This is a genomic window from Calidifontibacillus erzurumensis (genome assembly GCF_013303125.1).
Classification (GTDB): domain Bacteria; phylum Bacillota; class Bacilli; order Bacillales; family Bacillaceae_J; genus Calidifontibacillus; species Calidifontibacillus erzurumensis.
In genome coordinates this window covers 1-57671 of the sequence record NZ_JABTTE010000018.1, presented here as the reverse complement: position 1 = coordinate 57671, position 57671 = coordinate 1, and the positions used below count along the sequence as shown (strand labels likewise).

65 protein-coding genes and 1 other annotated feature (1 of these 66 running past the window's edge) are annotated in these 57671 nt (G+C 37.8%); of the genes, 62 read left to right on the top strand and 3 right to left on the bottom strand.

Features of this window, described 5'->3' with window-relative positions; all coding sequences use genetic code 11:
- The 57 genes from rplA to HR057_RS12365 form a co-directional block, all read left to right on the top strand.
- Positions 1-234 carry the 3' portion of a 50S ribosomal protein L1 gene (rplA, locus tag HR057_RS12645; RefSeq protein WP_173731808.1) on the top strand. The gene continues 468 nt to the left of window position 1, outside the view, so only the last 234 of its 702 coding nucleotides appear in the window; its start codon lies beyond the left edge, outside the window; its stop codon occupies positions 232-234.
- 48 nt (positions 235-282) lie between these two features.
- Positions 283-425, top strand: a sequence feature (ribosomal protein L10 leader region).
- A gap of 42 nt (positions 426-467) precedes the next feature.
- Positions 468-968 carry a 50S ribosomal protein L10 gene (gene rplJ, locus HR057_RS12640; RefSeq protein WP_173731807.1) on the top strand — a complete coding sequence of 167 codons (501 nt, stop codon included), beginning with the start codon at positions 468-470 and terminating at the stop codon, positions 966-968.
- Between the two features lie 62 nt (positions 969-1030).
- On the top strand, positions 1031-1396 hold the full coding sequence (gene rplL, locus HR057_RS12635) for a 50S ribosomal protein L7/L12 (RefSeq protein ID WP_173731806.1): 366 nt from the start codon (positions 1031-1033) through the stop codon (positions 1394-1396).
- A gap of 116 nt (positions 1397-1512) precedes the next feature.
- Positions 1513-2115, top strand: coding sequence for a class I SAM-dependent methyltransferase (locus tag HR057_RS12630; protein ID WP_173731805.1), 603 nt, complete (start codon positions 1513-1515; stop codon positions 2113-2115).
- Positions 2116-2436: 321 nt separating this feature from the next.
- Positions 2437-6003, top strand: a complete 3567-nt coding sequence (rpoB, locus tag HR057_RS12625; RefSeq protein ID WP_173731804.1) for a DNA-directed RNA polymerase subunit beta — start codon at positions 2437-2439, stop codon at positions 6001-6003.
- Between the two features lie 119 nt (positions 6004-6122).
- Positions 6123-9737 carry a DNA-directed RNA polymerase subunit beta' gene (rpoC, locus tag HR057_RS12620; RefSeq protein ID WP_173731803.1) on the top strand — a complete coding sequence of 1205 codons (3615 nt, stop codon included), beginning with the start codon at positions 6123-6125 and terminating at the stop codon, positions 9735-9737.
- 82 nt (positions 9738-9819) lie between these two features.
- On the top strand, positions 9820-10068 hold the full coding sequence (locus tag HR057_RS12615) for a 50S ribosomal protein L7ae-like protein (RefSeq protein WP_173731802.1): 249 nt from the start codon (positions 9820-9822) through the stop codon (positions 10066-10068).
- A 109-nt stretch (positions 10069-10177) separates the two neighbouring features.
- Positions 10178-10600: a 30S ribosomal protein S12 gene (gene rpsL, locus HR057_RS12610; protein WP_173731801.1), complete on the top strand. Its 423-nt coding sequence runs from the start codon at positions 10178-10180 to the stop codon at positions 10598-10600.
- 37 nt (positions 10601-10637) lie between these two features.
- The gene (gene rpsG, locus HR057_RS12605) at positions 10638-11108 is read left to right on the top strand and encodes a 30S ribosomal protein S7 (protein WP_173731800.1); all 471 of its coding nucleotides are present in this window, start codon (positions 10638-10640) and stop codon (positions 11106-11108) included.
- A 45-nt stretch (positions 11109-11153) separates the two neighbouring features.
- Positions 11154-13232 carry an elongation factor G gene (gene fusA, locus HR057_RS12600; protein WP_173731799.1) on the top strand — a complete coding sequence of 693 codons (2079 nt, stop codon included), beginning with the start codon at positions 11154-11156 and terminating at the stop codon, positions 13230-13232.
- A 123-nt stretch (positions 13233-13355) separates the two neighbouring features.
- Complete coding sequence (gene tuf, locus HR057_RS12595) at positions 13356-14543, top strand: elongation factor Tu (protein ID WP_173731798.1); 1188 nt, start codon at positions 13356-13358, stop codon at positions 14541-14543.
- A gap of 1220 nt (positions 14544-15763) precedes the next feature.
- Complete coding sequence (gene rpsJ, locus HR057_RS12590) at positions 15764-16072, top strand: 30S ribosomal protein S10 (RefSeq protein ID WP_017754864.1); 309 nt, start codon at positions 15764-15766, stop codon at positions 16070-16072.
- A 40-nt stretch (positions 16073-16112) separates the two neighbouring features.
- Positions 16113-16745, top strand: coding sequence for a 50S ribosomal protein L3 (gene rplC / locus HR057_RS12585; RefSeq protein ID WP_173731797.1), 633 nt, complete (start codon positions 16113-16115; stop codon positions 16743-16745).
- Positions 16746-16768: 23 nt separating this feature from the next.
- Positions 16769-17392 carry a 50S ribosomal protein L4 gene (rplD, locus tag HR057_RS12580; protein WP_173731796.1) on the top strand — a complete coding sequence of 208 codons (624 nt, stop codon included), beginning with the start codon at positions 16769-16771 and terminating at the stop codon, positions 17390-17392.
- Positions 17392-17679, top strand: coding sequence for a 50S ribosomal protein L23 (gene rplW, locus HR057_RS12575; RefSeq protein ID WP_173731795.1), 288 nt, complete (start codon positions 17392-17394; stop codon positions 17677-17679). Before rplD ends, rplW begins: the two co-directional genes overlap by 1 nt.
- 26 nt (positions 17680-17705) lie before the next feature.
- The gene (rplB, locus tag HR057_RS12570; protein ID WP_173731794.1) at positions 17706-18536 is read left to right on the top strand and encodes a 50S ribosomal protein L2; all 831 of its coding nucleotides are present in this window, start codon (positions 17706-17708) and stop codon (positions 18534-18536) included.
- Between the two features lie 57 nt (positions 18537-18593).
- Complete coding sequence (rpsS, locus tag HR057_RS12565) at positions 18594-18872, top strand: 30S ribosomal protein S19 (RefSeq protein ID WP_173731793.1); 279 nt, start codon at positions 18594-18596, stop codon at positions 18870-18872.
- Positions 18873-18890: 18 nt separating this feature from the next.
- Positions 18891-19232, top strand: coding sequence for a 50S ribosomal protein L22 (rplV, locus tag HR057_RS12560; protein WP_173731792.1), 342 nt, complete (start codon positions 18891-18893; stop codon positions 19230-19232).
- 12 nt (positions 19233-19244) lie between these two features.
- The gene (rpsC, locus tag HR057_RS12555) at positions 19245-19913 is read left to right on the top strand and encodes a 30S ribosomal protein S3 (RefSeq protein WP_173731791.1); all 669 of its coding nucleotides are present in this window, start codon (positions 19245-19247) and stop codon (positions 19911-19913) included.
- Positions 19913-20347: a 50S ribosomal protein L16 gene (gene rplP / locus HR057_RS12550; protein ID WP_173731790.1), complete on the top strand. Its 435-nt coding sequence runs from the start codon at positions 19913-19915 to the stop codon at positions 20345-20347. Before rpsC ends, rplP begins: the two co-directional genes overlap by 1 nt.
- Positions 20337-20540, top strand: coding sequence for a 50S ribosomal protein L29 (gene rpmC, locus HR057_RS12545; RefSeq protein ID WP_173731789.1), 204 nt, complete (start codon positions 20337-20339; stop codon positions 20538-20540). Before rplP ends, rpmC begins: the two co-directional genes overlap by 11 nt.
- Positions 20541-20560: 20 nt before the next feature.
- Positions 20561-20824 (top strand): 30S ribosomal protein S17, encoded by a 264-nt coding sequence (gene rpsQ / locus HR057_RS12540; protein ID WP_173731788.1) that lies wholly within the window; start codon positions 20561-20563, stop codon positions 20822-20824.
- A gap of 48 nt (positions 20825-20872) precedes the next feature.
- Positions 20873-21241 carry a 50S ribosomal protein L14 gene (gene rplN, locus HR057_RS12535; RefSeq protein ID WP_173731787.1) on the top strand — a complete coding sequence of 123 codons (369 nt, stop codon included), beginning with the start codon at positions 20873-20875 and terminating at the stop codon, positions 21239-21241.
- 39 nt (positions 21242-21280) lie between these two features.
- Positions 21281-21592, top strand: coding sequence for a 50S ribosomal protein L24 (gene rplX / locus HR057_RS12530; protein WP_173731786.1), 312 nt, complete (start codon positions 21281-21283; stop codon positions 21590-21592).
- A gap of 26 nt (positions 21593-21618) precedes the next feature.
- Positions 21619-22158 (top strand): 50S ribosomal protein L5, encoded by a 540-nt coding sequence (gene rplE, locus HR057_RS12525; protein WP_173731785.1) that lies wholly within the window; start codon positions 21619-21621, stop codon positions 22156-22158.
- A 20-nt stretch (positions 22159-22178) separates the two neighbouring features.
- Positions 22179-22364: a type Z 30S ribosomal protein S14 gene (locus tag HR057_RS12520; RefSeq protein WP_173731784.1), complete on the top strand. Its 186-nt coding sequence runs from the start codon at positions 22179-22181 to the stop codon at positions 22362-22364.
- A gap of 30 nt (positions 22365-22394) precedes the next feature.
- Positions 22395-22793 (top strand): 30S ribosomal protein S8, encoded by a 399-nt coding sequence (gene rpsH / locus HR057_RS12515; protein ID WP_173731783.1) that lies wholly within the window; start codon positions 22395-22397, stop codon positions 22791-22793.
- 28 nt (positions 22794-22821) lie between these two features.
- On the top strand, positions 22822-23361 hold the full coding sequence (gene rplF, locus HR057_RS12510; protein ID WP_173731782.1) for a 50S ribosomal protein L6: 540 nt from the start codon (positions 22822-22824) through the stop codon (positions 23359-23361).
- Positions 23362-23395: 34 nt separating this feature from the next.
- Positions 23396-23758: a 50S ribosomal protein L18 gene (rplR, locus tag HR057_RS12505; protein ID WP_173731781.1), complete on the top strand. Its 363-nt coding sequence runs from the start codon at positions 23396-23398 to the stop codon at positions 23756-23758.
- Positions 23759-23781: 23 nt separating this feature from the next.
- Entirely contained in the window at positions 23782-24282 is a 501-nt protein-coding gene (gene rpsE, locus HR057_RS12500; RefSeq protein ID WP_173731780.1) for a 30S ribosomal protein S5, read from the top strand.
- Positions 24283-24294: 12 nt separating this feature from the next.
- Positions 24295-24477, top strand: a complete 183-nt coding sequence (rpmD, locus tag HR057_RS12495) for a 50S ribosomal protein L30 (RefSeq protein WP_173731779.1) — start codon at positions 24295-24297, stop codon at positions 24475-24477.
- 32 nt (positions 24478-24509) lie between these two features.
- Positions 24510-24950 carry a 50S ribosomal protein L15 gene (gene rplO / locus HR057_RS12490; protein WP_173731778.1) on the top strand — a complete coding sequence of 147 codons (441 nt, stop codon included), beginning with the start codon at positions 24510-24512 and terminating at the stop codon, positions 24948-24950.
- Positions 24950-26236, top strand: a complete 1287-nt coding sequence (gene secY / locus HR057_RS12485) for a preprotein translocase subunit SecY (protein ID WP_173731777.1) — start codon at positions 24950-24952, stop codon at positions 26234-26236. Before rplO ends, secY begins: the two co-directional genes overlap by 1 nt.
- A gap of 75 nt (positions 26237-26311) precedes the next feature.
- A complete protein-coding gene (locus tag HR057_RS12480; RefSeq protein WP_173731776.1) occupies positions 26312-26965 on the top strand; it encodes an adenylate kinase in 654 nt (217 codons plus the stop codon).
- Positions 26962-27708, top strand: a complete 747-nt coding sequence (gene map / locus HR057_RS12475) for a type I methionyl aminopeptidase (RefSeq protein ID WP_173731775.1) — start codon at positions 26962-26964, stop codon at positions 27706-27708. Before HR057_RS12480 ends, map begins: the two co-directional genes overlap by 4 nt.
- A gap of 16 nt (positions 27709-27724) precedes the next feature.
- Positions 27725-28060, top strand: a complete 336-nt coding sequence (locus HR057_RS12470) for a KOW motif-containing protein (protein ID WP_173731774.1) — start codon at positions 27725-27727, stop codon at positions 28058-28060.
- Positions 28038-28256: a translation initiation factor IF-1 gene (gene infA / locus HR057_RS12465; protein ID WP_173658850.1), complete on the top strand. Its 219-nt coding sequence runs from the start codon at positions 28038-28040 to the stop codon at positions 28254-28256. The genes HR057_RS12470 and infA overlap by 23 nt, the downstream gene beginning before the upstream one ends.
- A 33-nt stretch (positions 28257-28289) precedes the next feature.
- Positions 28290-28403 carry a 50S ribosomal protein L36 gene (gene rpmJ, locus HR057_RS12460; protein ID WP_003156543.1) on the top strand — a complete coding sequence of 38 codons (114 nt, stop codon included), beginning with the start codon at positions 28290-28292 and terminating at the stop codon, positions 28401-28403.
- Between the two features lie 21 nt (positions 28404-28424).
- Positions 28425-28790: a 30S ribosomal protein S13 gene (rpsM, locus tag HR057_RS12455; protein ID WP_173731773.1), complete on the top strand. Its 366-nt coding sequence runs from the start codon at positions 28425-28427 to the stop codon at positions 28788-28790.
- Positions 28791-28811: 21 nt separating this feature from the next.
- Positions 28812-29201, top strand: coding sequence for a 30S ribosomal protein S11 (gene rpsK / locus HR057_RS12450; RefSeq protein ID WP_173731772.1), 390 nt, complete (start codon positions 28812-28814; stop codon positions 29199-29201).
- A 200-nt stretch (positions 29202-29401) separates the two neighbouring features.
- Complete coding sequence (locus HR057_RS12445; RefSeq protein ID WP_173731771.1) at positions 29402-30346, top strand: DNA-directed RNA polymerase subunit alpha; 945 nt, start codon at positions 29402-29404, stop codon at positions 30344-30346.
- 51 nt (positions 30347-30397) lie between these two features.
- Positions 30398-30760: a 50S ribosomal protein L17 gene (gene rplQ, locus HR057_RS12440; RefSeq protein ID WP_173731770.1), complete on the top strand. Its 363-nt coding sequence runs from the start codon at positions 30398-30400 to the stop codon at positions 30758-30760.
- A gap of 123 nt (positions 30761-30883) precedes the next feature.
- Complete coding sequence (locus HR057_RS12435; protein ID WP_173731769.1) at positions 30884-31729, top strand: energy-coupling factor ABC transporter ATP-binding protein; 846 nt, start codon at positions 30884-30886, stop codon at positions 31727-31729.
- A complete protein-coding gene (locus HR057_RS12430) occupies positions 31705-32565 on the top strand; it encodes an energy-coupling factor ABC transporter ATP-binding protein (RefSeq protein ID WP_173731768.1) in 861 nt (286 codons plus the stop codon). The genes HR057_RS12435 and HR057_RS12430 overlap by 25 nt, the downstream gene beginning before the upstream one ends.
- A 3-nt stretch (positions 32566-32568) precedes the next feature.
- The gene (locus HR057_RS12425; protein WP_173731767.1) at positions 32569-33363 is read left to right on the top strand and encodes an energy-coupling factor transporter transmembrane component T family protein; all 795 of its coding nucleotides are present in this window, start codon (positions 32569-32571) and stop codon (positions 33361-33363) included.
- A 14-nt stretch (positions 33364-33377) separates the two neighbouring features.
- Positions 33378-34115 (top strand): tRNA pseudouridine(38-40) synthase TruA, encoded by a 738-nt coding sequence (gene truA / locus HR057_RS12420; RefSeq protein WP_173731766.1) that lies wholly within the window; start codon positions 33378-33380, stop codon positions 34113-34115.
- 144 nt (positions 34116-34259) lie between these two features.
- A complete protein-coding gene (gene rplM, locus HR057_RS12415) occupies positions 34260-34697 on the top strand; it encodes a 50S ribosomal protein L13 (RefSeq protein WP_173731765.1) in 438 nt (145 codons plus the stop codon).
- A 20-nt stretch (positions 34698-34717) separates the two neighbouring features.
- Positions 34718-35110: a 30S ribosomal protein S9 gene (gene rpsI / locus HR057_RS12410; RefSeq protein WP_173731764.1), complete on the top strand. Its 393-nt coding sequence runs from the start codon at positions 34718-34720 to the stop codon at positions 35108-35110.
- Positions 35111-35308: 198 nt separating this feature from the next.
- On the top strand, positions 35309-36925 hold the full coding sequence (locus HR057_RS12405; RefSeq protein WP_173731763.1) for a sigma 54-interacting transcriptional regulator: 1617 nt from the start codon (positions 35309-35311) through the stop codon (positions 36923-36925).
- 79 nt (positions 36926-37004) lie between these two features.
- Entirely contained in the window at positions 37005-38414 is a 1410-nt protein-coding gene (locus tag HR057_RS12400; RefSeq protein ID WP_173731762.1) for an amino acid permease, read from the top strand.
- A 363-nt stretch (positions 38415-38777) separates the two neighbouring features.
- Complete coding sequence (locus HR057_RS12395) at positions 38778-39851, top strand: Glu/Leu/Phe/Val family dehydrogenase (protein WP_173731825.1); 1074 nt, start codon at positions 38778-38780, stop codon at positions 39849-39851.
- 59 nt (positions 39852-39910) lie between these two features.
- Positions 39911-40972: a pyruvate dehydrogenase (acetyl-transferring) E1 component subunit alpha gene (pdhA, locus tag HR057_RS12390; protein WP_173731824.1), complete on the top strand. Its 1062-nt coding sequence runs from the start codon at positions 39911-39913 to the stop codon at positions 40970-40972.
- The gene (locus HR057_RS12385; RefSeq protein WP_173731761.1) at positions 40973-41968 is read left to right on the top strand and encodes an alpha-ketoacid dehydrogenase subunit beta; all 996 of its coding nucleotides are present in this window, start codon (positions 40973-40975) and stop codon (positions 41966-41968) included.
- A gap of 12 nt (positions 41969-41980) precedes the next feature.
- Positions 41981-43234, top strand: coding sequence for a dihydrolipoamide acetyltransferase family protein (locus HR057_RS12380; protein ID WP_173731760.1), 1254 nt, complete (start codon positions 41981-41983; stop codon positions 43232-43234).
- 70 nt (positions 43235-43304) lie between these two features.
- A complete protein-coding gene (lpdA, locus tag HR057_RS12375) occupies positions 43305-44714 on the top strand; it encodes a dihydrolipoyl dehydrogenase (RefSeq protein ID WP_173731759.1) in 1410 nt (469 codons plus the stop codon).
- 759 nt (positions 44715-45473) lie between these two features.
- Entirely contained in the window at positions 45474-47906 is a 2433-nt protein-coding gene (locus tag HR057_RS12370; protein WP_173731758.1) for a site-specific DNA-methyltransferase, read from the top strand.
- Positions 47907-47911: 5 nt separating this feature from the next.
- A complete protein-coding gene (locus tag HR057_RS12365) occupies positions 47912-50842 on the top strand; it encodes a DEAD/DEAH box helicase family protein (protein WP_173731757.1) in 2931 nt (976 codons plus the stop codon).
- A gap of 144 nt (positions 50843-50986) precedes the next feature.
- Here HR057_RS12365 and HR057_RS12360 read toward each other — a convergent pair whose 3' ends face one another.
- Positions 50987-51883: a DNA adenine methylase gene (locus tag HR057_RS12360; RefSeq protein ID WP_173731756.1), complete on the bottom strand. Its 897-nt coding sequence runs from the start codon at positions 51881-51883 to the stop codon at positions 50987-50989.
- Between the two features lie 359 nt (positions 51884-52242).
- On the opposite strand from HR057_RS12360, the gene HR057_RS12355 reads away from it, so the two are divergent.
- The 3 genes from HR057_RS12355 (at position 52243) to HR057_RS12345 (ending at position 54615) form a co-directional block, all read left to right on the top strand.
- Positions 52243-52686, top strand: coding sequence for a DUF2521 family protein (locus HR057_RS12355; RefSeq protein WP_173731755.1), 444 nt, complete (start codon positions 52243-52245; stop codon positions 52684-52686).
- An 86-nt stretch (positions 52687-52772) separates the two neighbouring features.
- Positions 52773-53489, top strand: coding sequence for an N-acetylmuramoyl-L-alanine amidase CwlD (gene cwlD, locus HR057_RS12350; RefSeq protein WP_173731754.1), 717 nt, complete (start codon positions 52773-52775; stop codon positions 53487-53489).
- Positions 53490-53565: 76 nt separating this feature from the next.
- Entirely contained in the window at positions 53566-54615 is a 1050-nt protein-coding gene (locus tag HR057_RS12345; protein ID WP_173731753.1) for an Mrp/NBP35 family ATP-binding protein, read from the top strand.
- Positions 54616-54826: 211 nt separating this feature from the next.
- On the opposite strand, the gene gerD is transcribed toward HR057_RS12345, so the two are convergent.
- On the bottom strand, positions 54827-55450 hold the full coding sequence (gerD, locus tag HR057_RS12340; protein WP_173731752.1) for a spore germination lipoprotein GerD: 624 nt from the start codon (positions 55448-55450) through the stop codon (positions 54827-54829).
- A gap of 141 nt (positions 55451-55591) precedes the next feature.
- Here gerD and HR057_RS12335 point away from each other — a divergent pair, with 141 nt between their 5' ends.
- Entirely contained in the window at positions 55592-56203 is a 612-nt protein-coding gene (locus HR057_RS12335) for a KinB-signaling pathway activation protein (protein WP_173731751.1), read from the top strand.
- 63 nt (positions 56204-56266) lie between these two features.
- On the opposite strand, the gene pdaB is transcribed toward HR057_RS12335, so the two are convergent.
- Positions 56267-57025, bottom strand: coding sequence for a polysaccharide deacetylase family sporulation protein PdaB (gene pdaB, locus HR057_RS12330; protein WP_173731750.1), 759 nt, complete (start codon positions 57023-57025; stop codon positions 56267-56269).
- Positions 57026-57182: 157 nt separating this feature from the next.
- Between pdaB and HR057_RS12325 the strand changes: the two genes are divergently transcribed.
- Positions 57183-57419 carry a hypothetical protein gene (locus HR057_RS12325; RefSeq protein WP_173731749.1) on the top strand — a complete coding sequence of 79 codons (237 nt, stop codon included), beginning with the start codon at positions 57183-57185 and terminating at the stop codon, positions 57417-57419.
- Positions 57420-57671 lie beyond the last annotated feature (252 nt).

Below are 57671 nucleotides of genomic sequence, written 5' to 3'. Positions count from 1 at the left end.
AAAGCTGGTAAAGTTGAATACCGCGTTGATAAAGCTGGAAATATTCATGTACCAATTGGTAAAGTATCTTTTGAAGATGCGAAGCTTGTTGAAAACTTAACAACAATCGTTGAAACAATTCAAAAAGCAAAACCAGCTGCTGCAAAAGGAACATATATGAAGAATGTAACAATTGCATCTACAATGGGACCTGGTATTAAAGTTGATGTTGCCCCAATTTTACTTGGTAAATAAGTTTGACAAATAAGTAATAGAAGTTTATAATAACACGTGTTGTTTGAAAATTATATAAGCCATATACCGTAGACAGTAGGTGCTTTAAGGCTTAATATCCTACCGAGGTGTTTTTTATAAATCTGTTGCAGTGAAGTGAACGGATCTATAGTGCCTCCATGTCTACGCATGGGGGCTTTTCTATTAACCGAAAAAACACAGTACGGTATAGAAAATTTACAGGAGGTGTCAAAATGAGCGCGATTATTGAACAAAAGAAACAAATCGTTCAAGAAATCTCTGAAAAGTTACGTGAAAGCAAATCAGTCGTCTTTGTTGATTATCGTGGACTTGATGTTGCTGAAGTAACTGAACTGCGTAAACAATTACGTGAAGCAGGCGTTGAGTTTAAAGTATATAAAAATACTTTAATGCGTCGTGCAGCTGAAGCTACTGACTTTGCAGCGCTTAATGACAAGTTAGTTGGACCAACTGCGGTTGCTTTTGGTGTCGAAGATGTAGTGGCTCCTGCAAAAATCCTTAACGAGTTTGCTAAAAAACATGAGGATTTAGAAATTAAAGCAGGTATCATCGAAGGAAACATTGCAACAGTTGAAGAAGTTAAAGCGTTAGCTGAACTTCCATCTCGCGAAGGATTGCTTTCTATGTTGCTTAGCGTATTGCAAGCTCCAATTCGCAACTTTGCACTTGTTACTAAAGCTGTTGCTGAACAAAAAGAAGAACAAGGTGCTTAATATCGCAATAAATTTAATAATTTAAATGAAAATTTAAATGAAAACTAAGGAGGAACATTCAAATGACTAAAGAACAAATCATTGAAGCGGTTAAAAATATGACTGTTTTAGAATTAAATGACCTAGTAAAAGCTATTGAGGAAGAGTTTGGCGTAACTGCAGCTGCTCCAGTTGTTATGGGTGGCGCTGTTGCAGGTGGCGCTGCTGCTGAAGAAAAAACTGAATTTGATGTTATCTTAGCTAGCGCTGGCGATCAAAAAATTAAAGTTATCAAAGTTGTTCGTGAAATCACTGGCCTTGGCTTAAAAGAAGCTAAAGACCTTGTTGATAACACTCCAAAACCGCTTAAAGAAGGCGTATCTAAAGAAGAAGCAGAAGACATCAAAGCTAAACTTGAAGAAGTTGGAGCTAACGTTGAAATTAAGTAATGATAGTAAAAAAGCTCGCTCATCTAGAGCGGGCTTTTTTTATAAAAAATTAAGGACATAATACAAATTCCTCTAGTTAACCCAAAAAATGAAATAAAGGGGTAGCGAAAAAACAAATGACCGAACATTACTATACCAACAAACCTTCAGTAGAAAGCAAGCCTTTTCATTTTACGTATCATCTTAGAGGCTACTCATTTCTTTTTACCTCAGATTTAGGTGTTTTCTCAAAAAGTGAAGTTGATTTTGGATCAAAATTGTTAATTGAAACATTTGTTATGCCTGAAATCTCCGGAAATATTTTAGATGTTGGTTGCGGATATGGGCCAATTGGTCTTGCACTTGCCAAAAGTTACCCGGAACGGCTTGTTGAAATGATTGATGTTAATGAAAGAGCATTGCAACTAGCAAAAATAAATAGCGAGCAAAATCGTGTAAAAAACGTCTCAATCTATCAAAGTAATCTTTTTCAAAATGTTAAAACGAACAAGTTTGCAGCAATCGTATCAAACCCGCCAATTCGTGCTGGAAAAAAAGTAGTTTATGAAATTTTCGAAAAAGCCTATGAACATTTGGCTGAAAATGGCGAGCTGTGGATTGTGATCCAAAAAAAACAAGGAGCACCGTCAGCGATAGAAAAGCTGAAATCATTGTTTAGTGAAGTTGAGACAGTTGAGAAAAAAAAGGGATATTATATCATAAAATCGAGAAAATGTTGACGGTTAATTTTGGTTATGGTAAGATTATAAAATGCCAATGAATGTACATTTGAATGAGATATGATTTCTAATTTGTGTATAAAAGAATAGGATTTGGCAAAAATGGTAAATATGGATATTTTTATTTTAATGTGCTTTCTTCTATGAATAGAAGCCTTTTTTTCTTTATTTTTATTTTTTCAGCGGTAGTACGCTCAAAACCTTTTTTCAGCAGTTGCAAGTCTTTGCCCCAAAAGCAAGAGGCTTGTTTCTAAAAAACTGCCGCAGAAAAAGGAATTGTGCTTTTTCAAATAATACGTTTTATTTTGAGGGGTGAATCAGTTGACAGGTCAACTAATTCAGTATGGACGCCACCGCCAGCGCAGAAGTTATGCGCGAATCAGCGAGGTGCTGGAATTACCAAATCTAATTGAAATTCAACTCTCTTCCTACAAATGGTTTCTTGATGAGGGATTAAGAGAGATGTTTGCAGACATCTCCCCTATTGAGGATTTTACCGGAAACCTATCACTTGAATTTATTGACTATAGTTTAGGTGAACCGAAATACTCAATAGCTGAAGCAAAGCAGCGAGATGTTACATATTCGGCACCTTTGCGGGTAAAAGTGCGTTTGATTAACAAGGAAACTGGTGAAGTTAAAGAACAAGATGTCTTCATGGGAGATTTTCCATTAATGACTGAAACGGGAACGTTTATCATTAATGGAGCCGAACGGGTTATTGTATCCCAGCTTGTTCGTTCACCAAGTGTTTATTATAGCGGCAAGATCGATAAAAACGGGAAAAAAGGTTTTTCGGCTACCGTCATCCCGAACCGCGGAGCTTGGTTAGAATATGAAACAGACGCAAAAGATGTTGTATATGTTCGTATCGACCGTACACGCAAATTGCCTGTAACTGTTTTATTGCGTGCATTAGGCTTCGGGAATGACAAAGATATTATTGATTTAATAGGCGATAATGAATACTTAAGAAATACATTGGAAAAAGACAACACAGAATCTACTGAAAAAGCTTTGTTGGAAATCTATGAGCGCCTCCGTCCAGGAGAGCCTCCAACAGTGGAAAATGCAAAGAACTTACTAGTATCGCGCTTTTTCGATCCAAAACGTTATGACTTAGCCAATGTAGGCCGTTATAAAATTAATAAAAAGCTTCATATTAAAAACCGCTTATTCAATCAGCGGATCGCGGAAACATTGGTTGATCCTGAAACAGGGGAAGTATTGGTTGAAAAAGGCGCAGTGCTAGATCGCCGTACACTCGATAAGATTTTGCCATATCTTGAAAAGAATATTGGTTTAAAAGTGTTAAAGCCTTACGGCGGTGTTTTTGAAGACGATATTACTGTTCAATCAATTAAAATCTATGCCCCTAAGGATATGGATGGGGAGAAAATTATTAATGTAATTGGCAATGCCAATGTCGATGAAAATATTAAAAATATAACACCAGCAGATATTATTGCATCAATTAGTTATTTCTTTAATCTTTTGTATCAAGTCGGCGACACCGATGATATAGATCATTTAGGCAACCGTCGTTTGCGTTCTGTCGGGGAACTATTGCAAAACCAATTTAGAATTGGGCTTTCCAGGATGGAACGTGTTGTTCGTGAACGGATGTCTATTCAAGATGCCAATAATATTACGCCACAGGCGCTAATTAATATTCGTCCAGTCATTGCAGCTATAAAAGAGTTCTTTGGAAGTTCACAGCTTTCACAATTTATGGACCAAACAAATCCGTTGGCAGAGTTAACGCATAAACGCCGCTTATCTGCTTTAGGACCTGGTGGATTAACTCGCGAACGTGCTGGATTTGAAGTGCGGGATGTTCACTATTCGCATTATGGGCGGATGTGTCCGATTGAAACACCAGAAGGTCCTAACATCGGTTTGATTAACTCGTTATCTACTTACGCGAAAGTGAATCGTTTTGGATTTATTGAAACACCTTACCGTAAAGTAGATCCTGAAACAGGTAGAGTTACAAATCAAATTGATTATTTGACTGCTGATGAGGAAGATAACTATATTGTTGCCCAAGCAAATGCAAGACTTGCAGAAGACGGTTCATTCCTCGATGAAGAAGTTGTCGTTCGTTTCCGCGGTGAAAATACAAAGGTTAAGCGAGAACTTGTTGACTATATGGACGTTTCTCCAAAACAAGTTGTATCCGCGGCAACAGCTTGTATTCCATTCTTAGAGAATGACGACTCAAACCGTGCTCTTATGGGTGCCAACATGCAGCGTCAAGCAGTTCCATTGCTCGTTCCAGAAGCGCCAATAGTTGGTACAGGAATGGAGTATGTGAATGGTAAAGATTCCGGTGCAGCTGTTATTTGCAAGCACGATGGTATCGTCGAACATGTAGAAGCAAGCTATATCCATGTTCGCCGTATTGTGGAAGTTGATGGTCAAAAAGTCAAAGGCGACCTTGATAAATATGAACTATTGAAATTTAAGCGTTCCAACCAAGGAACTTGCTATAACCAACGTCCAATTGTAAAAGTTGGCGATGAAGTGAAAAAAGGAGAAATTTTAGCAGACGGTCCGTCAATGGACAAAGGAGAACTAGCACTGGGCCGTAACGTGTTAGTTGCATTCATGACATGGGATGGCTATAACTATGAGGATGCCATCATCATGAGTGAACGTCTAGTTAAAGATGATGTTTATACATCAATCCATATTGAAGAATACGAATCTGAAGCACGTGATACAAAGCTTGGACCAGAGGAAATTACACGTGATATTCCAAACGTTGGTGAAGATGCCCTTCGCAATTTGGATGAACGTGGGATTGTACGTATTGGCGCTGAAGTGAAAGATGGGGACATCCTGGTAGGAAAAGTGACACCTAAAGGTGTAACAGAACTTTCAGCGGAAGAAAGGTTGTTGCACGCAATCTTTGGTGAGAAGGCCAGAGAAGTCCGCGATACTTCACTTCGTGTACCACATGGCGGTGGCGGAATTATCTTGGATGTAAGAATCTTTAACCGCGAAGATGGTGACGAATTACCACCAGGTGTAAACCAATTGGTACGCGTCTTTATTGTACAGAAACGTAAAATCCATGAGGGCGATAAGATGGCTGGTCGCCACGGTAACAAAGGGGTTATCTCAAGAATTCTTCCAGAAGAGGATATGCCATTCTTACCTGATGGAACTCCGATTGATATCATGTTAAATCCGTTAGGGGTACCTTCGCGGATGAATATCGGTCAGGTATTAGAGCTACATTTAGGTATGGCTGCCCGTAATCTCGGCATCCATGTTGCTTCACCGGTCTTTGATGGTGCAACTGAAGATGATGTATGGGCTACGATCGAAGAAGCAGGAATGGCGAAGGATGCGAAAACAATCCTCTATGATGGACGTACAGGAGAACCGTTTGATAATCGTGTTTCCGTTGGTATCATGTATATGATCAAGCTTGCCCACATGGTTGACGACAAATTGCATGCCCGTTCAACAGGTCCTTATTCCCTTGTTACGCAACAACCGCTTGGCGGTAAAGCGCAATTTGGTGGTCAGCGCTTTGGGGAAATGGAAGTTTGGGCACTTGAAGCATACGGGGCTGCCTATACTTTACAAGAAATCTTAACTGTAAAATCAGACGATGTCGTCGGACGCGTTAAAACATATGAAGCGATCGTCAAAGGAGAAAGTGTTCCAGAGCCTGGTGTTCCTGAATCATTTAAAGTATTGATTAAAGAACTTCAAAGCTTAGGTATGGATGTTAAAATGCTTTCTAGCGATGAAGAAGAAATTGAATTGCGCGACTTTGACGATGATGATGACAGAGAACGAGAAGTCCATTCAATGGAAACAAATGAAATTTTAAAAAATGAAGAAAAAACTGCTACGCCTGTAGAAAAATAAAAGAGGTAAATACTCTTTTGTAAACGATAAGGCTGTCCCAAATACGAATGCTATTACCACATGGAAAAGCAATGATTTGGGACAGCTATAAAGTTTCAATTTTAAGGGAGGTAGGCCCTTTGTTGGACGTAAATAATTTTGAGTATATGAAGATCGGTTTGGCATCACCAGATAAAATACGTTCATGGTCATATGGTGAAGTTAAAAAGCCGGAAACAATCAATTATCGGACATTAAAGCCAGAAAAAGACGGATTATTTTGTGAGCGCATTTTTGGTCCGACTAAAGACTGGGAATGTCATTGTGGAAAATATAAACGTGTTCGCTATAAAGGTGTAGTTTGTGACCGTTGTGGTGTTGAAGTAACCCGATCAAAAGTACGTCGTGATCGCATGGGTCATATTGAGTTGGCTGCACCAGTATCACATATTTGGTATTTCAAGGGGATTCCAAGCCGTATGGGATTGGCGCTTGATATGTCGCCGCGTGCACTTGAAGAAGTTATTTATTTTGCTTCTTATGTAGTAACGGATCCAGGAAATACACCATTGGAAAAGAAACAATTACTGTCTGAAAAAGAATATAGAACATACCGTGAAAAATATGGGCAATCGTTCCAGGCACAAATGGGTGCGGAAGCGATCAAAAAATTATTACAAGATATCGATTTAGATAAAGAAGTTGCTGCTTTAAAAGAAGAACTTGCAACAGCCCAAGGCCAACGCCGTACTCGTGCCATCAAGCGATTGGAAGTTCTTGAGGCTTTCCGCAACTCTGGAAATGATCCATCTTGGATGGTTTTAGATGTGCTCCCAGTCATTCCGCCAGAATTGCGTCCGATGGTTCAATTAGATGGAGGACGTTTTGCAACTTCTGACTTGAATGACTTATATCGTCGCGTTATTAACCGTAATAATCGTTTGAAACGCTTATTGGATTTAGGTGCTCCAAATATTATTGTCCAAAACGAAAAACGGATGCTTCAAGAAGCAGTTGATGCATTGATTGACAACGGCCGTCGCGGTCGTCCAGTAACAGGACCTGGTAACCGTCCGTTAAAATCATTATCACATATGCTAAAAGGTAAACAGGGCCGGTTCCGTCAAAACCTACTAGGTAAACGTGTAGACTATTCCGGACGTTCCGTTATCGTTGTAGGTCCGAACCTAAAAATGTATCAATGCGGATTACCGAAAGAAATGGCGTTGGAATTGTTCAAGCCATTTGTTATGAAAGAATTAGTAGCCAAAGGATTGGCACACAATATTAAGAGCGCTAAGAGAAAAATTGAAAGAGTGCAACCAGAAGTTTGGGATGTACTTGAAGAAGTTATTAAGGAACACCCTGTTCTATTAAACCGTGCCCCTACACTACATAGGCTCGGAATTCAAGCATTCGAACCAACACTAGTTGAAGGCCGTGCAATTCGCTTGCATCCACTAGTATGTACAGCCTATAATGCGGACTTTGACGGTGACCAAATGGCAGTACACGTACCGTTATCTGCAGAGGCGCAAGCGGAAGCAAGATTGTTAATGCTTGCAGCACAAAATATTTTGAACCCGAAAGATGGTAAACCAGTCGTTACACCTTCACAAGACATGGTGCTTGGAAACTACTATTTAACAATTGAACGCGCCGGAGCTATTGGTGAAGGAATGGTGTTCAAAGATACAGATGAGGCATTAATTGCATATCACAATGGCTATGTACATTTGCACAGCCGTATTGCTATTGCTGCAGGATCTTTGAAAAACGCAACTTTTACAGAAGAGCAAAATAACATGCTCTTGCTAACAACAGTTGGTAAATTAATATTTAATGAAATATTGCCAAAATCATTCCCGTACATTAATGAGCCAACGAAAGAAAACTTAGAGAACAAAACACCAGATAAATACTTTGTTCCAAAAGGTACAAATATTAAAGAAGAAATTGCAAAGCGGGAGCTTGTTGCTCCATTCAAGAAAAAGAATCTTGGAAGCATCATTGCAGAAGTGTTCAAGAGGTACCATATTACCGAAACTTCTAAAATGCTAGACCGGATGAAAGATCTTGGCTTTAAATATTCTACAAAGGCAGGTATCACCGTTGGTGTGGCTGATATTATTGTCTTGCCAGAAAAACAAGAAATTCTGCAAAAAGCAGAAGACAAGATCGCTACTGTCTTGAAACAATTCAGACGCGGTTTAATTACAGACGAAGAGCGCTATGATCGTGTTATTTCAATTTGGAGTTCTGCTAAGGATGAAATCCAGAAGAAATTGATGGATAGCCTAGATATGACGAACCCAATTTTCATGATGAGCGATTCTGGTGCACGGGGTAACGCGTCGAACTTTACACAATTAGCTGGTATGCGCGGATTGATGGCAAACCCAGCTGGACGAATCATCGAGTTGCCAATTAAGTCTAGCTTCCGAGAAGGTTTAACGGTGTTAGAGTACTTTATTTCGACACATGGTGCGCGGAAAGGTCTTGCTGACACGGCACTGAAGACAGCAGACTCAGGTTATTTGACACGACGTCTCGTCGATGTTGCCCAAGACGTAATTGTTCGTGAAGATGATTGTAAAACAGATCGCGGCTTAGTTGTGAGAACACTTAAAGATGGTACAGAAACGGTTGAAACATTGTACGAACGTCTCATAGGCCGCACAGCTTTCGAAACAGTGAAGCATCCTGAAACTGGAGAAATTTTAGTAAGAAGAAATGAACAAATCACAGAAGATATTGCTTCAGCAATTGTAAATGCGGGTATTGAAGAAGTGAAAATCAGGTCTGCATTTACTTGCGACACTCGTGCCGGTGTTTGTAAGAAATGCTATGGCCGCAACTTGGCAACTGGCCAAGATGTTGAAGTTGGTGAAGCTGTTGGTATTATCGCTGCGCAATCCATTGGTGAACCAGGTACCCAGTTAACAATGCGTACGTTCCATACTGGTGGGGTTGCAGGAGACGATATTACTCAAGGTTTGCCGCGTGTTCAAGAGCTATTTGAGGCACGCAATCCAAAAGGTCAAGCGGTTATCTCTGAGATTTCAGGTATTGTATCACAAATTAATGAAGTAAAAGATAAACAAGAAATTGTAATTCAAGGAGATGTAGAATTACGTACTTATACTGCACCATACGGTTCAAGATTAAAGGTGGCAGTAGGGGAAAAAGTTGTTGCTGGACAGGAATTAACAGAAGGTTCCATCGATCCAAAAGAGCTGCTCAAAGTACGTGGAATCGATGGCGTTCAAGAATACTTGCTTCGTGAAGTTCAAAAAGTATACCGGATGCAAGGGGTAGAAATTGGCGACAAACATATTGAAGTAATGGTACGACAAATGCTTCGCAAAGTTCGCATCGTTGATGCAGGCGACACTGAAGTCTTGCCTGGTTCGCTGTTAGATGTACATCAATTTAGAGAAGCAAATCGTGCTGTACTTCTAAAAGGTGGCCGCCCAGCTGTAGCACGTCCAGTATTGCTTGGTATTACAAAAGCTTCTCTAGAAACAGAATCGTTCTTATCCGCTGCTTCATTCCAAGAAACAACAAGAGTATTAACAGATGCAGCAATCAAAGGTAAGCGCGATGAGTTATTAGGACTTAAAGAAAATGTTATTATTGGTAAGCTTGTACCGGCAGGAACTGGAATGCTCAGATACCGTAAAGTGAAGTTTGATAAAATTCTAAATAAAGAGCAAGAAGGATCTGATCAGAAAAATTTAGTTTCAAAAGAATAAAATTATGTTATTGACATTGTTTTTTAAGAATGCTATTATAACAAAGGTATTTTTATTAAAGATGCTTTGGAGGATATTTTACATGTCTTATGAAAAAGTATCACAGGCGAAAGAGTTGGTTATTGGTACAAAACAAACTCTTAAAGCCATTAAAGAAAAACAGGTCATCGAGGTCATTATCGCTGAAGATGCAGATCAGCGAGTGACAAATAAAGTACTGGTAGCAGCAGAAGAGAATGGAATTCCTATTTTCAAAGTCGATTCGATGAAAAAGCTTGGAAAAGCTTGTGGGATAGAAGTCGGAGCTGCGACAGTAGCAATAAAAGGTTAAAAATGTTTTTGAGGAGCGGTTTTAAAGCCGCTCTATCAAAAACATTGTTTTTGACCAAAAAATGAACCACCTGGGTATGTGGACATAAAAAAGAAAGGAGGAAATCGACATGCCTACAATGAACCAATTAGTTCGCAAGGGACGTAAAAGCAAAATCGTAAAATCTAAGTCTCCTGCATTAAACAAAGGCTATAACAGCATGAAGAAAGAACAAACAAATCTTTCTTCTCCGCAAAAACGTGGAGTTTGTACTCGTGTGGGAACTATGACTCCGAAGAAGCCAAACTCAGCATTACGTAAATATGCGCGTGTCCGCTTAACAAATGGAATTGAGGTAACTGCATACATTCCTGGTATTGGACACAATCTACAAGAACACAGCGTAGTGTTGATCCGCGGCGGTCGTGTTAAGGACCTACCGGGTGTACGTTACCACATTGTACGCGGCGCATTGGATACAGCTGGTGTTAACAACCGTATGCAAGGCCGCTCAAAATATGGTACTAAGAAACCAAAAGCAGCGAAAAAATAATGGATAATAAATAAATTCGATGAAGGGAGGGTATCATATGCCACGTAAAGGTCCTGTTCCTCGCAGAGACGTATTACCTGATCCTATCTATAATTCTAAGCTTATTACTCGTTTGATTAATCAAATCATGGTAGACGGTAAAAAAGGAAAAGCGCAAACAATTCTTTACAATGCGTTTGATATTATTAGAGAACGTACTGGCAATGATCCTATGGAAGTATTCGAACAAGCACTTAAGAACATCATGCCTGTTCTTGAAGTGCGCGCTCGTCGTGTCGGCGGTGCAAACTATCAAGTACCAGTAGAAGTTCGTCCAGAACGCCGTACAACTCTAGGCTTGCGTTGGTTAGTACAATACGCACGCACTCGCGGCGAAAAAACTATGGAAGAACGTTTAGCGAACGAAATCATGGATGCAGCTAATAATACAGGTGCATCAGTGAAAAAACGCGAAGATACACACAAAATGGCAGAAGCGAACAAAGCATTCGCACACTATCGTTGGTAAAATAATCACACTTATTAATTTCCGAAGAAGGAAGGAGAAGTATAGATGGCAAGAGAGTTCTCCTTAGAAAAAACGCGTAATATCGGTATCATGGCTCACATCGATGCCGGTAAAACGACAACTACAGAACGTATTCTTTTCTATACTGGCCGTATTCATAAAATTGGAGAAACTCACGAAGGAGCTTCTCAAATGGACTGGATGGAGCAGGAGCAAGAACGTGGTATCACGATCACTTCTGCTGCAACAACAGCACAATGGAAAGGACATCGCATTAACATCATCGATACACCAGGACACGTAGACTTCACTGTAGAAGTTGAGCGTTCTCTTCGCGTATTAGATGGTGCAGTTGCAGTCCTTGATGCTCAATCAGGTGTTGAACCACAAACAGAAACAGTTTGGCGCCAAGCAACTACTTACGGCGTACCTCGTATTGTTTTTGTCAATAAAATGGACAAAATTGGTGCCGACTTCTTATATTCTGTTAAAACGCTCCATGATCGTTTAGGTGCTAATGCTCATCCAGTGCAATTGCCAATTGGAGCAGAAGACCAATTCGAAGGTATTATTGACCTTATCGAAATGAATGCAACATTCTACGGAAACGACCTTGGAACGGATATCCAAGTGAAAGAAATTCCGGAAGAATTGAAAGGTATGGCTGAAGAATACCGCGGAAAGCTCATCGAAGCTGTTGCTGAATTAGACGAAGAGCTTATGATGAAATATCTTGAAGGTGAAGAAATTTCAAACGATGAACTTAAAGCGGCTATTCGTAAAGCTACAATAAATGTAGAATTCTATCCTGTACTATGCGGTTCTGCATTTAAAAACAAAGGCGTTCAAAAAATGCTTGACGCTGTTCTTGATTATTTGCCTTCTCCTGTTGATATTCCAGCTATTAAAGGTACTTTACCTGACACAGAAGAAGAAACTACTCGCGAAGCTAGTGATGATGCACCATTCTCTGCGCTAGCATTCAAGATTATGACAGACCCATATGTAGGTAAACTTACATTCTTCCGCGTGTACTCTGGTATCTTAAATGCTGGTTCTTACGTATTGAACTCAACAAAAGGCAAACGCGAAAGAATTGGACGTATTCTACAAATGCACGCAAACCACCGCGAAGAAATCCCTGCAGTATATGCGGGTGATATCGCAGCAGCTGTTGGTTTGAAAGATACAACAACTGGGGATACACTTTGCGATGATAAGAATCCAGTTATCTTAGAGTCAATGGTATTCCCTGAACCAGTTATTTCTTTATCAGTTGAGCCAAAAACAAAAGCAGACCAAGATAAAATGGGTCTTGCTTTACAAAAGCTTGCTGAAGAAGATCCAACATTCCGTACAGAGACTAACCCAGAAACAGGACAAACAATCATCTCTGGTATGGGTGAGCTTCACTTAGATATTATCGTTGACCGTTTAAGACGTGAATTCAAAGTTGAAGCTAATGTTGGTGCACCACAAGTTTCTTATCGTGAAACATTCCGTCAAGCAGCTGAGTGCGAAGGTAAATTCGTTCGTCAGTCTGGTGGTCGCGGACAATACGGTCACGTATGGATCAAGTTCGAACCAAATGAAGAAGGTAAAGGTTTCGAATTTGTTAATGCGATCGTTGGTGGTGTAGTACCTAAAGATTACATCCCAGCTATCCAAGCTGGATTAGAAGATGCAATGAAAAATGGTGTCCTTGCAGGATATCCAATCATTGATGTAAAAGCGACATTGTTCGACGGATCTTACCATGATGTTGACTCAAGTGAAATGGCATTTAAAGTAGCTGCATCAATGGCACTAAAAGCTGCGAAAAACAAATGTAACCCAGTATTACTTGAGCCGGTCATGAAAGTAGAAGTTGTTGTCCCTGAAGAATACATGGGTGATATCATGGGTGACATCACTTCTCGTCGTGGTCGTGTAGAAGGTATGGAAGCTCGCGGTAATGCGCAAGTAGTACGTGCGATGGTACCGCTTGCTGAAATGTTTGGTTATGCAACTGCATTGCGTTCTAATACGCAAGGCCGTGGAACATATACAATGCATTTCGACCACTATGAAGAAGTGCCTAAGTCAATCGCTGACGAAATTATTAAGAAAAATACCGGCGAATAATATAAAATTGACAATGCAACCCAATTTTATGTATAGTAAGTTGGTAAATGGGAATTCTTTGAATTCCCATCCCTTACATATAAAAAATTATAAATCAATATAAATTCAAGGAGGAAATCTCTAATGGCAAAAGCTAAATTTGACCGTTCAAAACCGCACGTAAACGTCGGTACTATTGGACACGTTGACCATGGTAAAACAACTCTTACTGCTGCTATTACAGCTGTACTTGCTAAACAAGGTAAAGCAGAAGCTAAAGCTTACGATCAAATCGACGGTGCTCCTGAAGAAAGAGAACGTGGTATCACAATCTCAACTGCACACGTTGAATACGAAACTGACAAACGCCACTATGCACACGTTGACTGCCCAGGACACGCTGACTACGTTAAAAACATGATCACTGGTGCTGCGCAAATGGACGGTGCGATCCTAGTAGTATCTGCTACTGACGGTCCAATGCCACAAACTCGTGAGCACATTCTACTTTCTCGCCAAGTAGGTGTACCATACCTTGTTGTATTCTTAAACAAATGCGACATGGTTGATGACGAAGAATTATTAGAACTAGTTGAAATGGAAGTACGCGACCTATTATCAGAATATGACTTCCCAGGTGACGAAATTCCAGTAATCAGAGGTTCAGCTCTTAAAGCACTTGAAGGCGATGCAGCTTGGGAAGAAAAAATTCTTGAATTAATGAACGCAGTTGACGAGTACATTCCAGATCCAGTTCGTGAAACCGACAAGCCATTCATGATGCCAGTAGAAGACGTATTCTCAATCACTGGTCGTGGTACAGTTGCAACTGGTCGTGTAGAACGCGGTCAATTAAAAGTTGGTGACGTAGTAGAAATCGTTGGTTTAGCAGACGAACCAAAGAGCACAACTGTAACAGGTATCGAAATGTTCCGCAAGCTTCTTGACTATGCTGAAGCTGGTGACAACATCGGTGCATTGTTACGTGGTATTGCTCGTGACGAAATCGAACGCGGTCAAGTTCTTGCAAAACCAGGTTCAATCACACCACACAAATCTTTCAAAGCAGAAGTTTACGTTCTATCTAAAGAAGAAGGTGGACGTCATACTCCATTCTTCTCTAACTATCGTCCACAATTCTATTTCCGTACTACTGACGTAACTGGTATCATCAAGTTACCAGAAGGTACAGAAATGGTTATGCCTGGAGACAACGTTGAAATGCAAGTTGAACTTATCGCTCCAGTTGCGATCGAAGAAGGTACTAAATTCTCTATCCGTGAAGGCGGACGCACAGTAGGCGCTGGCGTTGTATCTTCTATCATCGAATAATATAAAATAAAAACAGTCAGCTTATGCTGGCTGTTTTTTTATGGATATAAAGAATGTTTGAATTCTAGTGAAACGATGTGAATTCAAAATAAAAAACATTTTGATACATTGGTAAAAGACTCGTTGCAAATTATATGTTAACGAAGATACAAAATCCGTATCATCCAAGACAATGATTCCGATCCTAATAGTGAATAAATAAGTAACTAGTATTATTTTAAGAAGTTCTCAACTAATACCTTTGTGTTTTTTGCAGGTGAAAAATACATAGTATTGCAGAATCGAATACAGAGAATTGCAACTTGACACGGAGCCTCTGCGGGCATGATTTCTAAGCCAGGAAGCCAGTATTATCAAGGACTGGCTTCACCATAAAAGGCTATCATGCCCGCTACTCCGTGTAAAGTTACTACAGAGCAACTGCACTGCAAAACTATGTATTTTTATTTTGCAATATACACCTTTGATCTTTATAATATAACTTAACTATTATAGGGGTGCTTGCCACTTTAGTCTTCAATTTTTCACTTAATCGATTGATCTTGATTTGTATTGAAGGAGTGCGCAAATAATCCACTCTAGGTGAAGTTATTTTTTCTTGAAGGATTCACACTTTCTCGCTTCTTATCAAATCCTAAAAAATAGATTTGTGGCTTAATTTATTACATCCAAACAAAATAAATAAAGTTCATTTCTATAAAGTATTGTAATTCCTCAGCTTGAAGCTCTAAAACACTCTTTATCATATGACCTCTTAAACAATAAAGGACATCCTCTTCATAGTTTCTTCCACCTTTCTTCTATTAATAATAAAACTGTTAAAAATAAAATTGTAACTTTACTACATAAGTATACAAAATTGTCTGCAACGACAGCTTTCTTACTTGTTAAAAGATCAAAATAAACACCTATATTCACATCTTCATTTTCCAAAAGACGCTACCCTTATCTTTAAATTTATTTGAATTGTAAGACAATTGCTATTTAACTTGTATTCCGCCTATTACCTATGTATAATGTAAAAAGTGTCTGATGGAATTATGAAAAATGTCAATCATTGTTGCATTCACTTGAATATTTTTATATAATAGTGGATGTTGGTCATTTTAGCTATGATGTGGAAGGTTGCTGACACACCCGGCCCCTTTGCCATGGCGGGTTGGAAGGAAATTTCCACGGAGTATGTCTATTCTTAAAATGGGCGAAAAGGAGGGAAAATAATGGCAAAAGAAAAAATTCGTATTCGTTTAAAAGCTTACGATCACAGAATTCTTGATCAATCAGCAGAGAAAATTGTTGAAACTGCAAAGCGTTCAGGCGCTAATGTATCAGGTCCGATTCCGTTGCCAACAGAGAAATCTGTATACACAATTCTTCGGGCTGTCCATAAATACAAAGATTCTCGTGAGCAATTTGAAATGCGTACACATAAACGCTTAATTGACATCATTAATCCAACTCCACAAACAGTTGATTCATTAATGCGTTTAGATTTGCCATCAGGTGTTGATATTGAAATTAAACTTTAATTCATAATAAAAAAATTATTAATTGCAGGAGGTGTGACTGATGACCAAAGGAATCTTAGGAAGAAAAATTGGCATGACACAAATTTTTAATGAAAATGGTGACTTAATCCCAGTTACAGTTATTCAAGCGGAACCAAACATTGTGCTTCAGAAGAAAACTGTTGAAACAGATGGCTATGAGGCAATCCAATTAGGCTTTGCTGATAAAAAAGAATCAAGAGCAAACAAGCCTGAAAAAGGTCATGCTGCTAAAGCCAATACAACTCCTAAGCGCTTCATCCGTGAAATCCGCGGTGTTAACGTTGGGGAATACGAAGTTGGTCAAGAAGTCAAAGTTGATTTATTTACAGAAGGAGAACTTGTTGACGTAACAGGAACATCAAAAGGTAAAGGGTTCCAAGGTGCTATTAAACGTCATAATCAAGGACGCGGTCCTATGTCTCACGGTTCTCGTTATCATCGTCGTCCTGGTTCAATGGGACCTATTGCTCCAAACCGAGTAGTAAAAGGTAAAGCTCTTCCAGGACAAATGGGCGGAGAACAAGTAACTGTTCAAAACCTTGAAGTTGTTAAAGTTGATGTAGAGCGCAACCTTTTATTAATCAAAGGTAATGTGCCAGGAGCGAAGAAAAGTTTCGTAAAAATTCAGAGTGCGGTTAAAGGTAGCAAATAATTGTTCGGAAAGGAGGAAATGTAATGCCTAAAGTAGCACTTTATAATCAAGCAGGTTCACAAGTCGGTGAGATTGAACTTTCTGATGCGGTATTTGGAATTGAGCCTAACAACAACGTTCTTTTTGATGCGATTATTATGCAGCGTGCATCAAGACGCCAAGGTACTCATAAAGTGAAAAACCGCGCGGAAGTTAGCGGCGGCGGTAGAAAACCATGGCGCCAAAAAGGAACAGGACGTGCACGTCAAGGTTCCATTCGTGCTCCTCAATGGAGAGGTGGGGGTACAGTATTTGGTCCAACACCTAGAAGCTATGCTTACAAGCTTCCAAAGAAAGTTCGTCGCTTAGCTATTAAATCAGCTCTATCTACTAAAGTATTGGACAATGATTTAGTAGTATTAGATCAATTAACAATTGAAGCTCCAAAAACAAAAGAAATGGTAAAAGTATTAAACGCCCTTTCTTTAGATAAAAAAGTATTAATTGTAACAGCTGATCAAGACCAAACAGTTGAATTATCAGCTCGCAATATTCCTGGAATCACAGTAGTAGATGCGAATGGCATTAATGTATTGGATGTAATGAGCCATGATAAAATGCTAATTACGAAAGAAGCAGCTGAAAAAGTAGGGGAGGTGCTTGCATAATGAAAGATCCACGCGATATAATTAAGCGCCCCGTTATTACAGAACGTTCTACAGAACTAATGGCTGACAAAAAATATACATTTGAAGTAGATACAAGAGCTAATAAAACAGAAGTGAAACAAGCTGTTGAAACGATTTTTGGTGTTAAAGTTGAAAAAGTCAACATCCAAAATTATAAAGGAAAATTCAAACGAGTTGGCCGTTTTACAGGTACAACACCTAAACGTAAAAAAGCAATTGTTAAATTAACAGCAGACAGCAAAGAAATCGAATTTTTTGAAGCTTAATTAATAAGAGAAGGAGGGAAACCGAAATGGCGATTAAGAAGTATAATCCTACGTCAAACGGTCGTCGCGGTATGTCAGTTCTTGATTTCTCTGAAATCACAACTGATAAACCGGAAAAATCATTGCTTGCACCGTTGCACAAAAAAGGCGGTCGTAACAACCAAGGTAAAATCACAACACGTCATCAAGGCGGCGGTCATAAACGTCAATATCGTATCATTGACTTTAAACGCGATAAAGACGGAATACCAGGACGCGTTGCTACAATCGAATATGATCCAAACCGTACAGCTAACATTGCATTAATCAACTACGTTGACGGTGAAAAACGTTACATTATTGCGCCAAAAGGTTTACAAGTTGGTCAAGAAATCATCTCAGGTCCAGATGCGGATATTAAAATCGGTAATGCATTACCATTAGCAAATATCCCTGTTGGTACAGTTGTTCATAATATTGAATTGAAACCAGGACGCGGTGGACAATTAGTTCGTTCTGCAGGTGCAGAAGCTCAAGTTTTAGGTAAAGAAGGCAAATACGTATTAGTTCGCTTAACATCTGGTGAAGTACGTCAAATCCTAGCAACTTGCCGCGCAACAATCGGTCAAGTCGGAAATCTTGAGCACGAGCTAGTTAACATCGGTAAAGCAGGCCGCTCTCGTTGGTTAGGTATTCGTCCAACTGTTCGCGGATCTGTAATGAACCCTAATGACCATCCACACGGTGGTGGTGAAGGTAAAGCACCTATCGGACGTAAATCACCAATGTCACCATGGGGTAAACCAACACTTGGATACAAAACGCGTAAGAAAAATAAAGCGTCAGACAAATTTATCGTTCGTCGTCGTAAAAAATAATGAGATTGTTCTGCGGTTCGTTCGAACCGTGGCGCAATCACGAAGGGAGGTTCATACATGGGTCGCAGCTTGAAAAAAGGACCATTTGTTGATGATCACTTAATGAAAAAAGTTGTAGCATTAAATGAGGCAAATAAAAAACAAGTAATTAAAACTTGGTCTCGTCGTTCAACAATTTTCCCAGAGTTTATCGGGCATACAATTGCTGTTTATGATGGACGTAAACATGTGCCTGTATACATTACAGAAGACATGGTAGGCCATAAACTAGGTGAGTTCGCTCCAACTCGTACTTACAAAGGCCATGCGGATGACGACAAGAAAACTAAACGCTAATAGAGAGGAGGTACTTGAATGGAAGTTAAAGAAGCTAAAGCCGTAGCAAGAACTGTTCGGATTGCTCCTCGTAAAGCTCGTCTTGTAATTGACTTAATTCGAGGTAAGCAAGTAGGTGAAGCAATTGCTATTCTTCGCCATACACCAAAAGCTGCATCGCCGATTATCGAAAAAGTATTAAAATCAGCGATTGCAAATGCAGAACATAACTATGAAATGGACGCTAATAATTTAGTAATTTCTAAAGCATATGTTGATGAAGGTCCGACATTGAAACGTTTCCGTCCACGTGCACAAGGCCGTGCAAGCAGAATCAACAAACGCACAAGCCATATTACAGTGGTTGTATCTGAAAAGTAAGGAGGGATAGTAGTGGGTCAAAAAGTAAATCCAAACGGTCTACGTATCGGCATTATTCGTGACTGGGAATCAAGATGGTTCGCAGGCAAAGACTATGCTGATTTATTGCATGAAGATATTAAAATCCGTGAATACATTTATAAACGTTTATCAGATGCAGCTGTATCTAAAATCGAGATCGAACGTGCTGCAAATCGTGTAAATATTGCTATTCATACTGCTAAGCCAGGAATGGTTATCGGTAAAGGTGGAGCTGAAGTAGAAGCATTACGTAAAGCTCTAAATGAATTAACACAAAAACGTGTTCACATCAACATCGTTGAAGTGAAAAAAGCAGATCTTGATGCAAAATTAGTTGCTGAAAATATTGCTCGTCAATTAGAAAATCGCGTATCATTCCGTCGTGCACAAAAACAAGCAATTCAACGCGCTATGCGTGCTGGCGCAAAAGGAATCAGAACAATGGTTTCCGGTCGTCTTGGCGGAGCTGATATCGCTCGTTCAGAACACTATAGTGAAGGTACTGTACCACTTCATACTTTACGTGCAGATATTGATTACGGAACTGCAGAAGCGGACACAACTTACGGTAAGCTTGGTGTAAAAGTATGGATTTATCGTGGTGAAGTTCTTCCTACAAAGAAAAAACAAGGGAAAGAAAAGGAAGGAGGCAACCAATAATGTTAATGCCTAAACGCGTTAAGTACCGCAGGGAACACCGTGGCAGAATGCGTGGACGTGCAAAAGGCGGTACTGAAGTACATTTTGGTGAATATGGCCTACAATCTCTTGAGGCATCATGGATCACAAACCGCCAAATTGAGGCTGCTCGTCGTGCGATGACACGTTATATGAGACGTGGTGGTAAAGTATGGATTAAAATCTTCCCATCTAAACCATACACAGCAAAACCTCTAGAAGTGCGGATGGGTTCCGGTAAAGGTGCTCCTGAAGGTTGGGTTGCAGTAGTTAAGCCTGGTAAAGTAATGTTTGAAGTTGCTGGTGTATCAGAAGAAGTAGCTCGTGAAGCTTTACGTTTAGCCTCTCACAAGCTGCCTGTTAAATGTAAGTTTGTAAAACGTGAAGATATTGGTGGTGAAACAAATGAAGGCTAAAGAAATCCGTGAATTAACCACTGCCGAAGTAGAACAAAAAATTAAATCATTAAAAGAAGAATTATTTAACCTTCGTTTCCAGCTTGCAACTGGACAATTAGAAAACACTGCTCGTATTCGTGAAGTGCGTAAAGCTATTGCACGTATGAAAACGATTATTCGTGAACGCGAACTTGGTGTTAACAATCGATAATCGAGAGGAGGTTAGCGTAAATGAGCGAACGCAACCAACGTAAAGTATACGTAGGTCGGGTTGTATCTGATAAAATGGATAAGACGATTACCGTATTAGTTGAAACTTATAAAAAACATCCAAAATACGGCAAGCGTGTAAAATACTCTAAAAAGTACAAAGCCCATGATGAAAACAATCAAGCAAAAGTAGGCGACATCGTAAAAATCATGGAGACTCGTCCACTTTCAGCTACAAAACGATTCCGTTTAGTAGAAATCGTAGAAGAAGCTGTTATCATTTAATTTAAAGATCGGTTAAACAATAATTGATCCGAAAGGAGGTACTCATCGATGATTCAAACAGAATCTCGTTTGAAAGTTGCTGACAACTCAGGTGCACGTGAAGTGCTAACTATTAAAGTTCTTGGTGGTTCTAACAAAAAGACAGCTAATATTGGTGATATTATTGTATGCACTGTCAAACAAGCAACACCAGGAGGCGTTGTCAAAAAAGGTGACGTTGTTAAAGCTGTAGTTGTTCGCACAAAAAGAGGAGTGCGCCGTGCAGACGGTTCATATATTCGATTTGATGAAAATGCTTGCGTAATTATCCGTGAAGATAAGAGCCCACGTGGTACTCGTATTTTCGGCCCTGTTGCCCGTGAATTACGCGACAAAAACTTTATGAAAATCGTATCATTAGCTCCAGAAGTACTATAAAAAAGATTTCTATATGGCCTTGAAGGAGGTGTCTAACAGATGCATGTAAAAAAAGGTGACAAAGTTCAAGTGATCTCTGGAAAAGACAAAGGTAAACAAGGAGTTGTCCTTGCGGCATATCCGAAAAAAGACCGTGTCTTAGTAGAAGGTGTGAACATCGTTAAAAAACACTCAAAGCCTACTCAAATGAATCCTCAAGGTGGAATCATTAGCAAAGAGGCACCTATTCATGTATCAAACGTAATGCCGATCGACCCTAAAACTGGCAAGCCTACCCGTGTAGGTTACAAAGTTATCGATGGCAAAAAAGTACGTATTGCAAAACGTTCAGGTGAAGTATTGGATAAATAGTTCGTTATGAAAGGAGGTCCCTACACGTGAATCGCCTAAAAGAAAAATATTTAAAAGAAGTAGTACCAGCTCTTATGAGCAAATTCAACTATAAATCAATTATGCAAGCACCTAAAATTGAAAAAATTGTAATCAATATGGGTGTGGGTGATGCTGTTCAAAATTCAAAAGCACTTGATAATGCAGTAGAAGAATTAGCAGCAATCTCAGGACAAAAACCTGTAGTAACAAGAGCAAAAAAATCAATCGCAGGTTTCAGATTACGTGAAGGAATGCCGATTGGCGCGAAAGTAACACTTCGCGGTGAGCGCATGTATGAATTCCTTGACAAGTTGGTTTCAGTTTCCCTGCCTCGTGTACGTGACTTTAGAGGTGTTTCTAAAAAATCATTTGATGGTCGCGGAAACTATACTTTAGGTATTAAAGAACAATTGATTTTCCCTGAAATTGATTACGATAAAGTTGCAAAAGTACGTGGTATGGATATCGTTATCGTAACTACTGCTAAAACAGACGAAGAAGCTCGCGAGTTATTAGCTCAATTGGGCATGCCGTTCCAAAAGTAATGTAAAAAGGAGGGAAATTCGTGGCCAAAAAATCAATGATCGCTAAGCAAAAACGTCCGCAAAAGTTTGCTGTGCGCGAATATACACGTTGTGAACGCTGCGGCCGCCCGCACTCAGTGTATCGCAAATTCAGACTTTGCCGGATTTGTTTCCGTGAACTAGCCTATGCTGGTCAAATTCCTGGGGTTAAAAAAGCAAGTTGGTAATACCGTTAATTTGGGAAGGAGGTAAAAAATATGGTTATGACTGATCCTATTGCAGATATGCTTACTCGCATCCGTAATGCGAACATGGTCCGTCACGAAAAACTTGAAATTCCTGCATCAAAACTTAAAAGAGAAATCGCGGAAATTCTTAAGCGTGAAGGATTCATTCGTGACGTTGAATATATCGAAGATAATAAGCAAGGAATTATCCGTATTTTCCTTAAATACGGTCCGAATAATGAACGTGTAATCACTGGCCTAAAACGCATCAGCAAGCCGGGCCTACGTGTGTATGCAAAAGCTAACGAAGTACCTCGCGTACTAAATGGATTAGGTATTGCAATCATTTCAACATCTAGTGGTGTTTTAACTGATAAAGATGCTCGTGCTAAAAAAATCGGTGGAGAAGTATTAGCATACGTTTGGTAAGAATTTGTTGTGAATGGAGGTGTAACAGATGTCTCGTATTGGTAAGAAAATACTTGAGATCCCAGAAGGGGTTACGTTAACGAATAATAATAACGTAGTAACAGTAAAAGGACCAAAAGGCGAATTAACACGTGCTTTTCATCCAGATATGACTATTAAAGTTGAAGGTAACATTCTTACAGTAGAACGTCCTTCTGACGATAAAGAACATCGTTCATTGCATGGTACGACACGTGCGATTCTTGGTAACATGGTTGAAGGTGTTACGAAAGGTTTTGAAAAATCACTTGAGTTGATCGGGGTCGGTTACCGCGCATCTAAATCAGGTAATAAACTTGTACTTAACGTTGGGTATTCACATCCTGTAGAAATTCAACCTGAACAAGGAATTGAGATTGAAGTTCCAGCAAATACAAAAATCATCGTAAAAGGTATCGACAAAGAACGTGTTGGTGCAGTTGCTGCGAACATTCGCGCTGTACGTCCACCAGAGCCATATAAAGGCAAAGGTATCCGTTACGAAGGTGAATATGTACGTCGTAAGGAAGGTAAAACTGCGAAGAAATAATGCTTCTTAGTGCATAAGAAAGGAGTGAAACCGAATGATTACTAAACTTGATAAAAATGCTGTTCGTAAAAAAAGACATGCTCGTATTCGTTCAAAAGTTAAGGGAACTCCAGAACGTCCACGTTTAAACGTATTCCGTTCGAATCAGCATATTTACGCTCAATTGATCGATGATGTAAATCAAGTTACATTGGCAAGCGCATCAACACTTGAAAAAGATTTAAATCTTGAATCAACAGGAAATATTGCAGCAGCACAAAAGGTCGGAGAGCTAGTTGCAAAACGTGCGTTAGAAAAAGGTATTAAAGAAGTAGTCTTTGACCGTGGCGGCTATTTATACCATGGTAGAGTAAAAGCACTAGCTGATTCAGCACGTGAAGCTGGACTAGAATTCTAATTAAAAAGGAGGGAAATATTTTAATGCGTCGTATTGATCCGAATAAATTAGAGCTTGAAGAGCGCGTAGTAACCGTAAACCGTGTAGCAAAAGTTGTTAAAGGTGGTCGTCGCTTCCGCTTTGCTGCGCTTGTAGTAGTTGGCGATAAAAATGGCCATGTAGGTTTTGGAACAGGTAAGGCACAAGAAGTACCAGATGCAATTCGTAAAGCAATCGAAGATGCGAAGAAAAACTTAATTAGCGTACCAATCGTTGGCACAACTATTCCGCATGAAGTGGTCGGTCATTTTGGTGCAGGAAATGTATTATTAAAGCCAGCTTCTGAAGGTACAGGTGTTATCGCTGGTGGTCCTGTTCGTGCGGTGCTTGAATTAGCAGGTATCGGCGATATTCTTTCTAAATCATTAGGTTCTAACACTCCTATTAACATGGTACGTGCTACAATGGAAGGGTTAAAATCATTAAAACGTGCTAATGATGTTGCGAAGTTACGTGGCAAAACTGTAGAAGAACTGTTAGGATAAGGAGGGAAAGAAATGGCTAAAAAACTTCAAATCACCCTCAAACGCAGTGTTATTGGTCGTCCAGAAGATCAAAGAGCCACTGTAAAAACATTAGGTTTACGGAAGATTCGTCAAACAGTCGTTCACGAAGACAATCCAGCAATTCGTGGAATGATTAATAAAGTGTCTCATTTAGTAACTGTTGAAGAAATTTAAATAGAAAAGCTAATTGAAGAGGAGGTGCAAGAATGAAACTTCATGAGTTAAAACCAGCAGTAGGTTCTCGTAAAGAGCGCAATCGCGTTGGCCGCGGTATGGGTTCAGGAAACGGTAAGACATCAGGAAGAGGTCATAAAGGTCAAAAAGCGCGTTCTGGCGGCGGTGTACGTCTTGGTTTCGAAGGTGGACAAATGCCTCTATTCCAACGTCTTCCAAAACGCGGATTTACTAACATTAATCGTAAAGAATACGCAATTGTAAATGTTGAAACATTAAATCGCTTTGAGAACGGTACAGAAGTTACACCTGAATTGCTTTTAGAAACAGGTGTTGTCAGCAAATTAAAATCTGGCGTAAAAGTACTTGGAAATGGTAAGTTAGAAAAGAACCTTACTGTTAAAGCACATAAGTTCTCAGCTTCTGCAAAAGAAGCGATCGAGGCTGCTGGCGGTAAAACTGAGGTGGTTTAATGTTTGAGACAATCTCCAATTTTATACGAGTAGGTGAAATACGGCGGAAAATCGTATTCACCTTGTTAATGCTCGTAGTTTTTAGGCTCGGTAGTTTTATACCGGTTCCCGGAGTAAATACAGAAGTTATCAAGCTTAGCGATCAAAGTGTATTTGGCTTGCTAAATACATTTGGTGGTGGAGCGCTGCAAAACTTCTCGATATTTGCGATGGGAATCATGCCTTACATTACAGCATCCATTATCATACAGCTTTTGCAAATGGATGTTGTTCCAAAGTTTACTGAGTGGTCTAAACAAGGAGAGGTCGGACGTCGTAAGTTAGCTCAGTTTACCCGCTACGGTACAATTGTGCTTGGATTTATTCAAGCGATTGGAATGTCGATCGGATTTAATAACTTGTTCCCAGGTTTAATTAAAAACCCGGGAATTGGAACGTATTTATTAATTGCATTAGTGTTAACTGCTGGAACAGCCTTCCTCCTTTGGTTAGGAGAGCTTATTACAACACACGGTGTTGGGAATGGTATCTCGATTTTAATCTTCGCAGGGATTGTTGCTGCTATTCCAACAGCAGTTAACCAAATCTATGCTCAACAAATTGAAGGTGCTGGAGAAGCACTATTCTTAAGGATCGTTACGGTTGTTCTATTGTTCTTGGCAGTTTTAGCGGTCGTTGTTGGAACCATATTTATTCAACAAGCGGTCCGTAAAATTCCGATTCAATATGCAAAAAGGCTTGTAAATCGAAACCCAGTTGGTGGTCATTCAACACATCTGCCAATCAAAGTAAATGCAGCAGGGGTCATACCAGTAATCTTCGCAATTTCGTTTTTAATAACGCCGCCGACAATTGCTGGTTTCTTTGGAACAAATGATATTACCACTTGGATTCAGACAACATTTAATTACTCGCATCCAATTGGTATGATTATTTATGTAATCTTAATCATTGCATTTACCTATTTCTATACATTTATTCAAGTGAACCCTGAACAAATGGCAGAAAACCTAAAGAAACAAGGTGGTTACGTTCCAGGTATTCGACCAGGAAAAAGTACTCAAGAGTACCTAACTCGCATTCTTTATAGACTAACCATTGTAGGATCCATCTTCCTGGCAGTTATATCTGTACTTCCTGTTTTCTTCATTAATGTTGCGGGCTTGCCTCAGTCGGTACAAATTGGCGGAACCAGCCTATTAATTGTTGTCGGGGTTGCGCTTGAAACAATGAAACAGCTGGAAAGCCAATTGGTGAAGAGACATTACAAAGGGTTTTTGAAATAGGATAGGATTAGGTTAGCAGAGGTATAGGTGAGTGTTTGCTTCCCTGTGCCTCGCCAGAATATAGGGGGGCTGAAGATGAATCTAGTATTAATGGGGTTACCGGGAGCTGGAAAAGGAACACAAGCTGAAAAAATCGTAGCTAAGTATAAGATACCGCACATTTCTACTGGTGATATGTTTCGTCAAGCAATAGCTGAAGGCACAGAATTAGGAATGAAAGCAAAATCTTATATGGATCAAGGAGCGCTTGTTCCAGATGAAGTTACGATTGGTATTGTGAAAGACCGTCTTTCAAAAGATGATTGTAAAAACGGATTTCTTTTAGACGGGTTTCCTAGAACAGTTCCACAAGCGGAAGCACTTGAAGTACTTTTATCTGAACTTGGTCGAGAAATTAATTATGTCATTCATATTGAAGTTGACACAAGCAAGCTTATGGAACGTTTAACCGGCCGTCGCATTTGCAAATCATGCGGGGCAACTTATCACATGGTTTTTAACCCACCTAAACAAGAAGGCGTTTGTGATAAATGTGGCGGAGAGCTTTATCAACGTTCAGACGACAATGCTGAAACAGTCGGCAATCGTCTTGACGTTAATTTGAAGCAAACACAACCACTTCTTGATTTTTACAGTAAAAAAGGTTATTTAAGAAACATCAATGGCGATCAAGACATTGATAAAGTATTTAGTGATATAGAACAACTCCTTGGAGGCTTATCTGAATGATCATTTGCAAAACTGCGCGCGAAATTGAAATCATGCGGGAAGCAGGAAGAATTGTTGCACTGACCCATGCGGAATTAAAGAAATATATTCAACCAGGGATTACGACAAAAGAGCTCGACAGCATCGCAGAGAAGACGATTCGATCTTATGACGCAATTCCATCCTTTAAAGGATATAATGGTTTCCCTGGGAGTATATGTACATCTGTGAACGAAGAGTTAGTGCATGGAATACCTGGTGACCGTGTGCTTCGCGACGGTGATATTATATCAATTGATATTGGCGCTAAGTTTAATGGCTACCATGGAGATTCAGCTTGGACATATGCTGTTGGAACGATCGATGAGGAATCTAAAAAGTTACTTGAAGTAACAGAGCAATCCTTATATAAAGGTTTAGAGGAAGCAAAAGCCGGTGTTCGATTATCGAACATCTCTCATGCCATTCAAACGTATGTAGAGGCAAACGGCTTTTCAATCGTTCGAGAGTATGTTGGACATGGAGTTGGCCAGGATCTTCACGAAGATCCGCAGATTCCACATTACGGACCTCCGAACAAGGGTCCACGTCTAAAACCGGGGATGGTGCTTGCTGTTGAACCAATGGTTAACGCAGGAACACGTTATGTAAAAACACTCTCAGATAACTGGACTGTAGTTACGGTTGATGGCAAACGGTGTGCTCATTTTGAACATACAATTGCAATTACTGAAACCGGTTATGAAATTTTAACAAAAGCCTAAGTGAAGGTGATTTTGGGTGAATGAACCTGAATCGAGGCCGCGAATAGGTCAGTTAGTAAGAATTCTGCAGGGAAGAGATGCTGGTCAATTTGCTGTTATTTTAAAAGTCCTCGATGAACGCTTTGTATATATTGCTGATGGCGATAAACGTAAATTTGATCGGCCAAAGAAGAAGAACATTAATCATCTTGAATTTTTTGATTATGTTTCTCCGGAAATTCAGAACAGTATAAATGAAACAGGTCGTGTGACAAATGGTAAGCTAAGGTTTGCTGTTTCAAAGTTTGTCAATGAGCAAATTACTGATTTTGAGAAGGGAGAGCAACTTGATGGCGAAAGAGGATGTAATTGAAGTAGAAGGTACGGTCGTCGAGACTCTGCCAAACGCGATGTTTAAAGTGGAATTGGAAAACGGTCATACTGTATTAGCACATGTATCTGGTAAAATTCGCATGCACTTCATACGAATTTTGCCAGGTGATAAAGTAACCGTCGAGTTATCTCCATATGATTTAACTCGGGGTCGTATCACATATCGTTACAAATAAAATAGCACTCCGTAACATAAGGAGGTTCAAAACATGAAAGTAAGACCATCTGTGAAGCCTATTTGCGAGAAATGCAAAGTCATTCGTCGTAAAGGTAAAGTAATGGTTATTTGCGAAAACCCTAAACATAAACAAAAACAAGGTTAATCAAAGGAGGTGCATCTTTATATGGCACGTATTGCTGGTGTAGATATTCCACGCGAGAAGCGTGTAGTCATCTCATTAACATATATTTACGGTATTGGCCGTCCAACTGCACAAAAAATCTTAGCTGAAGCAGGCGTTTCAGAAGATACTCGCGTTCGTGACTTAACAGAAGACGAATTAAACAAAATTCGTGATATCGTCGATCGCTATAAAGTTGAAGGTGACCTTCGCCGTGAAGTCTCTCTTAACATTAAGCGCCTAATCGAAATTGGTTCTTATCGTGGTCTACGTCACCGCCGTGGTCTTCCAGTTCGTGGACAAAATACGAAAAACAATGCTCGTACACGTAAAGGTCCTCGTCGTACAGTTGCGAATAAGAAAAAATAAGGTAAAGGAGGGAACTTATAGATGGCTCGTAAAACAAATACACGCAAACGCCGTGTAAAAAAGAATATTGAAAATGGCGTAGCTCATATTCGTTCTACATTCAATAATACAATCGTAACTATCACTGATGTTCACGGTAACGCTATTTCTTGGTCAAGCGCAGGTGCATTAGGTTTTAAAGGTTCACGTAAATCTACACCGTTTGCTGCACAAATGGCTGCAGAAGCAGCTGCGAAAGCATCAATGGAACATGGCATGAAAACTTTGGAAGTTACTGTGAAAGGTCCTGGTGCTGGTCGTGAAGCTGCAATCCGTGCGCTTCAATCTGCAGGTCTTGAAGTTACTGCAATTCGTGACGTAACTCCAGTACCACATAATGGTTGCCGACCGCCAAAACGTCGCCGTGTATAATTTATCTGTATATATTTTGGAACACTGTCTATAATGGGATATGATGACAGTTTTTAACAACGAACGTTTAGCAGATAAAACAATTTTGTTGTGCACATTTGGGAATTGCCTAATGGGGAATTTCGGTTAGGGAAGGGAATCGCTTTTTTGCTCAATGCTCCCTAGCCGAGGTTTCGACGTTTTGAAGGAGGGTTTATTGAATGATAGAAATTGAAAAACCAAAAATCGAAACGGTTGAAATCAGCGATGATGCTACCTTTGGTAAATTCGTTGTCGAACCGCTTGAGCGTGGATATGGTACCACTTTAGGAAACTCCTTGCGTCGTATACTATTATCCTCTCTCCCTGGGGCTGCTGTAACATCCATTCAAGTCGACGGTGTTCAACATGAATTCTCTACTATCGAAGGTGTAGTGGAGGATGTTACAACTATTATTTTGAATATTAAAAAGTTAGCATTGAAAATTTACTCAGATGAAGAAAAAACTCTAGAAATTGATATTCAAGGTGAAAGAGAAGTAACAGCCGCTGACATTACTCATGATAGTGATGTAGAGATTCTAAATCCCGACCTCCACATCGCTTCATTAGCAAAAAACGGTAGACTGCGCATGAAATTAACAGCGAAGCGTGGCCGTGGCTATACGCCTGCAGAAGCAAATAAACGTGAAGATCAACCGATTGGTGTTATTCCTATAGATTCGATCTATACACCAGTATCTCGTGTAACATATACGGTTGAAAACACGAGGGTAGGGCAGGTTGCAAATTATGACAAGTTGACACTGGATGTATGGACAGATGGGAGCATTCGACCAGAAGAAGCTGTTTCGCTTGGTGCAAAAATTTTAACCGAGCATTTAAACATCTTTGTTGGTTTGACTGACGAAGCCCAAAATGCTGAAATTATGGTTGAAAAAGAAGAGGACCAAAAAGAAAAAGTTCTAGAAATGACGATTGAGGAACTTGATTTATCTGTTCGTTCTTACAACTGCTTAAAACGTGCCGGCATTAACACGGTACAAGAATTAGCGAACAAGACCGAAGAAGATATGATGAAAGTTCGCAACCTTGGTAGAAAATCGTTAGAAGAAGTAAAGGCAAAGCTGGAAGAGCTTGGTCTTGGACTTCGCAAAGACGAATAAGAAACGGTTTTACACTGAACAACAGAATGATAATAAAGGAGGGACACTAAGATGGCTTACGCAAAATTAGGTCGTACATCTGCTCAACGTAAAGCACTATTCCGCGATCTTGCCACTGATTTAATTATTAACGAACGTATCGAAACAACTGAAGCAAAAGCGAAAGAGCTACGTTCAATTGTTGAAAAAATGATTACTCTTGGCAAGAGAGGCGACTTACATGCTCGCCGTCAAGCAGCTGCTTTTATTCGCAATGAAGTAGCGAATAAAGAAACTGGTGAATATGCTGTTCAAAAGCTTTTCAATGACATTGCGAAGCGCTATGAAGATCGTCAAGGTGGATATACTCGCATTTTAAAGCTTGGTCAACGCCGTGGTGATGGTGCTCCAATCGTTATTATTGAGCTAGTCTAGTTTTACTTAGCGAGCTTATTAAATAGAATGAACATAATTCATCAAAAAGGGCGAGACAGAATCTTACGAACGGGATCTGAATCTATGCCCTTTTTTTGTTATACAGAAGTGGGTGAAAACCTAATGAGTAGAGATGAGATTATTAAAATTGAAAACTTAAAGTTCCGTTATCGGGATGATGGTGAATGGGCACTAAAAGGTGTCAGTTTTTCAATTTTCCGAGGAGAATGGTTGGCAATTGTTGGCCATAATGGTTCCGGAAAATCAACATTAGCTAAAGTTTTGAATGGTTTGTTGCTTCCCCATTCAGGTACAGTGCATGTTGAAAACATCCCTTTAACGAAGGATACCGTTTGGGATATTCGAAAAAGAGTGGGGATGGTTTTTCAAAATCCGGATAATCAGTTTGTTGGTACAACTGTTCGAGATGATGTTGCATTTGGTCTAGAGAATATCGGCGTACCTCGTGAAGAAATGATTAAGCGGATTGATGAAAGCATCGCTAAAGTTCGAATGAGTGAATTTACCAACTACGAGCCCCATCGATTATCAGGCGGACAAAAGCAAAGAGTTGCAATAGCTGGTGTGTTGGCTTTAAGGCCAGCTGTCATGATATTGGATGAAGCAACATCAATGCTAGATCCAATGGGGCGAAAAGAAGTAATTGAAACGATTCGCGCTTTGCAGAAAGAATCTAGTAATATGAGTGTTGTATCTATCACCCATGACCTTGAAGAAGTGACCCAAGCGGACCGGGTGATCGTCATGAATCGAGGGGAACTTTTCGCAGAAGGAACCCCTGAAGAAATTTTCGATCTTGGCGAACAATTAATATCGCTAGGGTTAGACTTGCCTTTTACAGTAAAGCTCTCCCGACTGCTGCGCCAAAAAGGTATTCAAATATCGAAATGCCATTTAAAACAACAAGAATTGGTGAATGAACTATGGACATTATATTCGAAAATGTAGAGCACCTCTATAATCCGAAAACTCCTTTTGAACGAAGAGCGCTTTACGATATAAATATTTTTATTTCATCAGGCACATTTCAAGCGGTTATAGGTCATACAGGTTCAGGCAAATCAACATTCATCCAGCATATCAACGGGTTGTTACGGCCAACGAGCGGCAAAATACAAATTGGTGAGCGAACCATCACACCGGAAAAACAGAAGGATTTAAAAAGCATCCGCAAAAAAGCAGGGATTGTTTTTCAATATCCAGAACATCAACTTTTTGAAGAAACGGTTGAAAAAGATATTTGCTTCGGTCCGCTTAATTTTGGTGTTCCAGAAGAAGAGGCAAAAAAGAAAGCGAGAGAGGTATTGAAGCTTGTAGGTCTTCCAGAGACAGTTTTACATAAATCGCCTTTTGATTTGAGCGGAGGACAAATGCGGCGAGTAGCGATCGCAGGGGTTCTTGCGATGGAACCGGAAGTTTTAATCCTTGATGAACCGACGGCTGGCTTGGATCCTCGGGGACGTAAAGAAATTATGGATATGTTCAAAAAGATGCATGAAGAGTGCAAGCTGACAACTATTCTTGTCACACATAGCATGGAAGATGCAGCCTTTTATGCTGACCATATTATCGTCCTTGAGAAAGGAACAATTTATATGCAAGGAACGCCAACAGAAATTTTTCAGGAGCCTGAAAAATTAAAAAAGGTAGGCTTGGACCTCCCAGAGTCTGTTTATTTTATGCAAGCACTCTCAGAACGAATAAAAAAACCAATGCCAAGTTTATTTACAGTAGAAGATGTTGCTGATGAAATTTGTAAATTGCTAGCCCGGGGGGATCATTGATACATGAAAAATGTTATTATTGGCCAATATGTACCTGGAGATTCTTTTATTTATAGGATGGACCCTCGAGCAAAAATTTTAGCAATTTTTCTATTTGTTTTCATCATCTTTTTAGCAAATAATATTGCAACTTATTCGATATTACTTCTATTTACTGTTGGTGCTGTATTATCATCAAAAGTTCCTGTCCGCTATGTGTTCAATGGTTTAAAACCTATTTTATGGATTGTCTTATTTACGTTGGTACTCCATTTGTTCATGACAAAAGAAGGAGATATAGTTGTAGATTTTGGCTGGCTAACGATTTACGAAGAAGGAATAAAACAAGGAGTTTTTATTTCTATTCGATTCGTACTGCTCATTGTCATTACAAGTTTGCTTACACTAACTACGACACCGATTGAAATTACCGATGGAATGGAAGCCCTTCTTTCACCTTTCAAAAAGATTGGAGTTCCGGCACATGAAATTGCTTTAATGATGTCAATTTCTCTACGTTTTATTCCAACGCTTATGGAAGAAACGGAAAAAATTATGAAAGCACAATCTGCAAGAGGTGTCGATTTTTCTTCAGGTACTTTGAAAGAGCGGTTTCAGGCTATCATCCCGTTGCTCGTTCCACTTTTTATAAGTGCTTTTAAAAGAGCTGAGGACCTTGCGTTGGCGATGGAAGCAAGAGGATACCGCGGTGGTGAAGGTCGTACAAGATTAAGAAAGCTCGTTTGGAAAGCCCAAGATCATGTAGCCTTTCTCATTTTGGCAGTAATGACTGTTTTCTTAATCATATTACGCTCATAATTTAGGTGATTTTAGTGAAGCGATTGAAATGTACTATTGAGTACGATGGAACAAATTTCTCGGGATTTCAAATCCAGCCTAATGGCCGGACGATCCAAGGAGATTTTGAAAAAGTGCTCAAAACTATTCATAAGGGGATGGATATTCGCATTTATTCATCTGGTAGAACAGATGCAGGAGTCCATGCCCGCGGTCAAGTGATCCATTTTGACAGCCCGCTTGTGATTCCAACCGAACGATGGGAGCGGGCGCTTAATGCTTTACTACCTAATGACATTGCCGTCAAAACGGTAGAAGAAGTAGATCCCGACTTTCACGCACGCTTTCAAGTTAGGAAAAAAGAATATCGTTATTTTTTACTAACACAAAAAACTAGGGATGTCTTTAGTAGAAACTATAGCTATCATTTTCCATATCCTCTTGATCTTGAGCGAATGAGAGCAGGGGCTGGCTATTTGACTGGCACCCATGATTTTACTTCTTTCTGCTCGGCAAAAACGGAAATAGAAGATAAAATCCGTACGATCGAAGAGATTGATATTATAGAGGATGGTCAGAAAATCGTTTTTCGCTTCATTGGCAATGGTTTTCTATACAATATGGTCCGCATTATTGTCGGAACTCTATTGCAAGTTGGACAAGGTAAGCTTGAGCCTATCGATATTAAGTTCATTTTAGAAAAGAAAGACCGAACTTTGGCGGGGGAAACAGCACCGCCACATGGGTTGTATTTATGGCAGGTTTGGTATTGACATTAGTTCCAAAAAATTATATGATTACCTATGGTACATTTTTTTGTGAGAATGCCACGATTTTAGCCCCGAAACAAATCGTGTGAAAATAAAACAAAAGCTTAAAAACGAAGACCGAAAGATATTGATTTAGGAGGGAACAACATGCGTCAAACTTATATGGCGAAAGCTTCAGAAGTTGATCGTAAATGGTTATTGATCGATGCTGAAGGTCAAACTTTAGGACGTCTTGCAAGTGAAGTAGCTGCTATCCTTCGTGGAAAGCATAAACCAACTTTTACACCACATGTTGATACTGGTGATCATGTTATTATCATTAACGCTGAAAAAATTAAATTAACAGGTAAAAAATTAACTGACAAAATCTATTATCGCCATTCATTACATCCAGGCGGTTTAAAAGCACGTACTGCTAAAGAAATGATTGAAACTCGCCCAGAGCAAATGCTTGAAATTGCAGTTAAAGGTATGCTTCCAAAAAATAGCTTAGGACGTCAAATGTTCAAGAAGCTTAAAGTTTATAGAGGCAGCGAACATCCACATCAAGCACAAAAACCAGAAGTATATGAGCTTCGCGGATAATTTGAAGGAGGGTAATTATTTTGGCACAGGTACAATATTACGGTACAGGACGTCGTAAAAGTTCAGTTGCACGTGTTCGTTTAGTTCCTGGTAGCGGTCGTGTTATCGTAAACGGACGCGATATCGAAGAATATTTTAATTTAGAAACACTACGCGTAGTTGTTAAGCAACCATTAGTTGCAACAGAAAACACAAACAACTATGATGTATTAGTTAATGTAAGCGGCGGCGGCTTTACTGGCCAAGCTGGTGCGATCCGCCATGGCATCGCCCGCGCATTATTGCAAGCTGATCCAGACTACCGCGCAACTCTTAAAGCTGCTGGATTCTTAACTCGTGACGCACGCATGAAAGAACGTAAGAAATACGGTCTTAAAGGCGCTCGTCGTGCACCTCAGTTCTCAAAACGTTAATTTTATGCGTTCCAAGACTCCCAATCATTTATGGTTGGGGGTCTTTTTTATACCAATTGGAAGTAATTTAAATTGAATCAATTTTGTAAATGTGAGACCATTATATTGATGTACTTTTTATATAAAAAATTTTAATTAGCGGCTATTTAATTTATTGGACGATGGAGTATTGAAAGTCCATTTATGGGGGAGATGCAAATGTCCGAAAGGGATATTATTCTTGATATATGGTTTGACGACCGAATAGGTTTAGGATACGAAGTGCTCGGATTACTGAAAGAAAAAAACATCAATCTTGTAGGAATGGAAGCCAAAGTTCGAGAAAAAATGAGCATTAAATTTGAAAGCGCTTCATGTGATATTGAATCGCTTATTGCATCTTTAAAACAGATAGAAGGAATTAAGTCCGTTACTAAAGTGGACTTTATGCCTTATGAGCAACGTGAGCAACAGTTGTCAACGATTCTTAATTCAGTTAGTGAAGGAGTAATTGCGGTCAACCACTTAGGTGTAATTACACATATCAATGAAAAAGCGAAAGAAATATTTTATTTAAATAATGAAAACCCTGTCGGTCAAAAGATTGAGAATGTATTTCCTAATAATACTCCTATTCTCAAAACGCTAAAAACAGGTGAGTCTTATAGCCTGCATGAAATGAAATATAAAAAAGGGAATAAAGTTATACATTATTTTACAAGCGGTGTTCCAATTCTTAATAAATCCGGTAATATCATTGGAGCAGTTGCAACAATTAAAGATTTCAAACAGGTTGAAGAAATTATATCTAAGGTGGATAAACATTCGCCATTTTCATTTCATGAAATCATATTTCAAAGTCCACAAATGCGAAAAATTATTGAGACTGCAAAAATTGTATCAAAAAGCACTTCAACCATTCTAATCAGAGGTGAAAGTGGGACAGGAAAAGAGCTGTTTGCGCGTGCAATTCATACCGAAAGCAACCGGGCAGATCAACCGTTTATCATCATTAACTGTGCAGCTTTGCCTGAATCTTTATTAGAAAGTGAATTATTTGGCTATGTGGAGGGAGCTTTCACCGGTGCAGTGAAAGGAGGAAAAAGGGGCTTATTTGAACAAGCAAACAAAGGTACTTTATTCCTCGATGAAGTTGGTGAATTATCATTGCACATGCAGGTTCGTTTGCTCCGTGTATTACAGGAAAAAACGATCCGAAGAATTGGAAGTAACAAGGAAATACCTATTGATGTTCGAATTATAGCAGCAACTCATAGAAATTTAGAGGAAATGGTCAACGACGGTAAATTTCGAGAGGATTTATACTATCGATTGAATGTAGTGCCACTTTTTATACCACCACTTAGGGATCGAAAAGAGGACATACCACTTTTAGTTAATCATTTGACCCAAAAGATATGCAGGAAGCTGGGGAAAGAGATTGTTAATATTGACAATGCCGGAATGAAATTTTTAATGGAACAGTCATGGCCAGGAAATGTACGCCAGTTGGAAAATATATTGGAAAGAATCATCAATATCATCACAAGACCTGTCATTACAGTTCAAGATTTTATAGAATGGACGAATTTATCTGATAAGCAGTCCGTTTTAAACAAAGAGGACTCCCTTTTGATTAAGATAAACTTAGAACAGAATATCCCCCAATTAAAAGATATAGTTTGTGAAGTTGAGCGAAAGGTTCTATCTCAAGTGTTAAAAGTTCACAAATCATCTAGAAAAGCCGGTAAAGCCCTCGGTATATCCAATACGACTGTCATTAATAAGATGAGAAAATATGGTATTCATTCAGAGGAAAAACCAAATGAGAATTAGCAAAAAGTAGCCCCCCTTTTTTCTGGCACAACATTTGCATACTAAATATACGAAAAAATTTATAAAAGGAGTTTTGCTTATGAATTTGGAAAAAGTCTCGCATGAAAAAGAAGGATTACAGAGGGGGTTAAGTAACAGACATATTCAACTAATAGCCCTTGGGGGTGCTATTGGTGTAGGGCTATTTTACGGTTCAAGTGCTACCATTCAAATGGCAGGTCCAGCAATCTTAATCTCTTATTTAATTGGCGGACTCGTCATTTTTACAATTATGAGAGCGCTCGGAGAAATGGCAGTTGCTGAGCCTGTTTCCGGATCTTTCAGTTCCTATGCCAATCGTTATCTTGGACATTTTGCCGGCTATTTAAGCGGGTGGACATACTGGTTTATGTGGGTAGTTGTAGGAATGGCTGAAATAACAGTCGTAGGTGTCTATGTGAATTATTGGTTTCCTGAAGTACCCCAATGGCTTTCAGCATTAGTCGCTCTAATTCTCATTACAGCTGTGAATTTATTAAATGTAAAAGCTTTTGGGGAATTTGAATTTTGGTTTGCCCTTATTAAAGTTCTGGCGATCATCGGAATGATTTTAGCAGGACTTGGTATTATTTTATTTGGCATTGGTAATGGTGGAGAGCCAATTGGATTTGATAATTTATGGGTAAATGGGGGCTTTATCCCAAATGGTATCACAGGAATTTTGTTTTCGCTTGTCTTGGTTATGTTTTCTTTTGGCGGTGTTGAATTAATTGGGATTACAGCAGGGGAAGCAAAAAACCCAGAAAAAACACTTCCATTAGCCATTAATAATGTAATCTGGCGTATACTTGTATTTTACATTGGTGCCTTAGGGATCATGATGATTTTATATCCATGGAATGAAGTTGGATTAGATGGCAGTCCATTTGTGCTTATTTTTGATAAAATTGGGATCCCAGGTGCAGCCCATATAATTAATCTTGTTGTTCTTACAGCTGCTTTATCAGCATTTAATAGCGGTCTATTTAGCACGGGCAGAATGTTGTACAATCTGTCATTACAAAATCATGGACCTAAATATTTCAGTAAACTGAACAAAAACAGTACACCAAGTAGGGGAATCTTATTCTCATCTGCTTTCTTGCTAGTCGCAGTGTTCTTGAATTATATTGTACCTGAAAAAGTATTTATGTATATTTCTTCAGTAGCAACCGTTGCAGTCATCACGAACTGGACAGTCATTTTACTCACCCAAATAAAATTTAGGAAGGTAAAATCAAAAGAAGAGGTAAGTCGTTTAAAATTTAAAATGCCATTACATCCTTACTCTTCATATTTTTCATTAGCATTTCTCGCATTTGTAATTATAATGATCGCATTTATCGAAGATATGCGAGTTGCCTTGTTTGTTGCACCAATTTGGTTTGGATTACTTTATGTAGGTTATAAAGTAAAAAACCGTTCAATAAGCAATGATGAAAGCGTTTTACTAGAAAAAAAGCTTGGATAATCTATTGAAATGAAGACTCTTATCAAAAAATTGATAAGGGTCTTTTCATTTCTAGTTCAAAAAACATAATTGTGTGTCAACTTTTTTTAACACTGTCAAGAAAAGTTGACAATTTATTTAAACGCTTTCATAAATTTTCGTATTATTTAGATACAAAACCTTTTAAATTAAAAAATTTTTTAAATGAATATATAAATTTTTTGCGCTTTCAGAATAACAATCCTTTCCAGATCACTCCTTTCTTTAGTTCTCCAAAAAATTGGCATGATTTTTGCAATATAAAACAGTGAAGAGAATTTAAATAATGAACTATACAATTTGGGGGAAACGAAAATGGCATTGACAGAGGAACAAAAGAAAATCCTGGACATTTTTGAAGAGATGAAAAAGCATGGCCATGAGCAATTAATATTTAATTATGATAAATCAACAGGTCTTAAAGCGATTATTGCTATTCATGATACAACACTTGGTCCCGCTCTCGGCGGCTGTAGAATGTGGAATTACGAATCAACAAACGATGCAATCCTGGATGCGCTACGTTTATCAAAGGGAATGACATATAAATGTGCAGTATCTGGTGTGAATTATGGTGGAGGGAAAGCAGTCATCATAGGCGATCCAAAAAGTGAAAAATCAGATGAATTGTTCCAAGCATTTGGCTCTTTTGTTGAAACAATGAAGGGACGCTTTTATACCGGCACAGATGTTGGAACAGTAGGAATGGATTTTGTATCAGCAGCTAAACAAACAAGCTATCTTGTTGGTTTACCGAAGGAATATGGTGGAAGTGGAAACTCTGCTGTCATCACGGCCTTTGGTGTTTGGAATGCAATGAAAGCAACAGCGAAGGAAGTGTTTGGTACAGATTCATTAGAGGGTCTAACGATAGCAGTTCAAGGCCTTGGAAAAGTAGGACAATGTCTTGTAAAGCACTTATATGATGAAGGAGCAAAATTAATTGTCACGGATATATTTGAAGACAACATCCAAAAAGTTTTGGATCAGTATGAAGGTATTAAAGCAGTAGAGCCTAACAAAATTTACTCCGTTGAATGTGACATATTTTCTCCTAACGCCCTTGGTGCTGTTATTAATGATCAGACAATTCCTCAACTCAAGTGTTCAGCCATTGTAGGGGCAGCCAATAATGTGCTGAAAGAAGAACGTCATGGGGACATTCTTCATGAAAAAGGAATATTATATGCGCCTGATTATGTTGCGAACGCAGGAGGATTAATTCAAGTTGCTGATGAACTTCATGAATACAATCATGAAAGGGCTTTCGCGAATGCCAGAAGGATCTATGACATTTTAGGACAGATTTATAGCATTTCAAAGAAAGAAAATATACCAACCTATAAAGCAGCTAATTTATTAGTTGAAAATAAAATTAAAAAAATTGCAGGAATAAAAAGTAAATATGTAGGTTGTTAAAAGTCTGTGTTATCTGTAATAACCTAAATTTTTAGAAATGTGTGGTGAAGACTTTGAAGATAGAATTAGAATTTCCTATCAAACAAATTGTTGATAAGAATGGAGAATTAGTAGATAAATCCTATGAATCAATCGTGACAAAGGAAATGTCACAAGACTTTTACCGCCATATGGTCCGAATTAGAACGCTTGACCGCAAGTGCATTAATTTACAACGACAAGGCCGACTTGGGACTTATCCCCCTATTGAAGGGCAGGAAGCTGCACAAGTAGGAAGTGCGTTGGCACTTGAAGATGATGATTGGATGTATCCAACATATAGAGACCATGCAGCCTGCAATATATTCGCCAAGTCAATTTATAATCTATCCATATGGCTTGGTAGAGTAGAAGGGAATGTTCCTCCTAAAGGAAAGAATATATTGCCTGTATCTGTTCCGATTGCCACTCAGCTTCCGATTGCAACAGGAATCGCAATGGCATCCAAAAAACGAGGCTCCAAACAAGCTGCAATTGTATATTTCGGAGATGGTGCAACCTCTGAAGGAGATTTTCATGAGGGGTTAAATATGGCAAGTGTTTTTAAAGCACCAGTTGTATTTTTTAATCAGAACAATGGTTATGCCATTTCTGTACCAATTTGGAGACAAATGAATTCAAGAACAATTGCTCAAAAGGCGATTGCATATGATATTCCAGGCGTTCGTATTGACGGGAACGATATATTTGCAGTTTATTTTGAAACAAAAAAAGCGCTCGAACGTGCTCGGAATGGGGAAGGTCCTACATTAATTGAAGCGGTAACTTGGCGTTACGGTGCTCATACAACTGCAGACGATCCTACTAAATATCGGGACCAAACAGAAAGTGAAAAGCGACGGGAATTTGATCCGATTACACGCTTGGAATCCTTTATGAAACAACGGGGATATGCAGATGATTTATGGATCCAAAACGTTGCTGAAGAGGCAAGAATTGAAATTGAAGAAGTTGTAAAAAGGTTAGAAACGATGCCTCCGCCAAATGTAAATGATATGTTTGACCATATTTTTGCAGTGCCAACATGGACCATTCAAGAACAAAAGGATCGATATTTACGGCATTTGCGAGGTGAAAAATAGATGGCAATGATGGTTAGTACGAAACAATTAACAATGATTCAAGCGATTACTGACGCGATGCGTGTCATGCTTAAAGAACGTGAGGAAGTTATTATTTTTGGGGAAGATGTAGGAAAGAGCGGAGGAGTTTTCCGTGCTACAGAAGGACTTCAAAGAGAATTTGGTGAGGAACGTGTTTTTGATACCCCGCTAAGCGAATCTGGAATTATAGGTACTGCGATTGGAATGGCAATCAACGGAATGTTGCCAATTGCGGAAATTCAATTTTTCGGATTTATATATCCTGCCTACGAGCAAATCATGACTCATGCTGTACGCATGCGCTATCGTTCGTTGGGAACTTTTACAGTACCGCTAGTGATCCGTGCGCCATATGGAGCGGGTGTTCATGCTCCGGAAATTCACTCGGATAGCGCAGAGGCTTTATTTACTCACATGCCGGGTATTAAAGTTGTATGCCCCTCCAACCCGTTTGATGCAAAAGGTTTACTTATTGCATCTATCGAGGACCCGGATCCGGTGCTCTTCTTAGAACCACTACGGGCTTATCGTTCTGTTCGTGGAGAGGTGCCGGAAGGAAAGTATACAGTTGAGATTGGAAAAGGAAAAAAAGTAAAAGAAGGCAAAGATGTCACCGTCATTGCTTGGGGAGCCATGATGGCAGTTGCCATGAAAGCTAGCGAAGAGGCTGAGAAAAAAGGAATTAGCTGCGATGTGATCGACCTCAGGACATTATATCCAATAGATAAAGACATAATTGCAGAATCCGTCCAAAAAACTGGACGCTGTGTCATTGTTCATGAAGCACATGCAACAGGCGGAGTAGGAAATGATATTGTCTCAATTATAAATGACACTTCTTTCTTATATATGAAGGCACCAATTGAACGAGTAACGGGACCAGACGTTCATGTACCATTATTCGCGTTGGAAAATCATTATTTGCCAACCCCTGCCCGGGTAATGGAAGCGATAGAAGAAGTAATTAACTTTTAAGGAGGTGAAAAAGTGGTAGAGGTTAAATTACATGATATTGGTGAAGGAATACACGAAGGAGACATCCTAACATATTTTGTAGCAGTTGGTGACAAAGTGAGTATTGACCAACCATTAGTTGAAGTGCAAACCGAAAAAATGGTCGCAGAAATTTCCTCGCCAGTTTCCGGTACCATAAAAGAAATCTTAATCGAACCTGGAACAACTATTACCGTCGGTACAACGATTATAAAAATTGAAGAAGAAAATGGAACAAATGTAGAGACAAAAGCAGAACATTCTCAACCTCTTCATTCAGATAAAACTGCATCGTCAACAGAAAAAGAAACTACTTTACAAAAAAACGTTTTTGTGAATAGAGAAGGTAGAGAAGACAGGGTCATTGCAACACCTTATACGCGTAAAATTGCCAGAGAGAATAATGTCGACCTTTCGCTAGTAAAAGGAACAGGTCCTGCTGGACGAATTTTGGAAGAGGATGTCTATCGATATATTCAACAACAGAAAAATGCTCTAAATGAATTTGAGTCCCAAACTGTTAAAGAAGTATTTGAAACAGAAGAGAGGGCAGTAGAACCTGATGTTATTCCGTTTAGAGGAATTAGAAAGCAAATAGCAAAGAAAATGGTGAAGTCGCTTTATACGATTCCACACGTCTCTCATTTTGAAGAGATCGATATGACAAATTTAATTAACTTTAGAAATGAATTAAAGTCGATGGATGTCAATATTTCAGCAGTGGCTTTCTTCCTAAAAGCATTAGCAATTTCATTAAAAGATTTTCCGGTGTTTAATGCAAAATTAGATGAAGAAAATGAAGTCATTCGCCTCGAAAAGGTTGTCCACATTGGGCTTGCTACTGATACAGACCAAGGATTGATTGTACCTGTACTAAGGGACGTGCATAAAAAATCACTTTTACAAATTCATGCTGAAATGAAAGAGTTAACGAAAAAAGCACAGGAAGGAAAACTAAATCCAAAAGAAATGACGGGCAGCACCATTACAATAAGCAATGTTGGACCTTTAGGCAGCATTGGAGCAACACCAATTATTAATTACCCGGAAACTGCATTAATGGCATTTCATAAAACTAGAAAAATGCCGGTAGTTAATGATCAAGATGAAATTGTAATTCGTTCCATGATGAATATTACGATGACATTCGATCACCGTGTTGCAGACGGCGGAACAGCTGTTGCTTTTACAAATCGATTTAAATCATTGATCGAAAATCCGAAACTCCTCTTTTTGGAGTTGATGTAAAAATGGTAGGCAATACATTTTTGAAGCTTAGCTAGGCCTCATTAAAAATTTATTCTTCGGAGGAAACGATATGGTTGTAGGAGATTTTCCAATAGAAATAGATACTCTTGTTGTTGGTGCGGGGCCTGGTGGTTATGTTGCTGCTATACGTGCAGCCCAGCTTGGGCAAAAGGTTACAATTGTAGAAAAAGATAAAGTCGGTGGAGTTTGTCTAAATGTAGGTTGTATACCTTCAAAGGCATTAATTTCAGCTAGTCACCGCTATGAATATGCTAAGAAATCTGAGGATATGGGTATTAAAGCGGAAAATGTAAGCGTGGACTTTACTAAAGTTCAAGAATGGAAAGTAAGCGTAATTCATAAATTAACGAGTGGAGTTAGTAGTCTATTAAAAGCAAATCATGTTGACCTTGTAAAAGGTGAAGTCTATTTTGTTGATCAAAATACAGCACGTGTCATGGATGAAAATCATTCGCAAACCTATACATTTAAGCATGCGATCATCGCCACTGGTTCACGTCCAATTGAGCTGCCCAATATTAAATTTTCAAAGCGTGTAATGGATTCAACAGGAGCGCTGAACTTGCAAGAAATACCAAAGAAAATGGTAGTGATCGGTGGAGGATATATCGGCACAGAATTAGGGTCGGCTTATGCAAGTTTTGGAACTGAAGTAATCATTTTAGAAGGTTCGGAAAATATACTTGCTGGCTTCGAAAACCAAATGACACAAATTGTAAAGAAGCGTTTATCAAAAAAAGGCGTGGTTATCCATACGAAAGCCATGGTTAGTGAAGTTATTGAGCAAATTGATGGTGTACAAGTAAAAGTAAATATAAATGGAAATATAGAGACAATCGATGCAGATTATTGTTTAGTTACGGTCGGAAGAAAACCTAATACAGATGAAATGGGTCTTGAAAAGATTGGGATTTTATTAACAGATCGTGGTTTAATAAAAATAGATAAACAGTGCCGGACAAATATCAGTAATATTTTTGCAATTGGAGATATAGTAGAAGGTCCTCCACTCGCCCATAAAGCATCATATGAAGGTAAGATTGCAGCTGAGGTTATTAGCGGCATGAACTCTGTAATTGATTATTACGGCATTCCTGCTGTTTGTTACACAGATCCAGAATTAGCAACAGTAGGTTATACAGAGGGTTTAGCTAGGGAACAAGGAATCGAAATAAATGTGTCGAAATTCCCGTTCCAAGCAAATGGGCGTGCTTTGTCATTAGATGATACGGAAGGCTTTATGAAATTAATAACACGTAAAAAAGATAATGTAATCATTGGGGCACAAATAGTCGGACCAAATGCCTCAGAATTAATTTCAGAATTAAGTTTAGCTGTTGAAAATTGCTTAAGAGCTGAAGACGTTGCATTAACCATCCATGCCCATCCAACACTTGGGGAAATTACAATGGAAGCAGCTGAAGTTGCCCTTGGTCACCCGATCCATGTGATCAAGTAAAGTGGATATGATGTTCATTTAAAAAATGGCTCTCAACCGATTTGGTTGGGGGTCTTTTTTATATACTTTGAAAAGACTTTTGACCACCTATGATCATATAATAGTGGCATTCTTCTTAATGCCAATAGAGCAGCTATCACCTTTGTGAAAACATTTATAGAAATGGATTTGGTTAAATAGAAAGAAATTTTGGTGAATCAGGGAGATCATACAATATATTTTTACGTACTTTAACATTGGAAATTTTGTTATGGGATAAATATTGCGAGAAAATAAAACTAGAAAAAGTGCTAGGTCTCGATAAAAAAACAATGAATTATATAGAGAGATTCTTTATTGGTGTGAAATCCATGGTGAAGGGAGCAGAGGGAATAGTAGAAAAAATAAACAGAGTGGTGCAAGGTGGCTTTTTATACGATGAATATTGTTAACTAGGAAGTAATGCTTCATATAATGATGCTAACAACATGACGATCTTTCTTTTGTTGTATGTCAACCTCCTACTCGGCAGTAGTAGTCCATTTATAACATAAGAAATTCCTATCTCTATTTTGAAAAGTCTTTATCCCCTCCATGTGCGCAATTTTCATTTTAAGTATAAAATAAGTTAAAAAGCTTTCCATAAGAGCTCAAAAGTATTTTTATTATATTCCCATAAAACTAAACGTCTTATTACAGACTTGAAGATGAAATTAGCCGTTGACTAAATGTCTCAATCTTAGACGATGAAATAAAGTAGGATGATAAGGAGGGAAATAGATGAAAACGAAGGAAGAAATTTTCTTGTCAGCTTTAGAAGACATATTTATTGGAACGAAGATTGAAAGTAAAGCTGAATCAGGTTACATAAACTTAATGAATATAAAGGCGCAATATTTTGCGGATATTAAAGAACATTTGTTAGCCATTATTGATCAAGAACTTGAGAGGTTTCCTAATTTCCGGGAAGAACTTTTTGATAAGCTGTATACCTTTTTTTCTAGATATTTCAATGAGAGCGGGTCGATTTATTTTAGTAATACTCCTTGGTACAAAAGTGTTTACGAAAGAGTTTATTCGAATAAAGAAGATGTGGTCCTGTTTTGGAAAACCAATATGCTTTATTATGTTAAAACGGATGTCATTTTTAAATCTATGAAAGTAAATGTAAAACAATTTCAATTTATATTTGATGCTTCTGAAATCGAAATGAAAAAGAATAACGAAAAACGTGATTTAGTTTTTGAACTCGTACATGCAGAAAAAAATACGATTAAACTGAAAGCTCAATATTCCAATAAAAAGATAAACATTTCAGACCTAATAAAAAAAGCTGCAAATGCCGGGTGTGATGAATTAACGGAAGAAACGTTGAATAAAGCAATAAAATTATTTAAAAAGCAAAGTGAAGTAGACTTTTTTATCAACAAAAATGCAAAGCAGTTCTTGCAAGAACAATTCGATTTATGGCTGTACCAATATATGTTTAAGGAATTAAATTATTATGAAAGCACGAGAATCAACCAAATCACAGCTATGAAAAAAGTGGCTTTTCATATTATAGATTTTATATCTCAATTTGAAGATGAATTAGTAAAAATCTGGAACAAACCGAAATTTGTATTAAACAGCAACTATATAATCACAAAAGATAAAATTGAAAAGACCATTTTAAACCAAATTGTTGAAAGCAAAGGGATGGAAGAACAAATACAAGAGTGGAAGTCTCTTGGGTTTGTGCAAAATTCATTTACCTTAGATGAATTAACAAAAGAACAATATCAGTTTCTTCCATTTGATACGAAGTACTTTCCGGACTTGAAAGAGAAAATCGTTTCGGCTTTTCAACATTTAGATGAAGAGATGAATGGATGGTTTGTTAAAAGTGACAGCTATCATGCATTGAATACGTTAAAAGAAAAGTTTAAAGGACAAGTCAAATGCATATACATTGATCCTTTATATAATACGGGCGATGATGGTTTTCTTTATAAAGATAATTTCCAACATTCTACTTGGCTAACGATGATGGAGAATCGATTAACGTTGGCTAGGGAATTTTTAACGGACGATGGTTTGATTTTTATTAGTATCGATGAAGATGAAACACATCGGCTTCGAATGCTTTTAGATAAGATTTTTGGTGAGGAAAATTTTGTCAATGAAATTATTTGGCAAAAACTAACGTCAGCGAAAAAGCAAAGCAACTTTTTCTCCAATGTTCACGATACTATTTTAGTTTATAGAAAGACACCGAAGCGGCAACAATTGAAAAAAGTGTTTATCCAATCGGAAAAGGATGATCAAAATTATAAACATATTGAAGAGGGCACGGGACGAAGATATGGCGATTTTGACTTTACGCAAAAAGGTCAAGGCGGACCAAGAATTTTTAACGGTGAACTAAAGTATCCGCCTGAAGGGAAACATTGGATTTGGAGCCAAGAAAAAATTGATGAAGGAATAAAAAAAGGATTAATTATTTTTACGAAAACTGGAATGCCGCGGGTAAAAAGATATTTAGATGAGAAGGTAGGAAATCCTGTCGGAGATATTTGGGTGGATGAGATGGTAAAACCATTATCCGCAAATTCAAGTGAAAGAGAAAATTTTGAAACACAAAAGCCTGTGGACTTAATTAAAAGAATTATTGAAGTATCAACGGAACCAGATGACATCATTATGGATTTTAATGCTGGCACAGGGACAACCGCCCATGCAGTTGTTGCTGTAAATAGTGATGATGGCGGGAATCGGAAGTATATCAATGTGGAAATTGACGAATGGTTCGATACGATCATGCTTCCTAGAATTAAAAGAGTTATTTTTAATACCCCTAATAAGAGCGGCAACGTTGGGCATTCCCATGTCATGAAGTATTACCACCTAGAGCAGTATGAAGATACATTGAAGAAAGTTCATTATAAAGATGCGGAATTTCTGTTAGTCGATGAAAGAAAGTCGCCATTTGAACAATATGTATTTTTAAGAGATATGAAAATGGCTGACGCATTAGAAATGGAAGGCAATGAAATAAAGGTCAATGTCAATCGCATTTATCCAAATATTGATTTAGCAGAGACTTTATCCTGTTTATTTGGTCAGAAAATAGAAAAATTAGAGAAATCGAAAGTAACATTCGAGAATGGGCTAGTGGTAGATTTAGAAAACATGGATTACCACTATATTAAACCTTTGATTTGGTGGTGCTAGAGTTCATGAAACCAATCTTAGAAAAAATGGTTTCTGCCATAAATATTTATGATCTCCCTGAAAATTGGACTGGGTTTGATGCGAAAAAATTCTCGCATTATAAAAATTTGTTCGACTATCAACAAGATGCGATTCATCATGCAATAAAAGCGCTGTATTTATTTTACGAACAAGGATTTGATTATGCGGGAACTGAAGGAACATCAGAAAATATAATTAGAAAAAGACAGCTTTATGATCGCTATAATGCTTTTGATAAAAATATTGCGAAACTGTCTGTGAAAAATACAAAAAAAGAGGGTTTTTTGTACAACATTTTTGAAGAATATTATGAAACTGACCACAATAAAGAAATTAGCTTCATGAATTTTGTCAATCGGATGGCTTTTTCCATGTCGACAGGGAGCGGGAAAAGCTTATTGATTATTAAAGTCATCCAATTGCTTGATTATTTACAAAAATTGAATGAAATACCGAAGAAAGATATTCTTTTGCTTGCTCCAAGAGAAGACTTAATAAATCAGACGAAAAAATTAGTCGATGAATTTAACCAAGATCCTAAAAATCCATATATAGAGCTCATCGATTTAAAAGAATATGAGAAGGTAAAAAGTGAAATCGCTTTTGATTTAGGAGAAATTAAAGTTTTTTATTATCGATCGGATTTAATTTCCGATGAAAATACGGAAGCGTATGTATCTTTTAGGGATTATGATAATGATGGAAATTGGTATGTCCTGCTAGATGAAGCCCATAAAGGCGGGAAGGAACATTCAAAAAGGCAAGCGTATTATTCGATATTATCGAGAAATGGGTTTTTGTTTAACTTTTCCGCCACCTTTACAGATGTATCTGATATCGCAACAACCGTAAAGAATTACGATATCATGCAATTTAATGAAGATGGGTATGGAAAAAATGTTTATATAAGCAGTTCAGAATTTACTTCTTTTAAAACCAGCAAAAATGATTTTCCGCTGGAAGAAAAATTGAAAATTACTTACAAAACGCTCATTACTTTGACTCTAATAAAACTATCTGCGAAAGAGGTCAAAAAAATCAATCCAGCCTTTTACCATAGTCCGCTATTAGTGACGCTTGTCAATTCTGTAAATAAGAAAGATGCAGATCTCAAAATATTTTTTATAGCTTTATTACATTTTGCGTCAGAAGAAAATTTTGATCAATCGATTTTTGATTTAGCTAAAGAGGAACTGTACCAAGAATTTACAAAGAACAAAGAGCTGGCAGTCGGTGATGGAAAATTAAAGTTTAACTTATCAATGATAAAAAATATAACACCAAAACATGTATTAAGAGAGGTCTTTAATTCTGAAAACTTTGGAAGCATTGAAGTGATTCGATCGAATAATGATAAAGAAATTGCATTCCGATTAAAAACGTCAGATTTAACATCGAATCCTTTTGCTTTGATAAAAATCGGGAATGTCCATGAATGGGAAAAAGAAATGCTTGAAGGCTTCGATTTTTCAAATGCCTTCGAAAATAGGAGTTATTTTGAGGGGCTGAACGAAAGCGGCGATATCAATATTTTAATGGGATCACGATCTTTTTATGAAGGTTGGGATTCTACACGCCCGAATGTTATCAATTATATAAATATAGGTACTTCAACAGATGCAAAAAAATTTTTATTGCAATCAATAGGAAGGGGCATTCGGCTTGAACCGCTGCCAAATGAAAGAAAACGGCTCTTATTTTTAATGAATGCTGGCAAGATTACAACAGAAGAGTATAACGCAATGAGGGAGTATGTCCCGCTATTAGAAACGTTATTTTTATTTTCCACGAATAAAAATGTTTTAGAGCAAATTTTCGGATTAAAAGATGATTTAACGAAGGATAAACCGATGATCATTGAATTAGAAAAAAATAGTGCTCCATTTCCTTTGCTCATTCCAGAATACCGAAAAAAAGATGTTCATATTGCACGGATGCCGAAATTCAAAATTTCAACGAGTTCATTGGGAAGATTGAAAATATATTTTAGTAGTATCCCCATCCAAGCTGTATTGCTGCAATTTGATTTGACAGTTTCTGAATATCAACTTTTAAAAGAAGTGATTTTAGGTAAAGAAAAGGACATTTTTCAAATGGACGAAGGGCATCATTACAAAGATCTTTCAATATTAGTTGAAAAACTTATACGGCACATAAAATATAAAGAAAACTTCGTCTCCGGTTTTAAAGAAGTCAAGGATGAAATCGAACATTATAAAAAGATTTATGTGTCAAAAAACGAAGCTGAGATCATGAAGGAAAAAGTCCAAGCCGTTATTCATTCAAAAGAGAGCGGGACAATCGATGAAGATGAATTAATAAGTTTATTGATGGATGGGAAAATAACGAAGCAACAATTTAAAGAAAAGCAGGCATTGATTCATAAAGGTAAAAAGAAAATAACCTACAAAGAACTAACATTAACTTATATCCCAGAACATTACTATATCCCTTTAATTGTTTCCGATGATGAGAAAGTTGACTATATCAACCATATTATTAAAAACGAAAGTGAAGTAGAGTTTATTCGTGCGCTTGAAAATTATATTACCAGTCATCAAGACCAGATCAAAGAAACGTACGACTATTGGATGTTTAGCAAATTAGATGAAACGGTAGACAATATTTATATTCCTTATTACCACGAAAATAAATTTCATAAATTCCATCCAGATTTTATTTTTTGGTTTATAAAAGATAATAAGTATAAGATCCTGTTTGTCGATCCAAAAGGAATGGAGCATACAAATTGGACCTATAAAGTCGATGGTTTTATTCGATTGTTTGAAAATAAAAACTTTCAATACAACGGTTTAACGATTTCCACTTCGTTGAAGCTATTTTCTAAAGATAAAAAGCCACCTGCTATGTATAAGGATTATTGGGCATCGAATGTGGACGAGCTGTTTATTTAATTGTGCTCCAGGCCTTTCGAAAATTTGTGAAAATATAGGCAGCTAATCATTATATATATGAGAGTTATTTTTCGCATCTTGAAAGAAATTCCGCTAGTCAATTAACACAAAATGCAGAAAGGGGCTTTCTGAAAGCCCCTTTCTTTACATATGAATTGAAATTTTTTCTTTATTAAATTTTATTTTAGCGGGATCGAAATTTCGGATAACCAAATGTTTTGCTTCATTTTTAAAGCGGTTCCGAATATTGACGGAATAATTTTTATGATATTCATCCACTACATATTTGTTATAAAGTTCAGTGGTTAATGGGGTTTTACTAATAATCATTAATGCCATACAATCGAGATTCTTGAAATCTTGAGCGAGCCTTCGATGTTCATCCTCATCAAAATCACCTGTAAATTTTTCATTGCCATAATCGGAAAAAATGCAATCGTAAGGCGGATCAAGAAACATAAAATCGCTAGAAGTAGCTAGTGAAAATAGTTTAGAGTAATCTCCATTATAAATGTCGGTTCTCTTCAATAGATGAGAATGTTCCTCCGTTAATAATTTTGTATTAAAGGTTTTGTATCTGCCAAAAGGGACATTATATTCTCTTTGCTTATTGTATCGGATCATTCCGCTATAGGAAGTTTTATTAATAAAAAAATATACGACAGATTCCAACCATTCTCCAGTTGGATGATTGAATTCCTCTCTCATCTTATAATATAACTCTTCATTTTTATTAGGCACCTTGTCATTTGGAAATTGCCTTTTCAACGCTTCGTATTCTTTTTGATTTTTTTCATAAATGTCTTGAAGAAGATCTAACTGTTTTCGAACTTCATGGTAATTATTTTTAATGTCCCAATAGGTTTTCATTAATTTTTCATTAATATCATTAATGACAGATTTTCTATGATTTAAATGAAAAAATACGGCACCGCCGCCTACAAAAGGTTCATAATACGTATCAAACGTTTGTGGGATATGTTGTTGAAAATATTTAATTTCTGTCGTTTTCCCCCCGCGGTATTTAAGAAAAGGTTTCATCTTGTGCTCACCTTAGATCATTTTTATATGTTTATCTTCCTCCATTTAAACACAATTTGTTTGTTCGGCCAACGGATTCCCATGATCATTTAATGTCTAAAAAATGCAGTGTATTGTGCACTATTTAATGCTTCACCGTTTTTCGTAGCAATTGGATAAAAAATTCCTTAAGAACTAGAGTCACCATTTTTCTTTCCTATAAATTGGTTTTATTACGGTTCATTTTTCAATGAATGAGAATATCTTTCATGTACAACAATATATTTTAAATACATGAAGGTCACACATACTTGAACAGCATTGATAATTTTTTCTTCTTAAAAAGGTTAATGAATCATTTCGAAAAGGCGTGAAGAGTGATGAATGTTATTACAACTTTGCAAGAGAGGCGTGAAGCAAAGCGTATAGCTTTTGAGCGAAAAGTATTGCGTGAACTTTCGTTGAAACAAATAAAGGAAAAAATATCTTATTATTTTTCTCCATTTTTCCGCTCTCATTCGATTTTTCGCACAGCGGTTGAAGATGGAAGCGTTGATATTGCTATTGAGCTATATATTTTAGGCGCTACAATGAGCCGATTTGGCTTTTATGGTGAAACTGAAGAGCAAGTAAGAGCAAGATGTGAAAGCGAGATCAAATATTATACCGATTCTTTATTAGACTATTTAGAGTATTGGGGTGCTATAGATGGCAATGATCAGATGGGTGAAGCCATGTATATAGCAGTCGAACAATTTGCTTTATATTGGTGGACAGAAGGTTTTCGGAAAGGTGAAAGAAGATACAAAATGCGTTTGCATTAACCAATATTAAGCTAAATAAAATCCCCTCATATTTATTCCTCTTGTCCCATATAGTGAAGTAGGAAAAATACGAGGGGTGCCAAAAAATGAAAAGAAAAATACAGTTTTTCATATTTATATGCGGAACAGTCTTATTATTTTTTCTTTTTCAATATCAGTTTTCTATTCTTAATACTTGGGATTCTTGGAGTTTACCTTTATCGGGGAAAGTGATCATTGTTGATCCGGGGCACGGCTATCCAGATCCTGGCGCCGGGCCAGAAGGTGCTTATGAAAAAGACATTGCCTTCAACATATCATTACTTTTAAGAGATTATTTACAAGAAGCCGGCGCACTTGTAATCATGACTCGGGAAGATGACAATGATTTAGCAGATAAAGATTTAAAAGGTTACAGTCGGAGAAAGACTCAAGATTTAATGAGACGGGTGGAACTCATTAATAATTCTAATGGCGACTTGCTTATTTCTGTTCATCTCAATTCATTGCCTTCTCCAAGATGGAGCGGAGCGCAAACTTTTTATTACCCGCGTTATGAAGAAAATAAACGTTTAGCAGAGCTTATTCAAAAGGAAATGCAAATTAATTTAGGAAATACAGTCAGACATGCCAAAGCTATCAACCATGTGTATGTATTAAAAGAAGCAAAAATGCCATCGGTATTAGTAGAAGCCGGATTCCTTTCAAATCCAGCCGAAAGGGAAAAACTGAAGACAAAAGCTTATCAAGATAAAGTTGCGGCAAGTATTTATCAAGGAATCCTACGCTTATACACAGAGAAGCCGAAAGATTCAAACCAATAGACAAACTGAGGTTTTATTCAACTATAATTGTGTTATAATCATAGTGTTAACAATTAATCATTAGGTGGTGGGTTTCTTGGTAACAAGAGAACAGGTAAGAGATATACTAGGAAAGTTGAAGGACCCTTTTTTACATAAAACGCTTGAAGAAACAAATGGTATTGAAGAAATAAGCATTAAAGAAGAAAAAAATCATGTCAGTGTAAAAGTTGCCATTGCGAAAGTTGGCACTGGTGAGCAAATTCAAATTCAACAGCAAATAGTAAATGCTTTGAAAAATGCAGGCGCCAATACAGTTGGTATTCGTTTTAGCCAACTTCCGCCAGAAGTAGTTGCAAAATTTGCTTCTGAATCAAATACAACATCTATTTTATCGCCAGGAACGAAAACGACATTTATTGCAATTGCCAGTGGTAAAGGCGGAGTAGGGAAATCCACTGTTTCCGTAAATCTGGCAGTCGCTTTGGCTAGATTAGGAAAAAAAGTTGGTTTAGTAGATGCTGATATTTATGGTTTCAGTGTTCCTGATATGATGGGAATTGTAGATCGTCCGGAAGTTAAAAATGACCGTATTATGCCAGTTAACCGTTTTGGTGTTAAAGTGATTTCCATGGGCTTTTTTGTTGAAGATAATGCGCCAATTATTTGGAGAGGCCCAATGCTTGGTAAGATGCTGAACCAGTTCTTCACTGAAGTTGACTGGGGTGACCTTGATTATTTATTATTAGACTTACCGCCAGGAACAGGTGACGTGGCATTGGATGTTCATCAGATGATTCCTCATTGTAAAGAAATTATTGTCACAACGCCGCATCCAACTGCAGCTTTTGTTGCAGCACGGGCAGGTGCAATGGCAGTAAAAACGGAGCACGAACTTTTAGGTGTCATAGAAAATATGTCTTATTTTGAAAGTAAGTTAACAGGTGAGAAAGAGTACATTTTTGGCAAAGGAGGCGGAAAGAAACTTGCTGAGGATTTGAACACGACACTCCTTGGACAAATTCCGCTCGGACAGCCGGAAATTGATGAAAAAGATTTCGCTCCATCCATTTATGATGAAGATGATAAAATAGGTCAAATTTATATGAAAATTGCGGAACAAGTCGTCGAACTTACGAATAAATAATGAAATAAAAATGTCAGGTACACTTCTTAAAAATAGAAGAGTACCTGACATTTTTTACATTGAAAAATTGGATTTTAGAGCTTTGTATAAGTTTTCAAATTTTGTTCTCTAAAATCCAAAAATGATTTTGGGTCAAAAAGCAATATACTTTAGATCTTTAACTCACAGTCCCTAAGTACTTCCTTTCATAGTCAAGAGCTTGTATGCTAAATTAGCTAGTTCCTTCACTACCTTGACCGTCTTGGCCACCGCCTTCTTGTCCGCTGTCTCCTTCTTCTTGACCGCCGCCTTTTTGAATTTCTTGGGCGCCTTTAATTAGAAGATCCTGCATTCTTGCTTTGAAAAGCGGGCTTTCTAGCGTTTCCATTATTACCGATTTCATTTGTTCTCTATATTGTTGAGATTTCAAAACATCTCTTAATTGTTGTTCCATTTCCGGATTTTTTAAAATATCTATCATTAATGATTGATATTCCGGGTCTTTCATTAAATCTTTAATTAGTTTTTCATGTTCTTTTTGCATGGATTTTGCAAAGGCTTCTGCAAATTTTGGATCTTCAAATTGTTTTTTCCAAAATTGTTCTGCTTCTTTTGAGGTAAGTACACCTTTAATTGTTTCTTTTACGACCGATTCTTCCATAATGAGTTTTGCTTTTGTTTTTTCATCTGCTAAGACATCTTCAATTGCTTTTTTTCCTTCATCAGTTTTTAAAATATCGATGACTAATTTTTTTGTCCCCTCATAATCACCAGTTTGTCCGTTTCCTTGTTCAGCTGGTGCACACCCATATATGAAAAGCAATAAAAGTACGAGGAGCATTGCATAGTTTTTCATATAGTTTAGCTCCTTTCAAGAAGTCTTTCCTATCTTTTAATATGATAAAAATTTAAAAAAATATGCGTTCAATTGATATAGCATTTTAGGAAGGTGATTGATACAATTAGACAAGAAGTTATTCTGTTGGAGGCAAAAAAAGTGACTAGTCGAAGTTGGGTTTATTTATTTATTTCAACATTATTGTTAGGTGGCATTAGCACTATATTTGTAGGGTTCGCTGTGGAATGGGGGCGTTACTCTACATTATTCCTAGAGTTTGATGTAATCGAAATCATTTCAGTTGCTTTTTGGTTCTTAGGGGTAGGATTTATTTTTAGTTTAATTAGTCAAGCTGGGTATTTCGCGTATTTAACCGTTCATCGTTTCGGGTTAGGTATTTTTAAATCGTTATGGGGTTCTGTGCAAATTTTGCTTACCATTTTCGTTTTATTTGATTTTGTTTATTTACGCTATCAAGCATTTGCCAAACCAGGGGATCCACTTCTTCCTTACGTTGTTCCGGCATTATTGATCTTGCTTTATGGACTTGTTGTAGCTTATTTTAAGGTGAAGCAAACAAACCAAGCAGCTTTTATCCCAGCATTATTTTTTATGGTAGCCGTCTCAATTATTGAGTGGGTGCCTGCTTTACGTGCCAATGAGCAGAATTGGTTATTATTAATGATTTTTCCACTATTAATATGCAATACATGGCAGCTGTTTATTCTATATAAATTAAACCAAGCAAGTAAAAGAGGATCTGCTAAATAAGTCAAAAAAATAGGGCAAGGAGAGAAAAATTATTCTTTTTCTCTGCTTGCCTTCTTGCTTGGCTTATTTTATTTCAGAAGTTCTAATATCCGCATTAGAGATCAATTCATCAATTGTAACACTTTTCAAACTTTTGGCTTTTAACCCCTTAATGATAAGCGGCAATGCTTTTTCAGTTTGAAGTGCAGAATCGGAGGCATGTAGCAACACGATATCTCCACCGCTCACAGCAGGAACAACATTCTCCACAATTTTATCAACACCTGGATTTGTATAATCTTTCGAATCGACACTATAATGAACAATCGAGTATCCATAAGCATCGGCAATTCTTAAGATTTTTTTGTTGAAGTTTCCATTTGGAGTACGGAAATACTTTACATCTTTAACACCTAATTTTTTAAAAGTTTCGCCAGCCATTAAGATGTCTCTTCTGATCTTTTTCTCATCCCCATCAACGTAATTACGGTAATGATAACCTAGACTGCCGATCTCATGACCTTCTTTTATAATTCTTTCAACGATCTGTGGGTGCCTTTCTGCCCAAGATGCAGAAATAAAAAAAGTGGTATTTTTAACTCCTTCATTTTTGAGAACATCCAAGATCTTTTCGGCTTGTTCATCTCCCCAATTAATATCAAAAGTAAGTGCGATTTTCTTTCCTGCTTTTTCACCCTTATAAATGGCCATCGGACCTTCTTTAGTAGAAAAAACGGCCGTTTGTAAATTTCCCATATACAAAACAAGTGCTGCAAAAAAAGCAGCAATGACAACGATAAGAGATTGCTTTACCTTCTTACCGTTAATTACATAAAAACTCATGTAATAACCTCCCTGACAAGTGTAAAACGGTATTCGCTAATAAATAAATATGCTAAGTAGGACAAGGCTATGAATAAATTCTTGTAATAATGAGAAATATTATCTGTACAGAATCTGGCAATTTGGTAAGTAACAAACAACGAAGAAAGGTGAAAATATGCTTGCATTTATAGTTAATAATAGAGAAATGAAAGAGTTGGAATACTTAATAAAAAGAGAAATGGATGAAATATTACATGATTTAAACGATTCAAGAATAGATCATATCGTTAAGGATGCAATGGAAGACCGTTATCAAGTTTTATTTAATCTATTAAAAAGATTTGCTTCGCAATCTGAATACAGTAAGTATGTTCGAGCAAAAAAATATAAATGCCAAAAAAAAATTAAATAATTAATAAAAACTTTATTGACTCCTTTAAATCATCCTGCTAAAATAAAAAAAGTCTCGAACAGAGATTTATGTTAAATTAAACATTTAATTAAAAAGAAAAAAGATATATTGACTTCTGCGAAAAGAGATGTTAATATAATAGAGCGTCACGAAGATGATAGTTCTTTGAGTGTGATGCTAAAAAAGTTCAATGATCTTTGAAAACTAAACAAAATGTCAAGCGTGCGGCAATGTTGAATGTTTTATTCAACG

What these genes read in the sequence shown, in the direction of transcription:
- cwlD (WP_173731754.1), top strand. Translation starts at nt 52,773, where the DNA reads ATGAAAAGAAAAATACAGTTTTTCATATTTATATGCGGAACAGTCTTA.
- HR057_RS12480 (WP_173731776.1), top strand. Translation starts at nt 26,312, where the DNA reads ATGAATCTAGTATTAATGGGGTTACCGGGAGCTGGAAAAGGAACACAA.
- rplJ (WP_173731807.1), top strand. Translation starts at nt 468, where the DNA reads ATGAGCGCGATTATTGAACAAAAGAAACAAATCGTTCAAGAAATCTCT.
- HR057_RS12435 (WP_173731769.1), top strand. Translation starts at nt 30,884, where the DNA reads ATGAGTAGAGATGAGATTATTAAAATTGAAAACTTAAAGTTCCGTTAT.
- rpsM (WP_173731773.1), top strand. Translation starts at nt 28,425, where the DNA reads ATGGCACGTATTGCTGGTGTAGATATTCCACGCGAGAAGCGTGTAGTC.
- rplV (WP_173731792.1), top strand. Translation starts at nt 18,891, where the DNA reads ATGGAAGTTAAAGAAGCTAAAGCCGTAGCAAGAACTGTTCGGATTGCT.
- infA (WP_173658850.1), top strand. Translation starts at nt 28,038, where the DNA reads ATGGCGAAAGAGGATGTAATTGAAGTAGAAGGTACGGTCGTCGAGACT.
- rpsS (WP_173731793.1), top strand. Translation starts at nt 18,594, where the DNA reads ATGGGTCGCAGCTTGAAAAAAGGACCATTTGTTGATGATCACTTAATG.
- fusA (WP_173731799.1), top strand. Translation starts at nt 11,154, where the DNA reads ATGGCAAGAGAGTTCTCCTTAGAAAAAACGCGTAATATCGGTATCATG.
- rpsK (WP_173731772.1), top strand. Translation starts at nt 28,812, where the DNA reads ATGGCTCGTAAAACAAATACACGCAAACGCCGTGTAAAAAAGAATATT.
- tuf (WP_173731798.1), top strand. Translation starts at nt 13,356, where the DNA reads ATGGCAAAAGCTAAATTTGACCGTTCAAAACCGCACGTAAACGTCGGT.
- rplX (WP_173731786.1), top strand. Translation starts at nt 21,281, where the DNA reads ATGCATGTAAAAAAAGGTGACAAAGTTCAAGTGATCTCTGGAAAAGAC.
- rplO (WP_173731778.1), top strand. Translation starts at nt 24,510, where the DNA reads ATGAAACTTCATGAGTTAAAACCAGCAGTAGGTTCTCGTAAAGAGCGC.
- rpmJ (WP_003156543.1), top strand. Translation starts at nt 28,290, where the DNA reads ATGAAAGTAAGACCATCTGTGAAGCCTATTTGCGAGAAATGCAAAGTC.
- pdaB (WP_173731750.1), bottom strand. Translation starts at nt 57,025, where the DNA reads ATGAGTTTTTATGTAATTAACGGTAAGAAGGTAAAGCAATCTCTTATC.
- rpsG (WP_173731800.1), top strand. Translation starts at nt 10,638, where the DNA reads ATGCCACGTAAAGGTCCTGTTCCTCGCAGAGACGTATTACCTGATCCT.
- HR057_RS12445 (WP_173731771.1), top strand. Translation starts at nt 29,402, where the DNA reads ATGATAGAAATTGAAAAACCAAAAATCGAAACGGTTGAAATCAGCGAT.
- rpmC (WP_173731789.1), top strand. Translation starts at nt 20,337, where the DNA reads ATGAAGGCTAAAGAAATCCGTGAATTAACCACTGCCGAAGTAGAACAA.
- rplM (WP_173731765.1), top strand. Translation starts at nt 34,260, where the DNA reads ATGCGTCAAACTTATATGGCGAAAGCTTCAGAAGTTGATCGTAAATGG.
- HR057_RS12370 (WP_173731758.1), top strand. Translation starts at nt 45,474, where the DNA reads ATGAAAACGAAGGAAGAAATTTTCTTGTCAGCTTTAGAAGACATATTT.
- lpdA (WP_173731759.1), top strand. Translation starts at nt 43,305, where the DNA reads ATGGTTGTAGGAGATTTTCCAATAGAAATAGATACTCTTGTTGTTGGT.
- HR057_RS12615 (WP_173731802.1), top strand. Translation starts at nt 9,820, where the DNA reads ATGTCTTATGAAAAAGTATCACAGGCGAAAGAGTTGGTTATTGGTACA.
- rplL (WP_173731806.1), top strand. Translation starts at nt 1,031, where the DNA reads ATGACTAAAGAACAAATCATTGAAGCGGTTAAAAATATGACTGTTTTA.
- HR057_RS12385 (WP_173731761.1), top strand. Translation starts at nt 40,973, where the DNA reads ATGGCAATGATGGTTAGTACGAAACAATTAACAATGATTCAAGCGATT.
- rpsE (WP_173731780.1), top strand. Translation starts at nt 23,782, where the DNA reads ATGCGTCGTATTGATCCGAATAAATTAGAGCTTGAAGAGCGCGTAGTA.
- HR057_RS12400 (WP_173731762.1), top strand. Translation starts at nt 37,005, where the DNA reads ATGAATTTGGAAAAAGTCTCGCATGAAAAAGAAGGATTACAGAGGGGG.
- rpsJ (WP_017754864.1), top strand. Translation starts at nt 15,764, where the DNA reads ATGGCAAAAGAAAAAATTCGTATTCGTTTAAAAGCTTACGATCACAGA.
- rpsH (WP_173731783.1), top strand. Translation starts at nt 22,395, where the DNA reads ATGGTTATGACTGATCCTATTGCAGATATGCTTACTCGCATCCGTAAT.
- rplB (WP_173731794.1), top strand. Translation starts at nt 17,706, where the DNA reads ATGGCGATTAAGAAGTATAATCCTACGTCAAACGGTCGTCGCGGTATG.
- rplD (WP_173731796.1), top strand. Translation starts at nt 16,769, where the DNA reads ATGCCTAAAGTAGCACTTTATAATCAAGCAGGTTCACAAGTCGGTGAG.
- HR057_RS12425 (WP_173731767.1), top strand. Translation starts at nt 32,569, where the DNA reads ATGAAAAATGTTATTATTGGCCAATATGTACCTGGAGATTCTTTTATT.
- HR057_RS12430 (WP_173731768.1), top strand. Translation starts at nt 31,705, where the DNA reads ATGGACATTATATTCGAAAATGTAGAGCACCTCTATAATCCGAAAACT.
- gerD (WP_173731752.1), bottom strand. Translation starts at nt 55,450, where the DNA reads ATGAAAAACTATGCAATGCTCCTCGTACTTTTATTGCTTTTCATATAT.
- HR057_RS12630 (WP_173731805.1), top strand. Translation starts at nt 1,513, where the DNA reads ATGACCGAACATTACTATACCAACAAACCTTCAGTAGAAAGCAAGCCT.
- rplN (WP_173731787.1), top strand. Translation starts at nt 20,873, where the DNA reads ATGATTCAAACAGAATCTCGTTTGAAAGTTGCTGACAACTCAGGTGCA.
- map (WP_173731775.1), top strand. Translation starts at nt 26,962, where the DNA reads ATGATCATTTGCAAAACTGCGCGCGAAATTGAAATCATGCGGGAAGCA.
- HR057_RS12360 (WP_173731756.1), bottom strand. Translation starts at nt 51,883, where the DNA reads ATGAAACCTTTTCTTAAATACCGCGGGGGGAAAACGACAGAAATTAAA.
- HR057_RS12405 (WP_173731763.1), top strand. Translation starts at nt 35,309, where the DNA reads ATGTCCGAAAGGGATATTATTCTTGATATATGGTTTGACGACCGAATA.
- rpsL (WP_173731801.1), top strand. Translation starts at nt 10,178, where the DNA reads ATGCCTACAATGAACCAATTAGTTCGCAAGGGACGTAAAAGCAAAATC.
- HR057_RS12325 (WP_173731749.1), top strand. Translation starts at nt 57,183, where the DNA reads ATGCTTGCATTTATAGTTAATAATAGAGAAATGAAAGAGTTGGAATAC.
- rplP (WP_173731790.1), top strand. Translation starts at nt 19,913, where the DNA reads ATGTTAATGCCTAAACGCGTTAAGTACCGCAGGGAACACCGTGGCAGA.
- HR057_RS12365 (WP_173731757.1), top strand. Translation starts at nt 47,912, where the DNA reads ATGAAACCAATCTTAGAAAAAATGGTTTCTGCCATAAATATTTATGAT.
- secY (WP_173731777.1), top strand. Translation starts at nt 24,950, where the DNA reads ATGTTTGAGACAATCTCCAATTTTATACGAGTAGGTGAAATACGGCGG.
- rpsQ (WP_173731788.1), top strand. Translation starts at nt 20,561, where the DNA reads ATGAGCGAACGCAACCAACGTAAAGTATACGTAGGTCGGGTTGTATCT.
- rplF (WP_173731782.1), top strand. Translation starts at nt 22,822, where the DNA reads ATGTCTCGTATTGGTAAGAAAATACTTGAGATCCCAGAAGGGGTTACG.
- rplQ (WP_173731770.1), top strand. Translation starts at nt 30,398, where the DNA reads ATGGCTTACGCAAAATTAGGTCGTACATCTGCTCAACGTAAAGCACTA.
- rpmD (WP_173731779.1), top strand. Translation starts at nt 24,295, where the DNA reads ATGGCTAAAAAACTTCAAATCACCCTCAAACGCAGTGTTATTGGTCGT.
- rplR (WP_173731781.1), top strand. Translation starts at nt 23,396, where the DNA reads ATGATTACTAAACTTGATAAAAATGCTGTTCGTAAAAAAAGACATGCT.
- HR057_RS12355 (WP_173731755.1), top strand. Translation starts at nt 52,243, where the DNA reads ATGAATGTTATTACAACTTTGCAAGAGAGGCGTGAAGCAAAGCGTATA.
- rplC (WP_173731797.1), top strand. Translation starts at nt 16,113, where the DNA reads ATGACCAAAGGAATCTTAGGAAGAAAAATTGGCATGACACAAATTTTT.
- rplW (WP_173731795.1), top strand. Translation starts at nt 17,392, where the DNA reads ATGAAAGATCCACGCGATATAATTAAGCGCCCCGTTATTACAGAACGT.